Annotated in this window: 65 protein-coding genes, 1 pseudogene and 1 riboswitch (2 of these 67 running past the window's edge); of the genes and pseudogenes, 26 read left to right on the top strand and 40 right to left on the bottom strand. The window is 38.1% G+C overall.

Annotated features, from left to right (window positions below):
- Together JNUCC25_RS03030 and JNUCC25_RS03025 are read left to right on the top strand one after the other, a co-directional pair.
- Positions 1-589, top strand: partial view of a M20 family metallopeptidase gene (locus tag JNUCC25_RS03030; protein ID WP_078081449.1) — the 3' portion only. The gene continues 620 nt to the left of window position 1, outside the view; only the last 589 of its 1,209 coding nucleotides appear in the window; its start codon lies beyond the left edge, outside the window; the stop codon is at positions 587-589.
- Positions 590-702: 113 nt separating this feature from the next.
- Positions 703-1,422: an EcsC family protein gene (locus tag JNUCC25_RS03025; protein ID WP_029320795.1), complete on the top strand. Its 720-nt coding sequence runs from the start codon at positions 703-705 to the stop codon at positions 1,420-1,422.
- 36 nt (positions 1,423-1,458) lie between these two features.
- Here JNUCC25_RS03025 and JNUCC25_RS03020 read toward each other — a convergent pair whose 3' ends face one another.
- Together JNUCC25_RS03020 and JNUCC25_RS03015 are read right to left on the bottom strand one after the other, a co-directional pair.
- Positions 1,459-2,664, bottom strand: coding sequence for an ABC transporter permease (locus JNUCC25_RS03020; protein WP_029320793.1), 1,206 nt, complete (start codon positions 2,662-2,664; stop codon positions 1,459-1,461).
- A complete protein-coding gene (locus JNUCC25_RS03015; protein ID WP_013055321.1) occupies positions 2,657-3,400 on the bottom strand; it encodes an ABC transporter ATP-binding protein in 744 nt (247 codons plus the stop codon). The genes JNUCC25_RS03020 and JNUCC25_RS03015 overlap by 8 nt, the downstream gene beginning before the upstream one ends.
- Positions 3,401-4,090: 690 nt before the next feature.
- Between JNUCC25_RS03015 and JNUCC25_RS03010 the strand changes: the two genes are divergently transcribed.
- Positions 4,091-4,525: an HIT family protein gene (locus JNUCC25_RS03010; RefSeq protein ID WP_064471295.1), complete on the top strand. Its 435-nt coding sequence runs from the start codon at positions 4,091-4,093 to the stop codon at positions 4,523-4,525.
- A 102-nt stretch (positions 4,526-4,627) separates the two neighbouring features.
- On the opposite strand, the gene JNUCC25_RS03005 is transcribed toward JNUCC25_RS03010, so the two are convergent.
- From JNUCC25_RS03005 to JNUCC25_RS02995, 3 genes are all read right to left on the bottom strand, one after another.
- Entirely contained in the window at positions 4,628-6,508 is a 1,881-nt protein-coding gene (locus JNUCC25_RS03005; RefSeq protein WP_013055319.1) for an acyltransferase family protein, read from the bottom strand.
- A gap of 303 nt (positions 6,509-6,811) precedes the next feature.
- Positions 6,812-7,255: a GNAT family N-acetyltransferase gene (locus tag JNUCC25_RS03000; protein WP_013055318.1), complete on the bottom strand. Its 444-nt coding sequence runs from the start codon at positions 7,253-7,255 to the stop codon at positions 6,812-6,814.
- Positions 7,256-7,272: 17 nt separating this feature from the next.
- On the bottom strand, positions 7,273-7,827 hold the full coding sequence (locus tag JNUCC25_RS02995) for a PadR family transcriptional regulator (protein WP_029320791.1): 555 nt from the start codon (positions 7,825-7,827) through the stop codon (positions 7,273-7,275).
- 253 nt (positions 7,828-8,080) lie between these two features.
- Between JNUCC25_RS02995 and serC the strand changes: the two genes are divergently transcribed.
- The 4 genes from serC (at position 8,081) to JNUCC25_RS02975 (ending at position 11,488) form a co-directional block, all read left to right on the top strand.
- Complete coding sequence (serC, locus tag JNUCC25_RS02990) at positions 8,081-9,178, top strand: 3-phosphoserine/phosphohydroxythreonine transaminase (protein WP_013055316.1); 1,098 nt, start codon at positions 8,081-8,083, stop codon at positions 9,176-9,178.
- A 124-nt stretch (positions 9,179-9,302) separates the two neighbouring features.
- Positions 9,303-9,833 carry a tryptophan transporter gene (locus tag JNUCC25_RS02985; protein ID WP_029320787.1) on the top strand — a complete coding sequence of 177 codons (531 nt, stop codon included), beginning with the start codon at positions 9,303-9,305 and terminating at the stop codon, positions 9,831-9,833.
- Between the two features lie 549 nt (positions 9,834-10,382).
- A complete protein-coding gene (locus tag JNUCC25_RS02980; RefSeq protein ID WP_013055314.1) occupies positions 10,383-10,778 on the top strand; it encodes a YtxH domain-containing protein in 396 nt (131 codons plus the stop codon).
- A 113-nt stretch (positions 10,779-10,891) separates the two neighbouring features.
- A complete protein-coding gene (locus JNUCC25_RS02975; RefSeq protein ID WP_014461677.1) occupies positions 10,892-11,488 on the top strand; it encodes an HTH-type transcriptional regulator Hpr in 597 nt (198 codons plus the stop codon).
- Positions 11,489-11,491: 3 nt separating this feature from the next.
- On the opposite strand, the gene JNUCC25_RS02970 is transcribed toward JNUCC25_RS02975, so the two are convergent.
- A complete protein-coding gene (locus JNUCC25_RS02970; RefSeq protein WP_013055313.1) occupies positions 11,492-11,836 on the bottom strand; it encodes a DUF1878 family protein in 345 nt (114 codons plus the stop codon).
- Between the two features lie 476 nt (positions 11,837-12,312).
- Here JNUCC25_RS02970 and JNUCC25_RS02965 point away from each other — a divergent pair, with 476 nt between their 5' ends.
- The gene (locus tag JNUCC25_RS02965) at positions 12,313-12,492 is read left to right on the top strand and encodes a hypothetical protein (RefSeq protein ID WP_013055312.1); all 180 of its coding nucleotides are present in this window, start codon (positions 12,313-12,315) and stop codon (positions 12,490-12,492) included.
- A 35-nt stretch (positions 12,493-12,527) separates the two neighbouring features.
- On the opposite strand, the gene JNUCC25_RS02960 is transcribed toward JNUCC25_RS02965, so the two are convergent.
- Entirely contained in the window at positions 12,528-12,623 is a 96-nt protein-coding gene (locus tag JNUCC25_RS02960) for a YjcZ family sporulation protein (protein ID WP_016762974.1), read from the bottom strand.
- A gap of 36 nt (positions 12,624-12,659) precedes the next feature.
- The gene (locus JNUCC25_RS02955; RefSeq protein ID WP_078081447.1) at positions 12,660-12,749 is read right to left on the bottom strand and encodes a YjcZ family sporulation protein; all 90 of its coding nucleotides are present in this window, start codon (positions 12,747-12,749) and stop codon (positions 12,660-12,662) included.
- 307 nt (positions 12,750-13,056) lie between these two features.
- Between JNUCC25_RS02955 and JNUCC25_RS02950 the strand changes: the two genes are divergently transcribed.
- Complete coding sequence (locus JNUCC25_RS02950) at positions 13,057-13,980, top strand: peptidylprolyl isomerase (RefSeq protein ID WP_029320783.1); 924 nt, start codon at positions 13,057-13,059, stop codon at positions 13,978-13,980.
- 42 nt (positions 13,981-14,022) lie between these two features.
- On the opposite strand, the gene JNUCC25_RS02945 is transcribed toward JNUCC25_RS02950, so the two are convergent.
- The 5 genes and pseudogenes from JNUCC25_RS02945 to JNUCC25_RS02925 form a co-directional block, all read right to left on the bottom strand.
- A complete protein-coding gene (locus JNUCC25_RS02945) occupies positions 14,023-14,205 on the bottom strand; it encodes a sporulation YhaL family protein (protein WP_013055310.1) in 183 nt (60 codons plus the stop codon).
- A 65-nt stretch (positions 14,206-14,270) separates the two neighbouring features.
- Complete coding sequence (gene yhaM / locus JNUCC25_RS02940; protein ID WP_013055309.1) at positions 14,271-15,212, bottom strand: 3'-5' exoribonuclease YhaM; 942 nt, start codon at positions 15,210-15,212, stop codon at positions 14,271-14,273.
- A gap of 131 nt (positions 15,213-15,343) precedes the next feature.
- Positions 15,344-15,557, bottom strand: a pseudogene (locus JNUCC25_RS02935) (hypothetical protein).
- A gap of 148 nt (positions 15,558-15,705) precedes the next feature.
- Positions 15,706-16,959: an ABC transporter permease gene (locus JNUCC25_RS02930; RefSeq protein ID WP_064471293.1), complete on the bottom strand. Its 1,254-nt coding sequence runs from the start codon at positions 16,957-16,959 to the stop codon at positions 15,706-15,708.
- Positions 16,952-17,851: an ABC transporter ATP-binding protein gene (locus JNUCC25_RS02925; protein WP_029320779.1), complete on the bottom strand. Its 900-nt coding sequence runs from the start codon at positions 17,849-17,851 to the stop codon at positions 16,952-16,954. The genes JNUCC25_RS02930 and JNUCC25_RS02925 overlap by 8 nt, the downstream gene beginning before the upstream one ends.
- Before the next feature lie 141 nt (positions 17,852-17,992).
- On the opposite strand from JNUCC25_RS02925, the gene JNUCC25_RS02920 reads away from it, so the two are divergent.
- Complete coding sequence (locus JNUCC25_RS02920) at positions 17,993-18,178, top strand: YhzD family protein (RefSeq protein ID WP_013055306.1); 186 nt, start codon at positions 17,993-17,995, stop codon at positions 18,176-18,178.
- 40 nt (positions 18,179-18,218) lie between these two features.
- On the opposite strand, the gene JNUCC25_RS02915 is transcribed toward JNUCC25_RS02920, so the two are convergent.
- The 7 genes from JNUCC25_RS02915 to JNUCC25_RS02885 all read right to left on the bottom strand — a co-directional run bounded on the left by JNUCC25_RS02915 (position 18,219) and on the right by JNUCC25_RS02885 (position 24,487).
- On the bottom strand, positions 18,219-18,491 hold the full coding sequence (locus JNUCC25_RS02915) for an HU family DNA-binding protein (protein ID WP_013055305.1): 273 nt from the start codon (positions 18,489-18,491) through the stop codon (positions 18,219-18,221).
- 112 nt (positions 18,492-18,603) lie between these two features.
- Entirely contained in the window at positions 18,604-19,407 is an 804-nt protein-coding gene (locus JNUCC25_RS02910) for an enoyl-CoA hydratase (RefSeq protein ID WP_013055304.1), read from the bottom strand.
- A 5-nt stretch (positions 19,408-19,412) separates the two neighbouring features.
- Positions 19,413-21,026 carry a long-chain fatty acid--CoA ligase gene (locus tag JNUCC25_RS02905; RefSeq protein WP_454222743.1) on the bottom strand — a complete coding sequence of 538 codons (1,614 nt, stop codon included), beginning with the start codon at positions 21,024-21,026 and terminating at the stop codon, positions 19,413-19,415.
- A 115-nt stretch (positions 21,027-21,141) separates the two neighbouring features.
- Entirely contained in the window at positions 21,142-22,644 is a 1,503-nt protein-coding gene (locus tag JNUCC25_RS02900) for a coproporphyrinogen III oxidase (protein WP_170943847.1), read from the bottom strand.
- A gap of 130 nt (positions 22,645-22,774) precedes the next feature.
- Positions 22,775-22,933 carry a hypothetical protein gene (locus JNUCC25_RS02895; RefSeq protein ID WP_013055301.1) on the bottom strand — a complete coding sequence of 53 codons (159 nt, stop codon included), beginning with the start codon at positions 22,931-22,933 and terminating at the stop codon, positions 22,775-22,777.
- 151 nt (positions 22,934-23,084) lie between these two features.
- Positions 23,085-23,963, bottom strand: a complete 879-nt coding sequence (locus JNUCC25_RS02890) for a Cof-type HAD-IIB family hydrolase (protein WP_029320772.1) — start codon at positions 23,961-23,963, stop codon at positions 23,085-23,087.
- A gap of 173 nt (positions 23,964-24,136) precedes the next feature.
- Positions 24,137-24,487 carry a YlbF family regulator gene (locus JNUCC25_RS02885; protein WP_013055299.1) on the bottom strand — a complete coding sequence of 117 codons (351 nt, stop codon included), beginning with the start codon at positions 24,485-24,487 and terminating at the stop codon, positions 24,137-24,139.
- Between the two features lie 187 nt (positions 24,488-24,674).
- On the opposite strand from JNUCC25_RS02885, the gene JNUCC25_RS02880 reads away from it, so the two are divergent.
- The 7 genes from JNUCC25_RS02880 to JNUCC25_RS02850 all read left to right on the top strand — a co-directional run bounded on the left by JNUCC25_RS02880 (position 24,675) and on the right by JNUCC25_RS02850 (position 32,068).
- Positions 24,675-26,021 (top strand): YheC/YheD family endospore coat-associated protein, encoded by a 1,347-nt coding sequence (locus JNUCC25_RS02880; protein WP_029320770.1) that lies wholly within the window; start codon positions 24,675-24,677, stop codon positions 26,019-26,021.
- Positions 26,018-27,097, top strand: coding sequence for a YheC/YheD family endospore coat-associated protein (locus JNUCC25_RS02875; RefSeq protein WP_064471292.1), 1,080 nt, complete (start codon positions 26,018-26,020; stop codon positions 27,095-27,097). The genes JNUCC25_RS02880 and JNUCC25_RS02875 overlap by 4 nt, the downstream gene beginning before the upstream one ends.
- 4 nt (positions 27,098-27,101) lie before the next feature.
- Positions 27,102-28,451 (top strand): YheC/YheD family endospore coat-associated protein, encoded by a 1,350-nt coding sequence (locus JNUCC25_RS02870; protein WP_029320765.1) that lies wholly within the window; start codon positions 27,102-27,104, stop codon positions 28,449-28,451.
- Entirely contained in the window at positions 28,448-29,608 is a 1,161-nt protein-coding gene (locus JNUCC25_RS02865) for a YheC/YheD family endospore coat-associated protein (protein ID WP_029320762.1), read from the top strand. The genes JNUCC25_RS02870 and JNUCC25_RS02865 overlap by 4 nt, the downstream gene beginning before the upstream one ends.
- Before the next feature lie 66 nt (positions 29,609-29,674).
- On the top strand, positions 29,675-29,884 hold the full coding sequence (locus JNUCC25_RS02860) for a YheE family protein (protein ID WP_013055294.1): 210 nt from the start codon (positions 29,675-29,677) through the stop codon (positions 29,882-29,884).
- 32 nt (positions 29,885-29,916) lie between these two features.
- Entirely contained in the window at positions 29,917-30,819 is a 903-nt protein-coding gene (locus JNUCC25_RS02855; protein ID WP_064471291.1) for a PucR family transcriptional regulator, read from the top strand.
- A 139-nt stretch (positions 30,820-30,958) separates the two neighbouring features.
- Positions 30,959-32,068: an ABC transporter ATP-binding protein gene (locus tag JNUCC25_RS02850; protein WP_029320758.1), complete on the top strand. Its 1,110-nt coding sequence runs from the start codon at positions 30,959-30,961 to the stop codon at positions 32,066-32,068.
- A 24-nt stretch (positions 32,069-32,092) separates the two neighbouring features.
- Here JNUCC25_RS02850 and JNUCC25_RS02845 read toward each other — a convergent pair whose 3' ends face one another.
- Entirely contained in the window at positions 32,093-32,257 is a 165-nt protein-coding gene (locus tag JNUCC25_RS02845; RefSeq protein ID WP_013055291.1) for a hypothetical protein, read from the bottom strand.
- A 370-nt stretch (positions 32,258-32,627) separates the two neighbouring features.
- Here JNUCC25_RS02845 and JNUCC25_RS02840 point away from each other — a divergent pair, with 370 nt between their 5' ends.
- A complete protein-coding gene (locus JNUCC25_RS02840) occupies positions 32,628-32,846 on the top strand; it encodes an alpha/beta-type small acid-soluble spore protein (protein WP_013055290.1) in 219 nt (72 codons plus the stop codon).
- Between the two features lie 65 nt (positions 32,847-32,911).
- On the opposite strand, the gene JNUCC25_RS02835 is transcribed toward JNUCC25_RS02840, so the two are convergent.
- The gene (locus JNUCC25_RS02835) at positions 32,912-34,177 is read right to left on the bottom strand and encodes a hemolysin family protein (protein WP_013055289.1); all 1,266 of its coding nucleotides are present in this window, start codon (positions 34,175-34,177) and stop codon (positions 32,912-32,914) included.
- Between the two features lie 184 nt (positions 34,178-34,361).
- On the opposite strand from JNUCC25_RS02835, the gene JNUCC25_RS02830 reads away from it, so the two are divergent.
- Positions 34,362-34,982: an NAD(P)-dependent oxidoreductase gene (locus tag JNUCC25_RS02830; RefSeq protein ID WP_064471290.1), complete on the top strand. Its 621-nt coding sequence runs from the start codon at positions 34,362-34,364 to the stop codon at positions 34,980-34,982.
- Positions 34,983-35,020: 38 nt separating this feature from the next.
- Here JNUCC25_RS02830 and JNUCC25_RS02825 read toward each other — a convergent pair whose 3' ends face one another.
- Positions 35,021-35,218, bottom strand: a complete 198-nt coding sequence (locus tag JNUCC25_RS02825) for a hypothetical protein (RefSeq protein ID WP_029320754.1) — start codon at positions 35,216-35,218, stop codon at positions 35,021-35,023.
- A gap of 181 nt (positions 35,219-35,399) precedes the next feature.
- Here JNUCC25_RS02825 and gpmA point away from each other — a divergent pair, with 181 nt between their 5' ends.
- Positions 35,400-36,125, top strand: coding sequence for a 2,3-diphosphoglycerate-dependent phosphoglycerate mutase (gene gpmA, locus JNUCC25_RS02820; protein ID WP_013055286.1), 726 nt, complete (start codon positions 35,400-35,402; stop codon positions 36,123-36,125).
- 31 nt (positions 36,126-36,156) lie between these two features.
- On the opposite strand, the gene thiD is transcribed toward gpmA, so the two are convergent.
- The 9 genes from thiD to JNUCC25_RS02775 all read right to left on the bottom strand — a co-directional run bounded on the left by thiD (position 36,157) and on the right by JNUCC25_RS02775 (position 42,149).
- On the bottom strand, positions 36,157-36,966 hold the full coding sequence (gene thiD, locus JNUCC25_RS02815) for a bifunctional hydroxymethylpyrimidine kinase/phosphomethylpyrimidine kinase (RefSeq protein WP_013055285.1): 810 nt from the start codon (positions 36,964-36,966) through the stop codon (positions 36,157-36,159).
- 22 nt (positions 36,967-36,988) lie between these two features.
- Entirely contained in the window at positions 36,989-38,008 is a 1,020-nt protein-coding gene (locus JNUCC25_RS02810) for a thiazole biosynthesis adenylyltransferase ThiF (protein ID WP_013055284.1), read from the bottom strand.
- Positions 38,005-38,772 (bottom strand): thiazole synthase, encoded by a 768-nt coding sequence (locus JNUCC25_RS02805; protein WP_029320752.1) that lies wholly within the window; start codon positions 38,770-38,772, stop codon positions 38,005-38,007. The genes JNUCC25_RS02810 and JNUCC25_RS02805 overlap by 4 nt, the downstream gene beginning before the upstream one ends.
- A gap of 5 nt (positions 38,773-38,777) precedes the next feature.
- Positions 38,778-38,981 (bottom strand): sulfur carrier protein ThiS, encoded by a 204-nt coding sequence (gene thiS, locus JNUCC25_RS02800; protein ID WP_013055282.1) that lies wholly within the window; start codon positions 38,979-38,981, stop codon positions 38,778-38,780.
- The gene (gene thiO / locus JNUCC25_RS02795; RefSeq protein WP_013055281.1) at positions 38,978-40,105 is read right to left on the bottom strand and encodes a glycine oxidase ThiO; all 1,128 of its coding nucleotides are present in this window, start codon (positions 40,103-40,105) and stop codon (positions 38,978-38,980) included. Before thiO ends, thiS begins: the two co-directional genes overlap by 4 nt.
- Positions 40,089-40,712 (bottom strand): thiamine phosphate synthase, encoded by a 624-nt coding sequence (locus JNUCC25_RS02790; RefSeq protein ID WP_013055280.1) that lies wholly within the window; start codon positions 40,710-40,712, stop codon positions 40,089-40,091. Before JNUCC25_RS02790 ends, thiO begins: the two co-directional genes overlap by 17 nt.
- Positions 40,713-40,833: 121 nt before the next feature.
- Positions 40,834-40,935, bottom strand: a riboswitch (TPP riboswitch).
- Between the two features lie 162 nt (positions 40,936-41,097).
- Positions 41,098-41,313, bottom strand: a complete 216-nt coding sequence (locus JNUCC25_RS02785) for a hypothetical protein (protein WP_013055279.1) — start codon at positions 41,311-41,313, stop codon at positions 41,098-41,100.
- Positions 41,314-41,360: 47 nt separating this feature from the next.
- On the bottom strand, positions 41,361-41,750 hold the full coding sequence (gene crcB / locus JNUCC25_RS02780) for a fluoride efflux transporter CrcB (RefSeq protein WP_078081445.1): 390 nt from the start codon (positions 41,748-41,750) through the stop codon (positions 41,361-41,363).
- Positions 41,751-42,149 carry a fluoride efflux transporter FluC gene (locus JNUCC25_RS02775; RefSeq protein WP_029320749.1) on the bottom strand — a complete coding sequence of 133 codons (399 nt, stop codon included), beginning with the start codon at positions 42,147-42,149 and terminating at the stop codon, positions 41,751-41,753.
- A gap of 341 nt (positions 42,150-42,490) precedes the next feature.
- On the opposite strand from JNUCC25_RS02775, the gene JNUCC25_RS02770 reads away from it, so the two are divergent.
- The 3 genes from JNUCC25_RS02770 to JNUCC25_RS02760 are packed head-to-tail and all read left to right on the top strand — an operon-like array spanning position 42,491 to position 44,765.
- Positions 42,491-43,312 carry an amino acid ABC transporter substrate-binding protein gene (locus JNUCC25_RS02770; RefSeq protein WP_013055276.1) on the top strand — a complete coding sequence of 274 codons (822 nt, stop codon included), beginning with the start codon at positions 42,491-42,493 and terminating at the stop codon, positions 43,310-43,312.
- Positions 43,296-44,000, top strand: a complete 705-nt coding sequence (locus JNUCC25_RS02765; protein ID WP_029320735.1) for an amino acid ABC transporter permease — start codon at positions 43,296-43,298, stop codon at positions 43,998-44,000. The genes JNUCC25_RS02770 and JNUCC25_RS02765 overlap by 17 nt, the downstream gene beginning before the upstream one ends.
- A gap of 30 nt (positions 44,001-44,030) precedes the next feature.
- Positions 44,031-44,765, top strand: coding sequence for an amino acid ABC transporter ATP-binding protein (locus JNUCC25_RS02760; RefSeq protein ID WP_029320733.1), 735 nt, complete (start codon positions 44,031-44,033; stop codon positions 44,763-44,765).
- Between the two features lie 34 nt (positions 44,766-44,799).
- On the opposite strand, the gene JNUCC25_RS02755 is transcribed toward JNUCC25_RS02760, so the two are convergent.
- Positions 44,800-45,744, bottom strand: coding sequence for a nucleoside hydrolase (locus JNUCC25_RS02755; protein WP_029320731.1), 945 nt, complete (start codon positions 45,742-45,744; stop codon positions 44,800-44,802).
- A gap of 183 nt (positions 45,745-45,927) precedes the next feature.
- Between JNUCC25_RS02755 and JNUCC25_RS02750 the strand changes: the two genes are divergently transcribed.
- On the top strand, positions 45,928-46,923 hold the full coding sequence (locus JNUCC25_RS02750; protein ID WP_029320729.1) for an NADPH:quinone oxidoreductase family protein: 996 nt from the start codon (positions 45,928-45,930) through the stop codon (positions 46,921-46,923).
- A gap of 52 nt (positions 46,924-46,975) precedes the next feature.
- Here JNUCC25_RS02750 and JNUCC25_RS02745 read toward each other — a convergent pair whose 3' ends face one another.
- The 3 genes from JNUCC25_RS02745 to JNUCC25_RS02735 all read right to left on the bottom strand — a co-directional run bounded on the left by JNUCC25_RS02745 (position 46,976) and on the right by JNUCC25_RS02735 (position 49,336).
- A complete protein-coding gene (locus JNUCC25_RS02745) occupies positions 46,976-47,407 on the bottom strand; it encodes an Rrf2 family transcriptional regulator (protein ID WP_013081642.1) in 432 nt (143 codons plus the stop codon).
- A 66-nt stretch (positions 47,408-47,473) separates the two neighbouring features.
- Positions 47,474-47,803 carry an antibiotic biosynthesis monooxygenase family protein gene (locus JNUCC25_RS02740; protein WP_078081444.1) on the bottom strand — a complete coding sequence of 110 codons (330 nt, stop codon included), beginning with the start codon at positions 47,801-47,803 and terminating at the stop codon, positions 47,474-47,476.
- A 123-nt stretch (positions 47,804-47,926) separates the two neighbouring features.
- Positions 47,927-49,336, bottom strand: a complete 1,410-nt coding sequence (locus JNUCC25_RS02735) for a SpoVR family protein (RefSeq protein WP_013055269.1) — start codon at positions 49,334-49,336, stop codon at positions 47,927-47,929.
- 321 nt (positions 49,337-49,657) lie between these two features.
- On the opposite strand from JNUCC25_RS02735, the gene JNUCC25_RS02730 reads away from it, so the two are divergent.
- Entirely contained in the window at positions 49,658-49,909 is a 252-nt protein-coding gene (locus JNUCC25_RS02730) for a YhdB family protein (protein WP_013055267.1), read from the top strand.
- A 210-nt stretch (positions 49,910-50,119) separates the two neighbouring features.
- A complete protein-coding gene (locus tag JNUCC25_RS02725) occupies positions 50,120-50,728 on the top strand; it encodes a biotin transporter BioY (RefSeq protein WP_013055266.1) in 609 nt (202 codons plus the stop codon).
- A gap of 34 nt (positions 50,729-50,762) precedes the next feature.
- Here the strand turns inward: JNUCC25_RS02725 and JNUCC25_RS02720 are convergent, their stop codons facing one another.
- The 4 genes from JNUCC25_RS02720 to JNUCC25_RS02705 form a co-directional block, all read right to left on the bottom strand.
- Complete coding sequence (locus JNUCC25_RS02720) at positions 50,763-52,517, bottom strand: phospho-sugar mutase (protein ID WP_029320728.1); 1,755 nt, start codon at positions 52,515-52,517, stop codon at positions 50,763-50,765.
- Between the two features lie 165 nt (positions 52,518-52,682).
- Positions 52,683-54,362: a glycerol-3-phosphate dehydrogenase/oxidase gene (locus JNUCC25_RS02715; RefSeq protein ID WP_013055264.1), complete on the bottom strand. Its 1,680-nt coding sequence runs from the start codon at positions 54,360-54,362 to the stop codon at positions 52,683-52,685.
- A 187-nt stretch (positions 54,363-54,549) separates the two neighbouring features.
- A complete protein-coding gene (gene glpK, locus JNUCC25_RS02710; RefSeq protein ID WP_057274975.1) occupies positions 54,550-56,040 on the bottom strand; it encodes a glycerol kinase GlpK in 1,491 nt (496 codons plus the stop codon).
- A 67-nt stretch (positions 56,041-56,107) separates the two neighbouring features.
- A protein-coding gene (locus tag JNUCC25_RS02705; protein ID WP_029320725.1) for an MIP/aquaporin family protein crosses the window boundary here: on the bottom strand, positions 56,108-56,118 show its end. It continues 817 nt past the right edge of the window; 11 of the gene's 828 nt are visible here — the last part of the coding sequence; its start codon lies beyond the right edge, outside the window — the gene reads right to left on this strand; its stop codon occupies positions 56,108-56,110.

Below are 56,118 nucleotides of genomic sequence, written 5' to 3'. Positions count from 1 at the left end.
TTCAATCGTCATCGCCTCTCAGCTTGTTGTTAATTTACAGCAAATTGTAAGTAGACGTGTAAACCCAATTGATTCAGCGGTTGTGAGCATAGGTTCTTTTGTAGCGGAAAATGCATTTAATATTATTGCTGATTCTGCTCGACTAATTGGAACGGTAAGAACATTTAATGAAGATGTGCGAAATGATGTCGAAAAAGAAATCGAACGAATTGTCCAAGGTACATGCTTAACAGCTGATGCTTCTTATGAACTGAGTTATACTCGCGGCTATCCTTCCGTCGTCAACCATCCGGAAGAAACGGCCTTTCTTGCTTCTGCTGCTTCTCAAATCGATGAAGTTCATACAGTCGAAGAAACGGAGCCTCACATGACTGGGGAAGATTTCTCTTATTATTTGCAGCATATTAAAGGAACGTTCTTTTTTACAGGAGCTCAGCCAGAAGGTGTAGATGTTCCGTATCCTCATCATCATCCTAAATTTGATTTTAACGAAAAAGCAATGCTTATCGCAGCTAAAACGCTTGGTACGGCTGCTGTTGAGTATTTAAGAGAACAAGCTCCTTCTAAAAACGTAATAAAAGCGAATTAATCATTCAGCAAGCATTCGTACGGATAAGTAGACGAGTGCTTGTTGTTTTATTTTAGGAACCTTTTTCTCACTTAAAACGTAGTATTTATATCGACTGAAATGAGGTGATTTTTTTGAATACGTATGAAGAAAAAGTGTTACAAGAAGCTGAACATTGGAAATTCAGCATGTTGAAACGACCTTCTAAATTTCAACGGTCCGCAAAATCTTTACAACTTAAAATAAATGAAAAAATCCCTGCTAAAGTCCATAAGATTATGACTGAAAGCATAAAAAAAATGGTGGAAACCACGCTTGTTGGGTCCGATTTCACTACTAAAAAAAGAGATGTCAGCGGTCTTTCGTTTGAAGAAAAAGAGAAAAGAATTTTGGAGCTCATACCTAAGTACAAAAAAACTGCTGCTGTAGAAGGAGCTGGTACTGGTGCAGGCGGTATCCTTTTAGGTGCAGCAGATTTCCCGCTTCTTCTTTCCATAAAAATGAAGTGCTTATTTGACATTGCCGCTACGTATGGTTTTGATGTAAAAGAAAAAGAAGAACGCATTTATATGCTGTATATTTTTCATCTTGCCTTTTGCAGCGACGACCATAGAACGAAGCTGCTCGAAGTAGTAGAAAACTGGGAAGAAAAAAAAGAGGAACTTCTTGAGCTTGATTGGAAAGCTTTTCAACAAGAATACCGCGATTACATTGATGTTGTAAAAATGTTTCAGCTTATGCCGGGAATTGGAGCTGTTATAGGTGCATATGCTAATTATCAGCTTCTTGACCATCTCACAAAAGTAGCAATGAACGTCTATCGCTTCCGTATATTATCTTCGTCTCCAAAGTAGTCTAAAAACGTAAAAAAGCTCCATTCGGAGCTTTTTTTACGTTAATTTTTTATTTACATATGCATTTACAAATAAGTGAATAAATATAACACCTGCTGCCACGGAAAGCAGTGCAGCAACTATATTAGAAAAAGCCACCGCTATGGCGAGCACAAGAATTTGTACATACAGCGCTTTTTTCCATACGTCCAAAAATGCCTTTTTCCGTTCTTTAGCTTCAACCGGATAAAGAGAAAGCCATAAAATCTGTTTGTGCTGCTTCCAAAGCGGGAGTAATTGAAAACCCGTCATGTATACAACAAATAAAACAACCACTATATTGCCGTATTGAAACGGAGCTGCTACAATTAAAAATCCGCCAATGACAGTTAAGCGAACGAGCAAACTTAAATAATCTCCTGATCGCAAAAATGTTCTGGTGTACAAGTAATGGTAAGTGGCACTTTGACGAAATGGAATACGTGCTAATAGCCAATCTAAATATCTACGGCGTTTGATTCGCTCTTTCACCTGAGGAACGTCCGTAAATAAATTAGCTAATCGATAAAAATAGCCCATGCGCTTTTCTTCTAAGTCAATTAGCTTTTCCCATTTGATCGGCTTTCTTTTTGTAAGGGAGCGATAATAAATGGCTAGCGCAATCATAATCACCGCTACGACTCCTGTAAACAATACGTATGCATGCGAAAATAAGAAGTACGTAAAAACTGCGTTCAAGAAAAACCTGACGATATAATCTGTCCACTTCGCCCACTTTTCTTCAAACCATACAGCCCACCAAGACATGCCTAAGTTTACAACTTTCAAGATGAGTAATAGCAGAAAAAACACAAAAACGTTTGAGTAAGAATCATGCATTACCTTTACATGAAGAGGTGCTGCTGCACCAGTTGCAAATAATAAAATATAAAGCTGAATCGTAAAGGTAAACCAAAAAGATTTTTTAAAATAAGGCTGCAGCTTCGTCTCCAAAGGAAGTAAAAAGACTAAATCAGGTCGTTTTAAAAACGTTTGAATTTGACCCATGGTTAAAATCAATCCCATAAGTATCGCAATCACTACAGCCGAAGGAAACGCAGGTGTTAATGTACTCAACCACTGTTGATAATAGTAGGCCAAACCGCCAATCGCAAAAATTAACACTAATTTAATGTGGTCATTTAAGATATATTTTGTATATCTTCTTACATCCACTAAATACTGCTGAAACCGTTGCTTCCATAATGCATCAATCTTACTCATAGCCTTCTTCCTTTGTTAATTCAATATAAATTTCATCAAGAGTAGCATTGCGCATCTGAAATTCTTCTTGAAGGTCTTTAAGCGTTCCTTGCGCTCTTACTTCTCCGTTATGTAAAATAACAAATTTATCGCAGTAGCGTTCCGCGGTCGCCAAAATGTGTGTGGACATTAAAATGCCTGCACCTTGCTTTTTCATATCCGTCATCAAATCAAGTAAAGACTGAATACCAAGCGGATCTAAACCTAAAAAAGGTTCATCAATAATATAAAGAGACGGCTGAACCAAAAAAGCGCACATTATCATAACCTTCTGCTTCATTCCTTTTGAAAAATGCGCAGGGAACCATTTTAACTTCCGGTCTAAACGAAATTCTTTTAAAAGCGGCTGCAGACGGGCTTCATATGTTTGAGGCTCAAGTCCATAAGCCATAGCTGTCATATCTAAATGTTCTTTTAATGTTAATTCATCGTATAGCACAGGAGTTTCTGGAATAAACGTAAACTGACTTCGATAACCTGTTGGGTCTTGTTGAAAGGTTTTATTATTAATGGATACACTTCCTTTTTTTGCTTCCATTAATCCAATGATATGTTTAATCGTTGTACTTTTGCCGGCCCCGTTTAACCCGATTAACCCGACTAATTCACCTGCATTTACATCAAACGATACATCTTTTAAGACGGGAGTTTTTGTATATCCCCCTGTAATATTGTTAATTTGCAATAAAGAACCCATCACGATCTCCTTTTATTTGTTCTTTTTTGTCTTCAAGCGCAAGCGCTATTTGCTCTATTGTACCAAATCTTTTTCTTCCTCACATTGTTTTCAATTTTTTTCGGTTAATTTTTCCAGAATATAATCGAAATATCAGGACATTCTATATAGGGAAGAAGGAAAACAAGTTATTGATTACAACTAATCATTACAAAGCTTCTTACATTTGGGATGAGGTGTCTACAGCAGGCATATTTCAGAAAACCTTATTGTAAATCGATGTATGTTTGATTCATAAGGGGATGGTAGTCATGAACGTAGTAAGAATATATATAATGGGTAGACAATAATGTTCATTTATTACTGTGTAAATGAGGTGTTTGTCAAAGACCAAGAACGATTTCGTTCACATTGTATATTTTTTAGCTCAATGCTTAAATGAGGTGTTTGTTAAAGAGAATATACTTTTTCAAGTTACTGTTTCATTAGGCAATGCAATTACGTAAATGAGGTGTTCCTTAAAGATCATATGCTGCATTAAAGGCTATTTTTTCCTTCTTCACATGACGGGATGCATAATCGTTTGCATCCCGTTTTTGTGTATAAAATGCCAGTAGCTATTTCTTGCCTGCTGATTGCATTTCTACTTTGTGGTAAAATAAACGTACATGTATACCCATACATTTATATTGGTAACGGAAGGTGAACATAATGAGCACACATGATGAAAACTGTATTTTTTGCAAAATTATTCGCGGTGAAATCCCAGGTGCAAGAGTATTTGAAAATGAACATGTATTAGCTTTTTTAGACATTAGTCAAGTAACAAAAGGTCATACGCTGGTGATTCCAAAAGTACATAAAAAAGACATTCACGAACTAACGCCGGAAATTGCGCGCAATTTGTTTGAAGTGGTTCCTCAAATCGCAAATGCAATTAAAGAAACATACAGCCCAATCGGCTTAAACATCTTAAATAATAATGGTGAAAAAGCTGGTCAATCCGTGTTTCATTATCATATGCACATTATTCCTCGCTATGGGGAAGGGGATGGATTCGGTGCTGTATGGAAAGAGCATACAAGCGAATACACGCCTGAAAAACTTCAAGAAATCGCTGGCAATATTTCTTCTCGCCTTTCTTGAAACAAAAAAAGCTTACACATGTAAGCTTTTTTTGTTTTATCTATTCATTTGACACATGTTTAATCAGTTTGTGATATAAAACATCGTACGGCTTTTCACTTATTATGAACGACTTTCCGCCTTAACTTCTAAATTCATACGTTCTTCAATCAATTTTGTTAATGCTCTTGATCCTTCAGGTACCAAGTGGACACCATCTGATGTAAAGTATTCAGGGTGCTTAGAAGCCTCTGAGTACCAATCTACGAGCGTGACGTGACCAAACTTTTCAGAGGCAGCTTTCAAGTTCTTGTTCACCGTGCTTTCCCACGAACGAGGAACGCGCGTATTCACTAAGTAAACGTCCGCGTGTGAAAAAGCTTTTACCAGTTGTTCAAGTTCTTCATTTGTAAAATAGCCGTTTGTTCCTAACTCAATAATCACTGCGCTGTTCGGATTATTAAATGCTTGATAGCTAGGAGTTAGCTGCAGTGCTTCATTGAGCTGCCTTCCTACTTTTCCGTCAATCGTAATACTAAGCGGCATCTCTTTAAGATTTGGAGCAATATCCAGCATGACCGAGTCTCCAATCGCAAGAACATCTCTGTAAGAATTCGGCTGCTGTTTTTCTTTGGCATCAGATTTTTCTTCCGCGTTCTCTGCTTTTTTATCATCCGCTTTGTTCTTGTCTTTGACAGAAGTTGAAGCATTTTCTTTATGATTCGTTTGAATTTTAACCTCTGTCTCTTTTGCTGTCGTTTCATCCTTTTGCTGCGTACTAATAGCAAAGCTTGTCATATCCGCTGTAAACAGCGCCAAAAAGAAAATGAGACTGCCCAAAACCGCTTGTCTCGAACGAGAGAGATTACGCCATTTAAAAAGCTCTCTCGGATGGTAGTGCCGGAAATAATAGCGAAAGCCGCGTGTGCGGATAGGCACTTCGATGTAACGGTAAGAAAGTTCAGCAATGATAAATGTAAGGCCTACTTGTAACAGCGCATGCCAATAGACCGGGCGGCCAATCTCGGATACAGGTGTTGTAAGAACAATAACCGGATAATGCCACAAATAGATACCGTATGATCTAGTACCAAGCCAGCGAAGCGGTTTAAACGACAGAGCTTTTCCTAAAAAACTACTAGGATGACTAATCGTTGCAACCAGTACAGCAGCGTTTAAACAAATCAGCAGCATTCCACCTTGATAAAGAAAAGATGCATGAGTATACTCATCAACGCTCCATACGCAGAGAATAAATATAAAGAAACTCACTATACTTACCGCGTTTAATACTTGCTTGCCTACGGCTGGAAGATTTTTTGATGACAAACGATACATCGGCCAGACAAATGCAAGTAAACAGCCGATTAAAAGGGCAAACAGCCGAGTATCGGTTCCATAATAAATGCGGCTAGGATCTCCTCCTGGCTCATATAAAAAAGACATTAGAATAGCTGAGGCCATTACTCCAGCTAAAATGAATAGAGAAAGAATTCCTCTCTTTTTGATAAATTTTAAACCCAACAATAAAACAAGTGGCCACACAATATAAAACTGCTCTTCAATAGCAAGTGACCATAAGTTCTTTAATGGTGACGGTGACCCAAAACTATCAAAATATGAAACTTTATGAAAAATAAACCACCAGTTACTCATATAAAAAATAGACGATAATGCATCGCCTCGTAGCGTTGTTAACAATGGCCGGTTGAATAAAATAACCCAAGCTGCAGTTAATACTACCATCACATACACAGCCGGAAGAAGTCTTCTCGTTCGGCTGATCCAAAAATGCTTCAAATTTTTCAAAGGATTTTCCCAAGATTGCACCAGTAAAATCGAGGTAATTAAATACCCTGATAATACAAAGAAAACGTCAACTCCTAGAAATCCTCCAGATGCCCATCCAAATCCTAAGTGATATGCAATGACAGACATAACAGCGAAAGCTCGAAGTCCATCCAAACTATATATATACCTATTTTTCTTTTCCTTTGCACTCATAAAAATGCCTCCAAGCAATATGTACAACAAATTTCTTTCCCAATCAATATTAATAATATTACGTAATTGTTACATTTTTGTTACAAAAATCATTATATACAATATTATTACTTTCTTCAATATATCACTTACTTAAAATCAAAGAATAAGCAAAAAGAAACAAATTCATTATCTATCTTATTCATAAATTACTAATTTAGTAGTAGTCATATCGATTCTATCTGCGCAGTACTAAAGCCTAACATCTTTCTTTCACCTTACCCGTTTCAGAAATAGAAAAACTTCACACAATTGGTGAAGTTTCTAAGGTGTCTTTAGCATATCTACGTGGGGGAGCCCTTCATCTGAATAAATATCGGAAATAGGTCTAAAACCAAACGATTCATAAAATGTTTGAAGTCTGCTTTGAGCTTGAATTTTAATTGTCTTCTCGTGCAACTCATTCTCTAAAAAATCAATTCCTCTTGCTACTAGCTCTCTTCCGAGACCTGTACCGCGCTGTGCTTGTTTCACAATAATGCGCCCCAGAGAAGCCTCCCGATAGCTAATTCCTTTTGGTAAAACTCTAAGGTATGCGATAATTTTCTCATTCTCTTTTTTGAACAAGTGATAAGCAAGTTTGTCTTTTCCATCTACTTCTAAGTAAGCACACTTCTGTTCGACAACAAAAATAGCGGTGCGAACCTGTAGAATTTCATAAAGCTCATCGTTTGTCAGCTCTTGAAATGATTTTATGCACCAAGTCATGATCCGCTCACCTTTTCTTATTGTTCTTTTTCAATTAAATTCAGCGTACGTTCAAGCCAATTGATATAGCTTGTCTCCCGGTCTTGAGCGCGAGATAGCACCAAATAATGACCAAATTGAGGAGACGAAACGGTAATATGATGATTAACTTGTTCCAAAAGATCATCCATTCGTTTCTTTAAAAAAGTTAGCTTCACTTTCCTGCTTGATAGTTGATTATCTATTTGTTGCTTTAACTCTTCTATTGACATGGATGAAGCAAAATAAGCTTTTAACATAAATTCATCTTTAGTTGTTTCAGGAATAGGATCAATTGTAGTGAGCCACTTGCTTAACTCAGCCCTTCCTTCTTCCGTTATCGAATACATCTTTTTTTCTAATTTCTTGCCTTGAATCACGGTTTCATAGCGAATAAATTCCTCTTCTGTTAATCGCTTTAACTCGGGATAAATCTGGCTGTGCTTAGCACTCCAAAAATTACCGACCTCTTCTTTAAAAAGTCTGGTAATGTCATACCCGCTGAGCTCCTTCTGATCTAAGAGCCCTAATATTGCATATTTTAATACTCTCATTCTGTTCCTCCACATTATTTCTTCCAACAGTATAGCATATAAACATTTCATTTACATGTTTGCCAAAACATGTTTGCGTATACTTTTTATTTATCTTTTTTCTATTATTTTCTCTTTACAGATTAATTTAAATTTTTGAAAAGTTACCTCCACAATCAATGGTTTTCATGATAGTATAATGATATTCTTTCTGACATCAGTCATTAGCCATTTTGTATGATGAGTGTTCGAACTAATTTGAGGAGGAATTAATGTGATTACGTTAAACAGAGCTTATAATTTTAATGCAGGTCCGTCTGCGCTTCCCCTACCTGTCTTACAACTTGCTCAAGAGGAGCTAGTTAATTTTAAAAATACGGGTATGTCTGTGATGGAATTATCACATCGCAGCAAAGAGTTTGAAGATGTATTAACACATGCTAAAGAAACACTCACGGAATTGCTTAATATTCCAGATACACATGAAATTTTATTCCTGCAGGGCGGAGCAAGCCTGCAATTCTCTATGATTCCAATGAACTTCTTAGCTCCTGATCAAGTCGGTGCATATGTACTAACTGGATCATGGTCAGAAAAAGCATTAAAAGAAGCAAAGAAACTTGGAAAAACAGCAGTGGTTGCTTCTACTAAAGAAGAGAACTACCGCTCTATTCCAGCTTTAGATGATGTAAAGCTTCCAAAAGAAGAGATTGGGTACTTGCATATCACGTCCAACAATACCATTTTTGGTACACAATGGGCTGACTATCCTTCTATTGAAGGAGTAGACTTAATTGCCGACATGTCAAGCGACATTCTTTGCCGTCAAATTGATGTATCTAAGTTCTCACTCATTTATGCTGGTGCTCAGAAAAACCTCGGACCATCTGGTGTCACGGTTGTCATTTTGAAGAAAGAATTGCTTAAACGTATTCCTGAAGGTTTACCAACAATGCTGAATTATGAGACACACGTAAAGAGCAACTCTCTTTACAACACTCCTCCAACGTTTGGCATTTATATGCTTTCACTTGTTTTAGATTGGATTAAAGAACAAGGTGGCGTTAAAGCAATTGAAGCCCAAAATCATAAAAAAGCTAAGTTACTCTATACAAGCATGGAACGTTCAAATGGTTTCTATACCCCTCACGCTACAGAGGAAAGCCGATCAATTATGAACGTAACGTTTACTTTACCAACCGATGAGTTAACGACTGCGTTTTTACAGCAAGCAAAAGAAAAAGGCTTCGTAGGATTAGCTGGACACCGTTCAATCGGCGGATGCCGCGCTTCTATTTACAATGCTGTACCGCTTGAAGCGTGTGAAGCTCTTGCCGTCTTTATGGATGAATTTGCACAGGCAAACGTATAATTGGCAGAATCAGCTGATTCTTTTTTCACATAAATATGTTATAATCAGTATGTAAATATATGCAATGGGCATAGACGCACTATTGGTATATTTCGAGCTTAGCTTAGAAGAGGAGAGATGAGAAATGAATACAAAAGTTTTAGTTTCTTTAGCGTTATTAGTCGGAATTGGAGCGGTTCTCCACACGGTGGTACCTCCTATTTTATTTGGAATGAAGCCAGATATGATGTTAACAATGATGTTTTTGGCAATCCTGTTGTTTCCTAGCGTAAAAAATGTTGGGTTAGTTGCCCTAACAACAGCAGCTATTTCTGCTTTAACAACAAGCTTTCCTGGCGGACAAATTGCAAACTTAGTTGATAAACCAATTACAGCATTTGTTTTCTTTGCATTATTTATGCTTGTGAAAAAAGCAACAGGCATTAAAACACCAGTTGCCGCTGCTTTAACAGCTGTTGGCACACTCGTATCAGGAACCGTATTCTTGTCAGCTGCCGCGCTAATCGTCGGCTTACCGGGCGGAAACAGCGTCATGGCGCTTGTTGCTGCGGTTGTATTACCTGCAACAGTAGTAAATACAATCGTTATGGTCGTTATTTATCCAATTGTTCAATCCGTTCTAAAACGCACAAGCATCAAAGCAAAATTATCGTAACGTCAAGAGCCTGATTTAATTAAGAATCAGGCTCTTTTTTTACACCAAAAGCTAAGGCCCGCCAAAGCGTGGCGGACCTTTAGATAAAACGGTTCATTTATAGTATGTTGCTGATCTTTTAGAGACAGCCTAAAGTTCGACTCTTAACTTTTTGTTTAAAAAGAAATGGTACAGGATGCTTTTCACTTAAATTTCATTTGCAGCTCATACAATAGGTATGAAGACTTACTATGTAATAAAGGTTTAAGTTCCCCATCCTAGGTTACATAATAAAGTATAAGCGCCAATAAAAAACTCGCAAAAGCCACTGTCGCACATGTAAGAGACTTTTGTTTCAGCACATGTTTAGGTGGATATGATGCCGTTCTAGTCGTAAGGCTAAACCATTTAAAGGCAGCCAGAAAAAAACTCAGGCTAATCATCAAAAGAATGAATAAAGCTACCCCATGTTGATAACCTCCTTCTTTTGTATAAATCTATGCTATTTTTTTATGATTATGTCAGAAGGAAGTGTTAGCAATTACTTTACTATATAGGAGGAAATAAATAATGAGCAGAATGAAAAAACTAGCAGCTGGAGCAGCAATCGGAAGCACCGTAGCCGCTATTACAACGCTTCTTGTTACTCCATATTCAGGACGAGAACTTAAACAGCGTGTCAGCTCTCGAAAAGACCGAGTTAACGCTTCACAACAAGAGCTCTCAACAAAAATAAAAGCTGTTTCTCAACAAGTACAAATGACCGCCAGAGAAGGAAATACTATAGTGAAAAATATCGCAAGTGACCTTTCTACTACCCTTGGTCAGTTTAAAGAAGAAATTGTCCCTCATAAGGAATCCCTTCAGCATCATTTGAAAGAAATCCAAAATTCTTTGTCAAACCTAGAGGAACATGTACAGACAACTAAAAATCCCAATGAAAAAATTGACAAAAAAGAAGGTTAGAACGCCTTCTTTTTTAATTTTTTAAAATTTTGTAAATTTACATCTTTATAATTTTTTATTTTATTGGCATAATAGAAGATAAATAAAAAAAGAGACTAAGTAGGTGGGAGAAGATGAAAAAGACTAGTGATCAAGATTACAGTTTGAAAGAAGCACTTCTATTTAGCCAACGCATTGCCCAATTAAGTAAAGCCCTTTGGAAAACCGTAGAGAAGGATTGGCAGCAATGGATTAAGCCTTATGACCTTAATATTAACGAGCATCATATTTTATGGATTTCATATCATTTAAACGGGGCTTCCATTTCCGAAATTGCCAAGTTTGGGGTTATGCATGTTTCTACTGCATTTAACTTCTCCAAAAAACTAGAAGAACGAGGTTTACTTGAGTTTTCTAAAAAAGAAAGCGACAAGCGAAATACGTACATTCAGCTGACAGATAAAGGCGAGGCCATTTTATTAGATTTAATGGAACATTACGAACCTTCTAATAATTCAGTGTTCAGCGGCGCACTTCCGTTGCGCGACTTGTACGGCAAATTCCCTGAGTTTATGGAACTAATGACCGTTATCCGCAAAATTTACGGTGAAGATTTTATGGATATCTTCGAGCGATCTTTCCATCATATCGAAGAAGAATTCACTGAAGAAGATGGCAAGCTTGTCAAGAAAGATAAAGAGAACCACCAGGAGACTATTTCAAACTCTTAATGGTTAGTCCCTTATCCATTGAATAATTTCAAAAAATTCATTCATCACATCTTGATAAGAAGGTTGATAACGAAGCGATTCGACCGTCTCTCTAGGATTTAATTTATAATTCAGCATGCCAACAAATTGTGTAAGAAGCGGAACAAAGTCTGTTAGACCTTCCGCTTTTTGCTCAATATATTCGTTTTTTGTATCTTCACACAGAATTAAAATTTCCTCTACTTCCTTCTTTGTAAGCTGATTTCTTACCACTAAATCAATAAATGGTTTAGCTTCTTGTTCAGATGTCCCAGATAACAGTTTTATGTAATATTCTAAACGTGATACTCGAGATTCTAAAGTTTCCATCCGCTTCCCCTACTCCTTCAACGTTCATATACCTCTACTCCATATTGTACATGATTCATTCATGTTCTTCCAAATAATTCTTTCTTCGTCATTCACATTTCCTGTTTGAGTAGCACCTTATAAAGATTTTCATATACTGATTATGTACTCACTGCATATATTAATATAAATCCCTCTGTCCTTTTTAACAATCCTTTTGCACAATGGCTAATTGTTACTCATTTCTTATCCATTCACTTTGCTATTTCGTTTAAAACCTATTTCTCAACTTCTTAACTACCCTTTATAAAATAAAAACCGCATTTCTGTGTAAATACCTTTTGAAATTCTTTGCTCAACTGTATATATAACTATCTATTTTACCGCTTTTTTGGTAATGTTAATATAGATATTTGTAAATTCATACAAAGCTGTACTATATAAATGACTATAAGACTTTTTGTCTTCGTCACACTGATTTTGTTAGGGGGATTTTTATGTACATATTCTTTATTGTATTTGCACTATTCATTTTATTCTACATCAATGCACTAACAAATACATTGTGTATTCAAAAAGAAATTCCAGCTGAAAAACAGCCTAAAGTTTTTCGTACGATTAATGTATTAATTACCATTTTATTAGTTTCATCTTATATTGAAGTATCATTTACATAAAAAACGGTGAGATGTCTCACCGCTTTTTTATAGGCTTAGCAAAAACAGCTAGCTCCGATGATAACTAATAAGATGAATAATACGACTAATAGCGCAAATCCACTGCCGTATCCGCATCCGTAAGAACCCATATCTATCGCCCCTTTCCTTTTATATTCATCTGTTTCCTAGTGGTAACATGCACAACCAACAATGACTAATAAGATAAACAGTACAACTAATAGTGCAAAACCGCCTCCATGTCCGCATCCGCTCATTTGAGCACCCCCTTTGTTTACTAATACTGCATCTTATGCATCAGCTCAAAAAACGTCTAGGCTTTTAGCCCAAACCCCATAATTTATTTCTCTTGCTTCTCGTTTTGAGATTACTCTGTGAGTTTGTCCACCATTTTGAAAACGCTTTATAAAAAAGCTATCATAAGCGTATAATCACTCCATGCTTAGTGGAAAATAAATGTAAATTTACGTGGTTTTAACTTCATTTGCTAACATCAGGAAATGTGATATAGTAAATCTTGAGTCAAGCTACATAAGTAAAAATGATGAGTAGGAGTGTTTACGTATGAAAAAAAGCTTAGTTGCACTAACAACGGCAGCCAGTCTCGTTGCTTTATCAGCATGCAGTGGGGGAAATGATGCTTCAAATGCAAACGATGCTTCAAAAGTAATTGTAGAAACAAAAGCAGGCAATATCACTCAAGGTGATTTGTATAAGCAAATGAAAGATACAATCGGACAAGACCAATTTAATACACTCGTACGAAGCGTTACCGAAGAAAAAGTATTGAGTAAAAAATATAAAGTAACGGATAAAGAGCTTGATCAGCAGCTGAACATTCTAAGAGAACAATACGGTGATCAGGTGGATTCAGTTATTAAGCAAAAAGGCGAAAAAGAAGTCAAAGATATGCTAAAAGTTGATATTCTCCGTGAAAAAGCTGCTACAGCAGGCATTAAAGTATCGGACAAAGAAGTGAAAAAAGCTTATGATGAGTATAAAGCTCAAAAACCTCAAATTCGCGCAAGTCATATTTTAGTAAAAGACGAGAAAACAGCAAACGAAGTGGAAGCGAAAATCAAAAAAGGCGAGGACTTTGCTAGTCTGGCAAAAGAATATTCAACGGATCAGCAGTCTGCCGCTAACGGCGGGGATTTAGGCTACTTCGGTGAAGGCCAAATGGTTAAAGAATTTGAAGAAGCGGCTTACAAGCTGAAAAAAGGTGAAGTAAGTAAACCAATCAAAACAGAGTACGGCTACCATATCATTAAACTAGTCGATAAAAAGAAAGTAGAATCGTTTGAGAAAAAGAAACCCGAACTTGAGCAGCAAATCAAACGTTCAAAAGTAGATCAAGCAGAAGCAAACAAGAAGATTCAAAAAGAGCTTGATAAAGCAAAAGTGGAAGTCAAAGATAAAAATGTAAAACCAATTTTCGAAGAAGGTGCGACAGATAGTCAATCTGGCGTAGAAACTCCTCAGCAGTAATGCTAAGAGCCTGTCACTCATGTGACAGGCTCTTTTATATAATCAGATGGAATCGCTGTTGCGTCTTTCTTTTTCCACTTGCATTCTTTCGATGAAGACTTGTCCCTCTTTTTCAATAAACGAATCATCCACTTGCTTATCATGTTGTGCAGCACGAATCGCCATAAATCCACTAAAGAAAATGCCTGCTACAACTAAATAAATCCAAATTGGTAGTGTCACCATATATTGATCCCCCATCACAGTTATTTACAACCACTATATGCGAAGGAAGAAAGACTTATACCTTTTTAATCAATCGTTGGTTTATAAAATGAGCGATTATCAAGTGCAAAAATACGCTCTGTAAACTCACCGGGCTTCACTTTTGTTAATGCTCGGTCCAGCATATTCATTTTAGCGTCTACATTGTCAATCAAATGAAGCATCTCAGCCTCTTTAATTAACGGCTTTTTCGGACTTCCCCACTCTTCCTTACCGTGATGCGATAATACAAGGTGCTGAAGAAGCATAACCTCTTCTCCTTCGATCGCTAATTCTTCTGCCGCTTTTCCAATTTCATTCACCATAATCGAAATATGGCCAAGCAGGTTCCCTTCGACTGTGTATATCGTCGAAACAGGACCTGAAAGTTCAAATACTTTGCCAAGGTCATGAAGAATAACCCCAGCGTACAGCAAGTCGCGGTTTAAGCTTGGATAAAGGGTTGAAAATGACTCAGCCAGCTTCAGCATAGACACCACATGGTAGGCAAGTCCCGATACAAACTCATGGTGATTTTTAGTTGCTGCCGGATATTCTAGAAATTCCGTTTGATATTTTTTAAACAAATGGCGAGTAATGCGCTGGACATTCGAATTTTTCATTTCGAATATACTCTTTGTAATATGTTCGACCATTTCTTCTTGAGATAAAGGCGCCACTTCTAAAAAGTCAGATGTGCGCACTCCGTCCTGCGGCTGTGCAGGACGAATGTTGCGTATTTTCAGCTGGTTGCGCCCGCGGTAATTCATTACTTCACCAGCAGCTCGCACAATCTTTTGAGCAGCATAATTTTCCTCGTCATCTGGGGAAGCATCCCACAGCTTGGCTTCAATATCACCTGTTTTATCCTGCAGGATTACCGTTAAAAATGGCTTTCCATTGCTTGCAATTCCTCTCGTTGAGGATTTAATTAAAAAATAAAGATCAACTTGCTCTCCTACTTCGTATTGAGCAATTCCTTTTGTCATGATCTTTTCCTCCTTACTACTTCATTCTATGTATTTGATAGCAAAGCTCTTATCGCTTCGTCCGCTTATTTACAGCTCTTTACATTTCATTTTACCATCGCTTGGCACCGAATGCACGGGTAGACGCTTTTTCATACAAGATGAGATTGCGACATAACAAAATCAATGCAATCTAAAGACGAACAAATTGGATAAAGGAGCTGAACTGCTTGAGACACCGCTGTTGATTTCCGTGCAAGACTTCGCTTTCCGCGGGAGGGCACTGAGCCTCCTCGTCGCTTCCGCTCCTGCGGGGGTCTCACCTATTCCGCTTTTCCCGCAGGAGTCTTCGTCTTGCTCTCCAATACACAGCTAGAAGCAGCCACATATATGAAAACTATGGTTACCATAGCAATAAAAAAATCCGAACGAGTTGGATTCTCCATCAAGAATCTAGGTTGTTCGTTCGGATCTTCCTTCAACTAAACTACTTTTGTCTCAGCCTCTCACTTCTTTATGTTTCTTTTTTCGTTAGCTGCAGCGCCTTTTTAATATCTTTAAAAGAGGTAGATTGCCCATACATAAGGACTCCTCCCTTATACACACGGGCACCAAATATAGCTAAAGCAGTAATCGTCACAACTAAAATCCCTATCGATACACTCACTTCCCATACAGGAATATTTAACATACCTACACGCAAAAACATAATCATCGGAGCAAAAAACGGGATAAAAGATGTGACCGTAATGATTGTGGTTTCAGGATCACCAAGTCCAAACATAGCAATTAAAAAAGCGGCCACAATCACAAGGGTCATAGGCGTAATCATTTGCTGTACATCTTCAATACGGCTCACAAGAGAACCTAAAAAAGCCGCGAGCGTAGCAAAAAGGAAGTACCCCAATATGAAAAAGACAAATGCATACACGAATGTAGTCAGCGGAACATCATTAAATCCGAGATAAGAAAAGATACCGTTATGATTTGTTTCCACACTGGCTTTTAACGATGTGTAGCCCACGCTCAGTATCACTGCAAGCTGCGTTAAGCTGAGCAGTGCAATTCCAATGATTTTAGCAAACATTTGTGTAATAGGTGATACGCTCGATACAAGGATCTCCATAACGCGGGATGATTTTTCAGTAGCTACTTCCATCGCAATCATGCTCCCATACATGATAACGGCAAAATAAATAACAAACAGCAGCACATACACAAGACCTCTTGCTTGATTTAGCTCTTGTTCTGTTTTGGCATTTTCAACTAACGCTTTCTTTTTAAATGAAACAGGGCTGTAAAGCTGATCAATTTGCTTTTCTTCTAAACCGATTTTTACTGTAGCCATAGCCACTTTTGTTTGCTGTACCGCCTGTTCTAAGGTAGAAGAAAGGTTTGATTCGGCCAAAGAGTTAGCTTTGTACACAGCTTGAGGCAGCTGCTTATCGTTTAAAGATAAAAGTAAATAGCTATCGAGCTCCCCGCTTTCTACCTCTTGTTTTGCCTTAGACTCAGACGTAAATTCTTTTAAATGAATGTCTTTATCCATGACATTTACATTTTGTTTGAACAAAGTATATACGCTTTCCACGTCATAGATGACACCCACATTTGTTCCATTATCGTCTGAATTAAAAACGTCGATAATTTTCTCCATATTTGTAAGAGCAACTAGAATAAGAGCAGTAATAATCGTCGTAATAATAAAAGATTTTGTTTTTAATTTATTAAGATATGTATGAAAGACAATGACCCAAAATTTATTCATAGGAAGCACCTACCTTTTCAATGAAAATATCATTTAATGAAGGCTCTTCCACTGCGAATTTAGATACAAATGAAAAGTGTTTAAGTTCTTGAAAAATGAGTTGTGATACGGATTCATGTTGAATTTGAACAATCATGCCTTCAACCGTTTTTTTCACCTTTACAACGCCTTCAAGCTCTGTAATTCTCTCAAACGGACCTTTTCCGTGTACAATGACGTTTTTCTTTCCAAATGAACGTTTGATCTCCGGGAGCCTTCCATACACTACAGGCGTGCCATGATGCATAATACATAAATATTCACAAAGTTCTTCCACATGTTCCATTCGATGACTTGAAAAAACAATCGTCGTTCCGCGTTTTTTCAAATCAAGCACCGCTTCTTTTAATACCTCTACGTTTACAGGATCTAAGCCGCTAAAAGGTTCGTCTAAAATAAGCAGCTCGGGTCGATGAATAACGGAGGCAATAAATTGAATTTTTTGCTGATTTCCTTTGGATAGCTCTTCTACTTTTTTGGAAGCATATTGAGGAATATTAAATCGAGACAACCAGTGTTCCATTTCTTGCAGCACGTTCGCTTTTTTCATTCCGCGCAACCGTCCAAGATATACGAGCTGATCTTTGACTTTTAATTTCGGATACAGTCCCCTTTCTTCTGGAAGGTAGCCAACTAGATGACTTCTACTGTAAGTTAAAGATTTATCATTCCATTGGATGTGACCTGAGGTTGGTTCAATGAGCCCTAAAATCATTCGAAACGTCGTCGTTTTGCCAGCACCGTTTGCACCTAAAAAACCAAACACTTCACCTTTTGGAATTTGCAAGGATAGCTCGTTTACAGCTGTAAATTCACCGTACCTTTTTGAAACTTCACGGATAGAAAGAGACATTTAATTCCTCCTTTGTAAATAAACCTATGTTTATTGTATGGAAAAAAATGATATCTGTAAACCTTAGCAGGATTTAGAGGAATAGGACGAGAAATATGTTGAATACGCTTACAATTATACTATAAGAGGAGAGTAGATTTTATGAGTACTTACACATTAACCGCTTTTGAAAAGACTGGAGAAAAATTAATAGATGAAAGTTTTGAAGCAGCTTCTGAGACAGAAGCAAAGACTATCGGCACCAAGAAGTTAGAAGAGCTTTCCTATTTAGAAAAAACGCATCGATGCGTTAGCTCTAGCGGAAAACTTGTATTGTTTCATCGTTAATACAAAACGCCGGAAAGTTTTAGCTTTCCGGCGTTTTATATTACTTTACAGCTTCTTTTAGTTCTTTACCAGCTTTAAATGCCGGTACTTTTGATGCTGGAATTTGCATTTCTTCACCCGTTTGAGGGTTACGGCCTGTACGAGCAGCACGCTCGCGTACTTCAAATGTACCGAAGCCGATTAACTGAATTTTTTCACCTTCACCTAGCGTTGATGAAATTGTTTCTAGTAATGCATCAACTGCTTTAGATGCATCTGCTTTTGTTAACTCTGATTTTGTTGCCACTGCGTTTACTAAATCTGTTTTGTTCATTTCCAATCACCTCATTAGTTTCTACATTATCTTGTGTTACCACTGTTTTGCAACTTTTAAACATGCTCTATCAATATGATAGACAAAAATATTGGCTTTTAAACTAGTTCACTTAATTTTCGGAAATATCTTTTTCACTTTGATTAAAAACAGGCGCTCGCTTTTCCAGAAACGCACGTACACCTTCCTTATGGTCCGAACTTTGGCTCATAGCAAACTGACTTCTTTTCTCAAGCGCAAGCACTTGCTTTAATTGTGAAACAGATGTCTCCACATAAATTCGCTTTGTTTCCTTCAAAGCACGTGAAGGTTTTTTTAGCCAATATGAGAGATAATCTTCTACATGCTTCGCCAAATCTCCTTCTTTTATTTCATCAATTATGCCAAATTGATGAGCTTCCTCTGCTTTTAATGTCTTTCCTTCCCAAATTAGCTGTTTTGCACGATGAGCACCGATGCGCTTTTCTAGTAAAAAGTGACCGCCTCCGTCTGGAATTAGAGCAATGCCGATAAAGTTCATGGCAATTTTTGTGTGTCTTTCTGCAATAATATAATCAGAAGCAAGCGCGATGCTCAGCCCTAGCCCTGCTGCAGCACCGTGCAGTACACTTATCGTCATTTGAGGGAGGCTGTATAAAGTCAGCACGGCTTCATTAATCAAATCCATTACCTGCTCAAAACGTTCTGATTGTGAAGGTGACATCATCATATTAATATCTCCGCCTGCTGAAAATACTTTTCCGTTTCCTTTTACTATTAAAAAGTCGGCTTCACTTTCTTCGACAACTTTTAAACATTGAATAAACTGCTCTAGCACTTCTTCGTTTAATGCATTTAACGCATCCGGCCTGTTAAACGAAATTGTGGCGATACGCTCTTGCAAAACTAGTTCTACTACTTTTAATTCGACGGTCATCTTACTCACCCTTTCTGATAATGATTGAGGACTTGTTCACGAAGCGTACGTTTTAAGAACTTTCCTACCGTTGTCTTCGGGATCTCATCCATAAATAAAATGTCATCTGGAAGCCACCATTTCGCGAACTGCGGCGCTAAAAATTCCAGCAGCTCTTCTGACGAAACGATGCCTTTGTATGCAGCTTTTAACACGACACAAGCAACTGGACGCTCTTGCCACATCTTATGAGGGACTGCTATGACACAGGCTTCGAAAACAGCTTCATGAGCAATAAGCGCGTTTTCTAGATCAACCGATGAAATCCATTCTCCTCCGCTTTTAATTAAATCTTTTGTCCGGTCTACGATTTTGATCGTTCCCTCTTCGTCAACCGTCACAATATCTCCGGTATACAGCCAGCCGTCTTTAAACGTATCTTCTGTTCTTTTATCCTTGTAATATTCAGAAGCTACCCATGGGCCCTTTAGTAATAGCTCACCCATTTCCACTCCATCCCAAGCAATTTCTCCATTTTGACCTATTACTTTCATTTCAACGCCAGGAACTAAGAAACCTTGCTTCGCTTTTACGTTGAGCTGATACTCAAAGTCTTCGCTGTACTGATAGCTTTTTAAACGGGAGACGGTCACCACAGGGCTTGTTTCCGTCATTCCGTATGCATGCATAAATTCAATTTGATATTTTTCCTGAAATTCTCGAATGACGCTTTTTGGGGCCGCTGATCCGCCACATAAAATAGCTCGCAAACTATCGACTGCGTAAGGCCTTTTTTCTATCTCTTGTAAAAAGTTTAACCAAACGGTAGGTACTGCTGCAGCCAGAGTTACTTTCTCTTGTTCAATCAGAGAAGCAATCGTCTCTGAAGTACAAAAAGCACCCGGCAGCACGAGCTTTGTTCCAAACCAAACGGCAGCAAAAGGAATTCCCCATGCATTCACGTGAAACATTGGAACGATAGGCATAGCGGTATCTGCTTCTGATAATCCAGCACTATCAGCAAGCCCTAGCACCATACAGTGCAGATAAATAGCTCGATGAGAATATACAACGCCCTTTGGCTCTCCTGTAGTAGCAGAGGTATAACAAAGGCCTGCTGGTTCTTCTTCGTTTAAATCTTGAACAAAGGAATGCGATGCATGCCCTTGCTGAATCCAATTTTCGTAATGATAAACTGGCAAGTCTGTTTCTGGCAGCTTATCTTCATCTGACATAATGATATAGGCTTCAACATGTGGAAGCTTTTGATGAATGCTTTCGAATAAAGGTAAAAAGCATTCATCAAGTAAAATGACTTTATCGCGTGCATGGTTAATGATGTATACAATTTGCTCAGAATCTAACCGGATATTAATTGTGTGAAGAACAGCGCCTATTCCCGGCACAGCAAAATAAGCTTCTAGATGTTTATGATGATTCCATGCAAACGTTCCGACTCTTTCTCCTCGCTTCACTCCAATTCGTTCTAGCATACTAGAGAGCTGCCGAGTCCGTTTTATTAACTGATTATAAGTTAAACGCTGAATTCCTTTTGAAGATTTAGAAACCACTTCTTTTTTACCAAACAGCTTTTCAGCTCTTTCCATCATAGATGGTACGGTTAACTGTACATTCATCATTAAGCGGCACCTCGCATCGCCATAATAAGAAAACGCTTACAACTTTTTTATATATTCAACAGATTCCGACATTTCCCTGCTGAAAATAAAAAAAGATCACTAAAAAGTGACCTTTTTATTTCCTAAACAATTCATCTAAAATCTTGAGTTTCTCTTGGGTGTAGTGCTCGAATCCATCGTTGTACGATTTTGGGTCTTTTGGATTCGCAAACCTTGTAATAATTCCTGTTTCTGGATGCACGAACTTACTGGATGCCCCGCATCCCAGACCAATAATCGTCTGCTTTTCTTCCATGATCATAATATTGTACAGGCTCTCTTGACCAGGGAATGAATATCCAACGTTCTCTAAATTACCTAAAATATTTTTTTGGCGATATAAATAATAAGGTTCATACCCTTGTTCTTGAGTCCACTCAGTCGCTAAATCCATCATTTTACCAATTTCATAGCGATCTGCCACTTTGTATTTCCGTTTATTTTGAGTCATTTCAGACGCGCGTTTAAACGATAGCGTATGAACAGTTAAAGATTCAGGAAGCAATTTTTTAGATTCGTCTAGCGTATGCTGAAATTCTTCTACACCTTCATTTGGAAGACCAATAATTAAATCCATGTTAATGTTATTCATCCCCATTTTTCGAGAAAGATGAAATTTATCAATAGTTTCTTCAACCGTATGATGACGTCCAATAGCTTTTAAGGTTTCTTGAATATAAGACTGCGGATTTACACTAATCCGGTCAATATTCCATTTGTTCAAAACAGCTAGCTTTTCTTCCGTAATCGTATCGGGTCTTCCTGCTTCTACCGTAATTTCACGGATATTTTGTACATCCGGGAACGATTCATACATCTCTTCATACAGCATATCCATTTCTTCAGCGGTAATGCTCGTTGGTGTGCCTCCGCCATAATAGACGGTTGTAATCTTGACGTTATTGTCTTTTAGCCATTTTCCTACTTCACGCATCTCATAATGCAAGCCGCCTAAAAATGACGTAACGGATCCTTGACGTCCGTTAATCGCATAGGCTGGGAATGTACAGTATGCACACTTCGTCGGACAAAACGGAATGCCTATATAAATGCTTACCTCGTTCTTCAACTCATGTAAATCGGGAATAGCTGCTAGTTGACGATCCACAATATGCTGCATTAAATTAATTTTGTCATCGGTGATTAAATATTCTTCCTTTAGCTCACGATGCGCTTGTTCTTTACTTTTGCCTGACTGCAGTTTCATATGAAGCAGCTTCGTCGGACGTATACCAGTTAAAATACCCCATTTTTGAACAATGCTTGTATACTCCTGTAGTACAGATAAGTAGACGCGAAGCACCACATTTTTTATTTGCTTAAATTTTTCTTTTTCTGTTTCATACGGCGTAAACGATTTAGCAAGCTCTTCTGTAAACACCTTGTCCGTTTCAGCGTCATGCAGCACTGCTTTCGCATAAATTTCTTCATGAACTTTTAGCTCTACTTCGACCTTCAGCTGAGCTTCGTTATCATCCTCAAAGGAGACGTTGCTTTCTTCAAAAAACAAATCTGAAATTCGGTGAAGCGGACGTAAAAAACGCTCATCTTCTATACCTTTTATATAAATGTTCAATATAATCACCTTTCAAATCAATTCTATCTAAGTAATCAGTTTACAAAACCTACGTATGTCCGGTCAAGGTGCTCAGCTCAAGGGAATGCGCAGACAGGAAACAAACGGAAAAAGAGATTGAGCCATAACTACATTAATTCAATCTAAAGACGAACAAATGAGACACATGAGCTGAACCGCTTGTTACACTTTGTTGATTTCCGTGCAAGGTTTTGCTTTCCGCGAGCGGCCGATGAGCCTTCTCGTCGCTTGCGCTTTTCCCGCAGAAGCCTTCGCCTTGCCCTCCAATCAACAGCTAGAAGCACCTACATATATGAAACCTACGTTCACCCTACCAATAAAAAAACCCGAACGAATTGGATTCTCTATCAAGAATCTCGATTCATCGTTCGGATCTTCCTACGGCTAAACTGCTTTTGTTCTAGCCTCTTTTTTTCCTTTATTTATTTTAAACGAAAGCTGTCAATTTGATGAAGATAACCAAGGCGCTGCTGCTTTCTAAATAATTCTTTCACCATATAGGCTACACCATTTTCATTATTTGAACGAGTAACCCAATCCGCAAGCATTTTTAATTCTGTTGGTGAATTGCCCATGGCCACACCCATTCCTGCATGTTCAATCGTTTCTAAATCATCATAGCAATTTCCAATTGCTACTACGTCTTCCATTGGTATCCCTAGACGATTTGCTACATAACGAACGCCGGCAGCTTTTGTGGCTCCTTTTGGCGTAATATAACATCTATTTTCATTTGGATACGAAAACCATTCAATATCCGGAACTGCACTAGCAATTGTTTGCTCGGCGTATTCTTTTTCTCTACGATCTGCAAAATACACTTCTATTTTTGGCGTAGAAACAGGTTCATCACGAAGCGTATCTCCTAATGAATCTACGAACTGCACGGGATAAAAGAGCGGTTCTCCCGTTTTTAACACGCTTTTAGCTACAATATTATTGGGAAGCTTTACACGATTTCCAATTGAAAACCTTTCATGTAAAATGCGGACATGACAATTAAAATTTTCAAAAAGCTGAATGAGATTAAATGTTTTTTCCTCGCTAATTCTCTTATCTAGTACCGGTTTGTCTATCGATGTTCCGATAAAGGCACCGCTATGAGTAATTAGCATTGCTGGATGAACTTTAAGTGACCGAGCAATTTTTTTAGCAGACGGAAAATGCCTGTTTGTTACTAACGTAACGTAAACCCCTTTATTTTTCACGAATTGAATTGCGTCTTTCGTTTCTTTTGTAACGCGCCCTTGGCTATTTAAAATGGTTCCATCAATATTCAACGCTAGCAATCGATAAGCCATATGAGAACCCCTTCTTTCATAGATGTCTAATCCGTTAGGATACGGTTATAAATGACCTTTTCATGATAGTCGGCATGTGTAGCCTTGTTACTAAGCTTATGAGCAGAACTGCACAATTAGAAGGAATTTCCGCATAAAAAAAAGAGGAAAAGATTTCTCTTTTCCTCTATCTCTTATTCAGCCGCACCGTAAAGTTCTTCAAGTGGCTTCATGATAATTTTGTTTAATTCACCAATTACCATGCTCATACGTTGCTCAGCTTCCATTAGCTTCGCGATATTTTGATCTTGTTGAACGATTGCAACTGTTTGTTGAGCTTGCTGAACTTCTTCTTCAGTGATTTCTTGGCCCATCATTTGCTTTTGTTGCAGCTCCATTTGCATTGTACGGAAACGCTCAAATAATTGTTTTGAACCTTGATCAGCGTTTACTGCTGCATATAAGTTTTTTAAGTTTGTGTAATCGTCGCTTTGACGAATTGCTTTTTCTAAATCATTTGCTACATCATGTAAGTTTACAGACACGTTAAGTTCCTCCTAATTAAGTTCTATAATTTCTTGACTTCCCTAACTATAACAAATTATTATATAAAATTCAGCTTAAGACCTTTATTTTCTCAGAAAACGATAAATTCTCTTCACAGATTGGGCTAATTCCTCATAGTATATATCAGCATTCGCCTACTAAAGGAAAGAAAAAGAGGATTCGTTTATGAATACTTTTACCATTTCTCTAAAACCACTAGAGAACCATATGAGCAGCGACATTTACATTAGTTCTGCTCTGTTCTCCCGTGTGAAGTGCAAGCACGAGTTTACGTTAACAGTAGGCTCCATCACGAAAGAAGTCAAAGCCACCGTTTTTCAGCATCGAGAATGCTGTTTCATGATGTCAGAAGCTCTATTTACAGACTTTCGCTTTCCGTATGAAACGCATCAGCTGAGAGGCATTTATGAAGAGAACACGTTTAGGTTGGGACCCGTAATTAGCATCGTAACAGAAGTTCGAGAAGATGAAGAACACTTTGGCTCCATTTCTGTATTTTGTAAGGAATTTGTTCAAGCTTGCAAGGAGTTAGGGTGTTTTTGCTATGTGAGCAAATTAAGCGACGTGAAGTCATTATCCCCTAAAGGATATGTTTATCGCGCTGATCGATGGGTTTATTCAGACGTTCCCTTTCCTGGAATCGTACACAACCGGATTCATGCCAGGAAAACGGAGCAAACCGCTGATTTTCAAACCTTTAAAACATTTTTAAAAGAACATGACGTTCCTTTCTTTAACGCACGCTACTTAAATAAATGGACGGTTTTTCAACAGCTTAAAGATGTCGTACACTTGCTTCCTTATTTGCCGAAAACGTATCAGCTTCGTTCACGTCAAGATTTTCTTGACGCTTTGGAACTTCATGATGATGTTTTTTTGAAGCCTGTTCATGGTAGCCAAGGAAAAAATATTTTTAAAATTTCAAAGAAAGAGAAGTATACTTTAGACTATACAACGTTTACGCAGACGTATGAAAAAGAATATGAATCTCTTTATGACTTATTTGAAACGCTTTATAGTCAATTAAAAAGGCAAGGATTCCTCATCCAAGAAGGAATTTCACTGCAGACATACAAACAGTGCCCTTTTGATTTCCGCATTCTCTGTCATAAAAAAGACGACTTGACGTGGAAAATCACGTCCATTGTCACACGTGTATCAAAACCCGGCAATTTCGTCTCAAATCTTGCCCGTGGAGGAGATATTCATCCTCCTCATCAAGTGTTAACTCAGCTCTATGATTCAAAAACTACGCGCCATATCCTTTCACTTTTAAAAGAGATTGCCATTGAAATTTGCACACAGCTTTCTCATCCGTGTGAACTTTATGCGGAATTCGGTATTGATTTAGCGATTGATCAAGAAGGAAAGCCTTGGATTATTGAAGTAAATGTCAAACCTTCCAAACAATCCGACTCAAGCGCTTTCTCCGTCCGTCCATCAACAAAAGCACTGCTTGATTATTGTCTGCATGCAACGAATTTTCAATTTCCCAAGGAGGATTTACGATGATTTCATTAGGCTTTTTAACGATTCACCCACAGCAAGAAGTGGAGTACGTGACCGAAATTGCTAAACATGCTTCTGAGTTTTCGATTGAAATATACCGTTTTACTCCTTTTAACATTCATCCTAACACCGAAAATATTGAAGGCTTCCGCTACGATTTACAACAAAAGAAATGGATAGAAGATTCCTTCTTACTTCCTTCGTTTATTTACGATCGCTGCTTTTATCGAAAAGACTCTCTGTCTAAAAAGGCTCGCCCTATTGTAAACTGGCTTAAACAGCGGGAAGATGTTACATTTTTAGGCCATGGATTACCCAATAAGCTAGATGTCTATGAAGTAATTAAAAAAGATAGCTATTTATCTTCATATATTCCTCCTACCACTCCAATCGAAAGTGTAGAGCAACTTGTTCAGCTGCTTCGAACAAACGATAGCCTAATGATTAAACCTGCCAACGGCTCACAAGGTAAAGGGATTGTGAAATTAAGACAGCGCGGACGTGAAATTGAAGCTTCTTATCAACAAAATGACATTGTAAACACCATTCTATTTTCCTCTTTTCAGGAGTTTAAGAACTGGTTTACGAAAACGACCCGTGATGTACTGTATATTGCTCAGCCCCATATTTCATTTTTCCCTTATGAACGCACTCCTTTTGATATAAGACTGCTATTACAAAAAGGAAACGATGGTGCTTGGAAAGAAATTGGAAGAGGAATTAGACAAGGTGAACGGGACTCCATCGTAACAAATGTAAGTTCAGGAGCATCTATTGTACCCTTTGAGAACTTGCTGCCTCGCATCCCTCGCGTTCATCGTCAATATTTAATGGATGAAATCAACACCATTTGTAAAACGATTCCGTCCGTACTGGAAAATCACTTTCCTTCTCTTTTTGAATTAGGTATTGATTTATGTATCTCGAGAGACTTCAGCATCTGGATTCTAGATTTAAATTCGAAACCGGGAAGAAAAATAGTAATGGAGACAGCACCTGAACAAAAAGAAGTCATGTATAAAAATGTCCTGTCTTACTGCGTCTATTTAGCTAACACACTATCGTATCGTAAGGAGTAATGCTATGAAAAAAACTCTTACTCGCCTTGTTGTAGTAGAGCAGCTAGGCTGCGATCTTTCTGTTCCTGCATCTCTTTACAAAGACTCCTTGAAACAAGCAGCTTTTGGAACAATGACAGCTCCATGCCTTATACAATCTTCAGAACGTGAAGAAATTCAGATTTCAGCTGAGCTAATGACAAAACTTCAAATTCCTTTCGCCCATATGATGCAACCTATTATTGTGAATGAGACCATTCACTTAGGACCTTTAATCGGTGTGTTATCCGCTGGTTTTACTGGTTCTCTGCTGCGGCCAATTGGAAAGCGTTCCCTTCACTTAGCTAAACTTCTTTCTACTGCAAGTATAACAGGGGGACTGCCTTTTATTTTTGGAACTCATCATATCAACTGGGAAACCGGGACCATAAACGGCTATTTTTATGAAAAAAGCGGCTGGACACAGCATGAAATCCCGCTTCCTAACGTTGTATATAATCGTTTGCCAAATCGAAAAACAGAGGGGTTAGCTCCTTTTAAGTTCATTAAAGAAAAGATGATGACTGATTACGGCATTCCATTTTTTAATCCTGATTTTTTCAACAAGTGGGAAATTCATGAGCTTTTAAAACTGAACGAGCAGACAGCCTATTTGTTACCTTACACAGTTGAAAGTCCTTCGTGTGAGCAAATAAAAAAACTTCTGCTTCTTCATCAAACCGTTTATTTAAAACCGAAAAACGGAAGCTTAGGCCGCGGCATTTATACCCTATCTTTTAAGGATTCCATGTACACGCTGACTTACAAAGGAGAAAAAGGTCTTCATGTTCAAGAAAAAGAAACCTTAGAGGATCTATTATCAGAATTTGAATATTTACTTACTAATCCCTCCTACATTGCTCAGCAAGGTATTTCATTAATCAAAAAAGAAAAGCGCTGTGTAGACTTTCGCGTGCATACGAATAAAGACGGGAATAACCAATGGGTGCTTACTGCTTTAGCTGCTAAAGTAGCCGGTCCCAACAGCATCACTACGCATCTTGATTACGGCGGAGAAATTGAAGCTACAGCCAAAATATTCACCAACCCTTCTTACAAGAAAGAAATTGAAAATAAGCTAAAAGATGCCGCTATCTCAATTAGTCATGTGCTTGAACAGGAGTTGAACGGATTAATTGGAGAGCTTGGATTCGATTTTGGAGTGGATTATCAAGGAAATGTATGGCTGTTTGAAGCTAACTCTAAGCCCGGTCGCTCTATTTTTTCACACCCTGCCTTACGAAAAGCAGATCAACAAACTAGAAAACTTTCTCTAGAATATGCGATTTACTTATCTGGATACTATCTAAATACACCTGAAGGCATCAGCATATGATTACAATTTACTATCACAAAGAAAAGCAGCAGTGGTTTCATCATAACCCTTCAGCATCTTACACATGGGGAGTTCAAGAAATTGAACTTCCCTTTACTCAAAACATTTCTTCTACTCAAGCTTTTCTTCGTTTAAAAGGAGAAAAAGTCGGTCCTATTGTGGGAGTTTTAACGAACAAAGCTGTTTTGGAAAAACTGAATGTAAAACAGCGCCCTTTATTAGAACTCTTACATCATACCCTGCAAGAAAAAGGCGGGCTTCTTGCTTTATTCGCTGAAGAAACAATGTCTCATCACTTCTTTGAAGGGTATTGCTTTGACGGTGCAAAAAAGCAGTGGATCAAAACAACTTTACCGCTGCCAAACGTTATATATAATCGTTATCCAGGAAGAAAATCAGAAATCAAGAAGCTGACATCTTTACATCAAAAAATTAAAGGCAAGCACATCCCATTTTTTAATTCCGCTTTTTTTTCAAAATGGAAAGTATATCAATTATTTTCAAAGGATCCAATACTATCTTCTCACCTTCCTAAAACCTATCGTTTAACACCAGAAATTGATATTGCTAAGCTTCTGCAAAAACACTCTTCCCTTTACTTTAAGCCTATTAACAGCAGTAAAGGTGCTGGAATTTTTCGATTATCTTCCCATAAGCATACGATTATTTACCAAGATCATAAACGCAAAGAAGAATTTTCTTCTTTAAAAGCAATTGACCTTCCCAGGTCTGCTTATCTCATTCAAGAAGCGATTGAGACGCAACCATTCAAAGACAGGCGCTATGACTTACGTATTTTAGCGCATCACAAAGATAGCCGATATGTTATTAGCGGCGTCGGTATTCGACATAGTCCCTATCAATCCATTACAACACATACTTTAAACGGAGGAAGCATTTCACCTTTTCAAGATCTTGAAGATGAAGTAGATACTTCCTTTCTTTCGTCTTTTGTAAATACGTGCGGGCAAGTCCTTCAAAAGTCCTTCCCTCTAGTTGAAGAATTTTCTCTTGATATGGCAAAGTCAACTCAAGGGCAGTATTATTTGTTTGAAGTGAATGCAAAACCGATGATTTTTGATGAAACAGATATTCAAACGCAAGGTGCTAAACACATATGCAACATATTTTACAAATTAACAAAATTTTTAGATTAAATGATTTTTCATCTCCTTTTCTCATGGTAAGCTTATAATAACTAATTGAGAAAGGAGATTTTCTTTATGGTTTCACACTTTCAGGTTAAACCACTGTATCAAAATAATCGAATGCCGGGCTGGCACATCTCGTTTTATATGAATCGGGTTTATTATGAGGCTGATTATTTAAAAGATGGACAAATTGTATGGAAAACTGCGCTTTCTAATCAAATAGATGAAACACAATTAATTGATTATATTCATGAGCTTATGCTTTTTCACGTTTATGAATAGTAGTAAGCTTTCACCGAAGGGAACGAGCACAGATGAAACAGCTGCACACACTATTTGGGGATAAAATGATTAAGGCTAAAATCCCTTCTCAATTTGAACGTTACAAATGGTTTTCATATGATGAAGGCTTCATTGGAATTGAACACACGGCTTTATCTCAAAAAGAGCAGGCGTTACTTTCTGCTTTTTTAACTCCTTATGATGAGAAAGTTTCTTTACTGACACCAGAGCAATTGTATTGGTCAAACCTGTTATTTGAAGCACCTGAAAAAGTCATTCACTCTCATCATACGCACCATTCTTTTCGCTTCACCCAGTTTTTAATTAAACGTTTGTTTGAACAAAAAATAGAGTTTGAAAATGCGCTTCATGCCTTGTATTCTACCTCTGTTACTGTGCTGTGGATTGATAAACAATCAGGTATCGTTATCGAAACCTTTGATGATCCTAATGACTTAACTGAAAATTTATCAGATTCTATCGAGGTGCTATGTCATGATTTTGAAACTTCGATTCAGTTCTTTGAAGGACAAATTCACTTTTTTCCGTCTTCACCGCGATTAATTTTTGAGCGTGAAAAGAAATGGTTTTATCAAATTAAGCATACAGTCGAACAAAACCATGTTATCCATTTTACCGACGTTTTACCCCATTTGGTTCTGCAAGAGTCTTCAGAGGCAATCCAAAATCATATGATACATTTACTTGACTTAGTAAAAGATGATGGAGATCTTTTAGAAACGATTAAAGTTTATTTAGAATGTAATTTAAACGTATCTCTTGCTGCTAAGAAATTGTACATGCATCGCAACAGCTTGCAGTATAGAATTGAGAAGTTTATTGATCGCACACACCTTGATATCAAACACTTCACAGGAGCTGTGTCTGCTTACTTAGCCATTCTTGCTTTAAAAAATTCGCAAGATGGAAAATAAAAAGAAAGGGTTTTCGTAAATAGTGCACGAAAACCCTTTCTTTTTTTTGTGCATGTTTCCCATTTACCATTTCATTAAAAAAAATTACACTTGAGTTAAGAAAACGGTTTCACAGAGTACATACAAGGGGGAAATGGAAATGGCTGAATTACGTTTAGAACATATTTATAAAATGTATGATAAAGATGTGACGGCGGTAAAAGATTTTAACCTTCACATTCAAGATAAAGAATTTATTGTATTTGTTGGGCCTTCCGGCTGCGGGAAATCGACAACGCTTCGTATGGTTGCAGGGCTAGAGGAAATTTCAAAAGGTGATTTTTATATTGACAGCAAGCGTGTAAATGACGTTGCTCCAAAAGATCGCGATATTGCAATGGTATTCCAAAACTACGCATTGTATCCGCATATGAGCGTATATGACAACATGGCTTTTGGCTTAAAACTTCGTAAATTACCAAAAGATGAAATCGACCGCCGCGTAAAAGATGCCGCTCGTATTTTAGGACTTGAGCAATACTTAGAGCGCAAACCAAAAGCATTATCCGGCGGACAGCGTCAGCGTGTAGCTCTAGGTCGTGCAATCGTTCGTGATGCTAAAGTCTTCTTAATGGACGAACCTTTATCAAACTTAGACGCGAAATTACGTGTGCAAATGCGCTCTGAAATTGCGAAGCTTCACCAGCGTTTGGGTACAACGACAATTTACGTAACGCATGACCAAACCGAAGCAATGACAATGGCTTCTCGTTTAGTTGTTATGAAAGATGGGATTATCCAGCAGGTTGGTACACCAAAAGAAGTATATGAAAAACCTGAAAATGTATTTGTAGGCGGGTTTATTGGTTCTCCTGCTATGAACTTCTTAACCGGAACGTTAAAAGACGGAAAGGTTCAAGTAGGCGATTCTCTTCTTGCAGTTCCGGAAGGTAAAATGAAAATACTTCGCGAGCAAGGATATTTAAACAAACAAATTATTTTAGGCATCCGTCCTGAAGATTTCCATGATGAGCCTGTATTTATTGAATCTTCACCTGGCACAAAAGTTACAATCAAAGTCGATGTATCCGAGTTAATGGGAGCTGAAACCATGCTTTATTCTAAACTTGGCGGACAAGATTTTGTAGCACGCGTAGATTCAAGAACAGATATTAAACCGCTTCAGTCTCTAGACTTAGCATTAGATATGAACAAAGCGCATTTCTTTGATGCAGAATCTGAACAGCGCATCCGTGCTGAACAGGAATAAAAAAAGACCCCTAGGGGTCTTTTTTTATTCCTGTATTTGCTTCAATTCTTCACTGTGACAAGTAGAGCAGTAAAAGAGATGAATACATTGGTGATTTGCTAAATCACTAGGATACCCATTTTCTACTTTTAACTGATCGATTTCCATGTAAGCACTGTAATCATCAAAATAATCGCTGACTTTTCCCATATCTCCCAGCACTCCTCCACATGTTTTGCACGTCATTTGTACATCACTAAACCCATTACATAAGGAACAAATCGACATCCGCACACCTCGCTTTACCTGATCAATATGTACCTATAATATGCACGGAATAAAACTCTCTTACTCTTTATCAAACTCCACACAAAATTTCTATAAATTACCAATAAATTTCTATGTATATGTTTTTTTCCCTTTCGCCATAATACTAGTAACAACCGAGCACAACAGCTCGCAAACATTGAGTTACGCCGCGGTAGGCAAGCAGATCTAATCGATGCATCTGCTCGGCTGGTTCAACTCCAGCTAACTCAACCATTACAATCTATTTTATCTAACGAGGAGATGAATACACATGGCAAATTATCAAAACGCATCAAACAGAAATTCATCAAACAAGTTAGTAGCGCCTGGTGCTCAAGCTGCTATCGATCAAATGAAGTTCGAAATCGCTAGTGAGTTTGGTGTAAACTTAGGACCAGATGCAACAGCTCGTGCGAACGGATCTGTTGGTGGCGAAATCACAAAACGTTTAGTACAATTAGCTGAGCAAAACCTAGGCGGCAAGTACTAATATTAACTAATTTCATATTATGGCTTTAGCGCTCCAAGATTTCTTGGAGCGCTTTCTAGTTTCTTTTAATCAGCTTCCTCATTCTTATTCGCAAATGATTTTACGGAAACTTTGCGAATACGTCGATTTTCTACTTCCTTAATGGTAAACAATATCTCTTCATATGAGAAAAAGTCTCCTTTAGCAGGAATATGATCAAACTGCTCATATATCCATCCCCCTAAGGTATGGCACGTACTGTCAGGAGAACTAACCGCTATATAGGTTAAAAATTCATCAATAGGGATGTCGGCGTTAAATTCGTACTCCTTTTCTCCTATCCGGTGTACATACTTAACAGCTTCATCATGTTCATCCCAAATCTCTCCTACAATTTCTTCTAATATATCCTCTAAGGTCACAAGACCGGCCGTTCCCCCAAACTCATCAACTACAATTGCCATGTGAACCTTACTTTTTTGGAGCTCTGGCAATAGAACAGATATTTTCATGGATTCTACTACAAAAATAGGTTGTCTCAACAAATCACGAATAGAAATCTTTTTTCTTTGGACTAAACAGGTTAAAAATTCTCTTTCTGATAAAATGCCAATAATATTATCAATATGATCTTCATATACAGGCACTCTCGAATATCTCTCTTCAAGAAACATTTGACAAACCGAATCAATATCGGCATTTACGTCAACTGCTGTGACATCTATTCTAGGTTTTAAAATTTGCCCCACCACAATGTCATTAAAATTGAGTGAACGATGAACTAGCTCTTTTTCAATATTATTAATCGTTCCTTCTTCTTCGCTTAAATCTACCATCACTTTAATTTCATCTTCTGTAATCGTTGGTGTAGGAGCAGACGCTAACAAGTGAGAAGTTCCTTTTTTCACCTGTAAAAATAAGAAGGAAATCGGGGTTAACAATTTAATAATAATAAATAACAAGGAAGAAATCATCAGCGCAAAAGATTCGGCATGCTCTTTAGCTAACGATTTTGGCAAGACTTCACCAAAAATCAAAATGATGATGGTCATAACGATGATACTAATCACAAGTGCCAGATTTCCTTTAAACATATCGAGGGCAATTTTAGCTGCCAAAGAGGACGCAGCAATGTTTACGACAATATTTCCTACTAAAATTGTCGATAGCGTCTGCTCAAAGTGTTCAGCAATATGCAGCGCTTTTTTACTTCCCCGATATTTTTTCTCAGCGTAATGTTTTAAACGAATTTTATTTACGCTTGAAAAGGCTGTCTCAGCAGATGAAAAGAAAGCTGATAACATAAGCAAAACGACTAATATCATCATTTGATTCAGAGGCAAGTCTCCCAAAAGACATTCACTCTCCTATTTTTTGATTTTTCTGTCTTTTTATCATATCAAATTTTTTTGTTGTTGAATATTTCATTCATCAACTTTGTATTACTTTATGCTACGCATGCTTTTTATTATGAATAAGTATACAGATTGTATATCCTAAAGAATAGATACTATCTTTTATAGAGGGGTGTAGCCAATGAAAATTTTACTATTAGGCTCTACAGGGCGAGTTGGAAAGTCTTTATTAAAAATGATGCTAAAAGATGAAAACGACGTTACTGTACTTGTTAGAGACCGCACTAAGCTACAGGTTAGTCATCCAAACCTACATATCTTACAAGGCGATGTACTTCATCAAGAAAATATCAACTTTGCCCTCAAGCACCAAGATATCGTAGTCAGCGCGTTAAATACAGATGGTGCAGAGACGATTTCAAAAAGTATGCCGCTTATTATAAACAGCATGAAGTATTACGGCGTTCATCGTATTCTTACTATTGGAACTGCAGGCATCTTACAATCACGAACAGAACCAGAAAAGTATCGTTTTCAATCAAATGAATCAAAGCGTAAAACGACCAGAGCAGCAGAAGATCATTTAAAAGGATACTTACACTTGAAGGAAAGTGATCTAAACTGGACGGTTATATGCCCAACATACTTGCCTGAGGGTGAAATAACAGGCACGTATCGAGTGGAAAAAGATATTTTACCAGCTGATGCCGTTAAAATTTCAACGGGAGATACCGCTCACTTTACCTACCATGAGATATGGGCTCAAAAATTTCCCAAATGCCGCGTTGGAATTGCTTATTGAAAAATCAGGAGAACTTTTCGTTTTCAAAACGAGAAGTTCTACATCCAGAAAATTCCAATTATAGCTAATCCACCTAGAACAAAACCTCCTATTTGACCAACGAGAGCCGGTGTCAAAACAGGCTTTCCTTTTTCTTTCTCTAATGTGCTAATATCAAGCTTCATCTGATACATTTCTTCTTTTAAATCTTCAATCTGGCTGTGCAACGCTTGAATCTGACGTTCTTGGTCACTCATCCACTATCTTCCCTTCCCTTTTTTATTTTTATCATATGCGTAAAAAAGTTAAAGCTTTACTTTTCAGCATCACTTTTTCTAAATGATAAAAACTCCTTTGCCCGGCTTTAGGATAAAAAACTCTTTCCTTCTCATAATAAAAAAGAATAGAGTCCTTAGTCACTGTTGAAAGGAGAACACGATGATAAAACTTGTGTTGATTCGGCACGGACAAAGCGTGTGGAATCTGGAAAATAAATTTACAGGCTGGACGGATGTAGATCTTTCTAAAAATGGATTGCAAGAAGCGCGAGAAGCTGGAAAAGTGCTAAAGAAAAACGAATATACTTTTGATATTGCCTATACTTCTGTTTTAAAACGATCCATTCGCACTCTATGGATTGTCTTACATCAAATGGACTTCATGTGGATTCCCATATACAAATCTTGGAGGTTGAATGAACGGCACTACGGAGCTCTTCAAGGTTTAAACAAAGAAGAAACCGCAAAAAAATTTGGAGAAGAGCAAGTACATTTGTGGAGAAGGTCGATGAACGAACGCCCTCCTGCTTTAAAGACAACAGATATTCGCTATGAAGCTTCCAACCCTAAGTATAAGGAATTAGCTAAGGGACAATTTCCTGTAACGGAAAACTTAGCCGATACAGAAAAGCGGGTTCTAGAATATTGGAACGAAACTATTGCTCCTTCTATTAAAGCTGGCAAAAAGGTTATTATTTCCGCTCACGGTAATACGATTAGAGCTCTGATGCAGTATTTGGATAACATTTCGCCTGATGGCATTGCGAACTTGAATATTCCCACAAGCGTGCCGCTTGTTTATGAGCTTGATGATAATTTAAAGCCCCTTAGACATTATTATTTAGGCATCGATGGAGAGATTCCTACACATATTCCTTCTTCATAAAAAACGTGCCTAGATTGTAGGCACGTTTTTTTTATATGTTTGAACGAAAGTATTTTCTATACGCCCAGTGATTAGTAGGACCGTGTCCGGAACCAATTTCAAGCGTATGCTTAATCGCATAGTGAACAAAATCCGAAGCGGTTTGAACTGCTTCAACCACGCTTTTACCTTTCGCTAATTCAGCCGTGACGCAAGCAGCAAACGTGCATCCCGTTCCGTGTGTATGCTTTGTATTCATCTTTTCATGCGTGATTTCAACGTACTTATGACCATCATACACTATATCAATCATATCTTGATGAGATTGATCATGTCCGCCTTTAATTACCACGTGCTTTACACCTAGCTCATGCATCTGTTTTGCCGCTTCTTTTCGGTCTTCAATCGTGTGAATTTCTTTACCCGTGATGACTTCCGCCTCCGGTATGTTCGGCGTAATGACTTCACAAAGAGGCAATAATTCTTTTAGAGCCTGTACAGCTTCTCTTTGAAGAAGAGACTGACCGCCTTTTGCAATCATAACGGGATCAACTACAACATTTTGCAGTCCGTACTGTTTGATTTTACGAGCCACTGCGTAAATAATATCAGCACTGAACAACATACCTGTCTTCACTGCATTAGGAAATAAGTCAGTGGCAATTGAATCTAACTGCGTTTCAACTGCTTCTACTGCTAAAGGATAAACTCCTTGAACGCCAACAGTATTTTGTGCAGTCACAGCTGTAATAACAGACATGCCAAAAACGTCACGCTCTTGAAATGTTTTTAAATCTGCTTGAATGCCTGCTCCTCCACCGCTGTCTGATCCAGCAATGGTTAATGCTTTTGGTACTGTCATGCCTGAAACCTCCATCTCTTTCTTACCCAATATACCGATGATAAAGTGACTTTGCCTCTACTATATCGTTTGTTCCATGGACAAAGACGCGTCCATCTTGAAACATCACTAAACGGTAATCATCTACATAAAAAGAAAGCAGATACGGATTTTGTTCAATTTTATATCCTTTTTCTTTTAATCGTTCACCTAAAGACTGCAGCGGCTGCTTGGCTGATTTGCCCGGACGGATTTGTACCGTGTTTCTTCCGCATAGCACAGCTGTTTTCGTTTGATTTTCATATTGTAAAAAGGGATACGTTTGTTCACTGCCGCATGAGCGGCAAGCAGATTTGCGAAACACGTTCACATTGATGCTCGTATACTCATTTTTCCATACGTCAAACGAAACAAGTTCCCTCCTGAGCGCATTCCAGTCTCCGACTAATATTTTTAACACTTCTGTTACTTGATGAGCGACTACCATTTGTACAGCAGGACTAATAATCCCCACTGTATCACATGTTAACCCTCCAAGCGGTACAGATTCAAGCAAACAGGATAAACACGGTGTTTCACTTGGTATGATAGTATAACTAATTCCATAACTTCCTACACATGCTCCGTAAATCCAAGGAATATCATATTTTTGTGATAAATCATTCATTACAAGGCGTGTGTCAAAATTATCGGTTGCATCAATCATAACATCTACCCCCTCAACAAGCTGTTCTAAAACTTGAGGGGTACCGTCTGCTACGTGCGCTTCTACTTTTACATCATGATTAATATCGTGAAGCCGTTTTTTAGCGGCAATTGCCTTTGGAATTCTTTTATCAGCATCTTTTTCACTATACAATTGCTGCCGCTGAAGGTTGCTCCACTCTACATAGTCCCGGTCAATGAGCGTTATTTTCTTTACCCCCGCTCGCGCAAGGGCCTCGGCGTTCCCTGTTCCAAGAGCGCCTGCTCCTACAATCAGAACATGCTTTTCTTGAATTTGCTGCTGTCCGCCTTTTCCAATAGGTTGAAACAATTCTTGGCGGGAATAACGATTAATCAACCGATACTCATCCCTTCTGTTGGACTGCTTGCCGTTGCATATTGTTTCTTTTCAATACGTCCTGCTTCAAATGCTGCTCGTCCTGCTTCAATCGCTAGCTTCATAGCACGAGCCATTTTCACAGGATCTTTTGCTCCTGAAACAGCTGTATTTAATAACACACCATCTGCTCCTAGCTCCATAGCTTGAGCTGCGTCTGAAGCCGTTCCAATACCTGCATCTACAATTACTGGAACAGTTGATTGTTCAATGATAAAACGCATGTTCAACGGATTAATAATACCTTGACCTGAACCGATAGGCGAAGCTCCTGGCATAATGGCATGTACGCCTAACTCCTCTAAACGATGCGCAAGTAAAACATCATCTGATGTGTAAGGTAAAACGGTAAAGCCCTCTTTTAACAGTTCTTCACTGGCTTTTAATGTTTCAACTGGATCAGGAAGCAGCGTTTTATCACATCCAATTACTTCTACTTTCACCATGTCACAAAGTCCAGAAGCCTTTGCTAATTTAGCAATACGTACGGCCTCTTCTGCATTTTTTGCTCCAGCAGTGTTAGGCAAAAGAGTGAAACGCTTCACATCAAGCGCTTCTAATAAATTAGGCTGATTTTGATCAAAAATATCCATTCGTCTCACAGCAAATGTTAAAATTTCTGTTTCTGACTCTTCTACCGCTTGACGCTGAGTCGTAAAGTCCGGAAATTTCCCTGTTCCTAATAGTAAACGTGAATTAAATGTATATTGTCCAATTTTTAACATACTCTTCATCCTCCTCCGACAAATGAAACAACTTCTAATATATCGCCATCTTTTAAGCATGCATCGCTATGTTCTTCTTTTTGCAAAATGTTCTTGTTTAGCTCAACAATTACCACTCGTTCATGCAGGTTCTGAGCCTGCAACAAGTGCTCGACCGTTTCAATTTCGTCTCCAAAAGTAACGGTCTTACCATTAATGATTAGATTCAATGAACTCCCTCCATTACTCTTGTTAGCTGAAATGATGTAAAAAATGAATGATTCGGCTTTTTCCCTAACAAAGCATCAGCCATAATTTTTCCAGTTGCAGCACTTAATAAAATACCGTTTCGGTAGTGGCCAAACGCCATGTGTAGATTCGCTATTTCAGGATGCTCTCCTAAATAAGGCCAGCCATCATTTGTTTGCGGACGAAGACCAGCCCATGCTTTTTCAAATGTGGCTTCTTTAATAGCCGGCAGAAGCGCAGAAGCTTTATTCAGCAAAAATTGAATACCTTGTGCAGAAACCGTCTTGGTAAAATCATGCTGTAGCTTAGTTGCCCCGATTACGATTCTTCCACCAGTCTTAGGCACTAAGTAAAAACCTTCATCTAAAAAAATCGTTTTAGAAAGCAGCGGCTTATGACTTTGAAGAGCAATACACTCCCCTTTTACGGGAAACACCTGACCTACATGTTCAGAAGAAATAAAGCGTTTAGCCCATGAGCCTGCTGCAATAACTACTTTTTCTCCATAAAAAGAGCCTTTGGACGTCTGTACACCTTTTACTGTTTCATTTTCCATAATAAGAGAATGAACGTCACAGTATTCGAATACATCTGCTCCGTGATACAAGGCTCCATGAGCAAGAGCTTGCGTTAACTTAGCCGGAGCTAGCTGGCCGTCTCCCGGTATTGTAATGGCTCCGTATATGTCTGGAGAGAGCCCGGGTTCTAACAAACGCGCTTCTTTTACATCGATCCATCTTACATGTTCATCCCACCGGTGGTGCTGAGCGGCTTTTTTCTTTAATACGTGTGCATCTTCTTCTGTTACAGCGACTTTTAATAAGCCTTTTTGAATGAGCTCTACATCGATGGCCGTTTTTTCTTTTAGTTCCTTCACCAGTTCAGGAAACATGCTTCTGCTCTTAATAGCAAGGTCTAAAAGAGGACCTTCTTCATCAATTTCAGCTTGAGCACCTAAAATACCAGCGGCTGCACTTGAAGCTTCACAACCAATTTGATTGCGTTCAAGAATAGCTACTGACGCTCCTTGTTTTGACAAATGATAAGCGATAGAAGAGCTGATTATACCTCCTCCGATTAACAGTACATCATAATGCTGCTTCATTTTCTCCACCTCCAGATGTCCATATATGAGAATATTGTTTAATCGCTTTGAGGGGATCTTGCGCAAGCATGACACCAGACATCACAGCTATACCGTGTGCTCCTGTTTGAAGCACCTCTTTGGCATTTACAGGTGTAATTCCTCCAATGGCAATAACAGGTATCTGCACAGCGTCTACTACTTCTTTTAGTGCTGCTATCCCTCGACTTTTTAATCCTTTTTTTGAATGTGTTGAATAAATATGTCCGTATAGAATGTAGTGAGCACCATCTTTTTCAGCTTCTAAAGCCTCTTCCACAGAGTGAACTGATTTTCCGACAATAAGAGAAGGAAATGCGTCTATAACAACCGAAACGTCTAAACTATGATAGGCAAGCTGTACGCCTTTTGCTTTTAAAGCATGCGCTACATCAACTCGGTCATTCAAAATAATTTTAGAGCGACAAAATGGCAGGCTTTCTAGTAAACATTGAATCTGCTTTGCCGTTTTCTCTTTTTCTCTAATATGAACGGCGCCCGCAAAAGGCGCGATAGCCGTTAAAATTTTTTGAAGCTCTTCGATTGGCTGCTTATCTGTTGTAATGACATGAAATTTAGGAATATCCACATGATCGAAACCTTTCTATTCAGAATAAAGAGAAATTTCAATCACCTCATCTTGTGTAGAGGGTTTTATTACATACAAAAAACCACTCTACAACGTAGAGTGGTTAGCATGCATCGTTATGTAAACATGATCACCACTTCCCTACGCTGGTCCAAACCAGATCAGGTTCAAAGGGTCCGAAATACATTCGTCTCAGCTTCAAAAAGCTCCCCTAGTGATTGCTATTTATTGATTTTGTTTTCGCACTTAAAATTATAACACAACTAGATGTAAATACAATATCTCTTTATGCTCTTACGGCTCTCTTCCTTTTATAGATGTATCTTTTAAGCTTCTTTAGTAAGTAAGAGGCCCGGCGCACCGCATCATTCTGCTTTTTATATGGTTAGTAATCGGTATAGTCGTCAAATTCTTCTTTGTCTTTTTCCTTTTTCCGATCCCATATAAACAGCAGGAGTAACATAATAAAAGTTAGAATATAAAAACCGTAAAAAATAAATGCCGCGACAACATTTATAAATAAAAATAAAAAACCGATGATCTGACCTGCAACAGCTACAATCAACAAAATGTATTTCCAAACTTCTGCTTTTCTATCCATTCTCTACTTCTCCGTCTTTTTGTTTTTCCCTACTAGAAACGTTCTCTTTACTTAAATAAAAACGTTCCTGCCAGTAAACCGACTGTAAATAAACCAACTGTTCCAAATGCTGAAATCCCCACATACGCCAACATTTTTCGATAAGACTTTTCTCGAATTAACTGTACGGTTTCCACACTGAACGTTGAAAAAGTGGTAAAGGCACCAAAAAACCCAATGCCAATCATTAAAAATATTGAATCATCATAAGCATGACTCGGAACCTTTCCATAATAACTACCGTAAAAAAGACCAAGGCCAAACGCACCGAACAAGTTTACAAACAGCATTGATACTGGAAAAGGAGGGTTTGAAACTATTTTTGTAACTTTTAAACCCAAAAGATAACGGCATATCCCTCCAGCTGCCCCGCCAAGTGCCAAGCTTACTATGCTCATTTACTTCACCTCATGTACTTTCACTAAATTTCCCCCTGCCGCTTCACCGCATAGATAGCCTGCTAAAGCAAGAAGGATTCCACCTACTAAAGAGACAATTACATAAATGGCTCCCCAAAATAAATGGTGCTGAGTGAGAGAAATGACGTCTCCTGCAAACGTTGAATACGTTGTAAAACCGCCGCACACGCCAACTCCTAGTCCAAGCTTTATCCATTCTTTTGGCTTTTTCCACCCAAAAAATCCTGTTAATAGGCCTAGTATGAAGCTTCCTAATAGGTTTTCAATTACCGTTCCTATTGGATAGCCCGTGTATAATAAGGAAAGATTCAGCAAATAACGTGCATATGTACCAGCGATAGCACCAAAGGCAATTGAGATTAAGTTTATGGCTTTCATCATATCGCTCCGTTTCATAAATTCTTCTTTAAGTGTACCATAAGGAATTTATTTCTACCTTAACATTTAACTATATGTTTATTGCACCAAAAGTCATGAAAAAATGAAAGAGAAAATCGTCGCATGAAACTTCCTTTTTACTCCTCAAACCTCCCTTAAAAATCCACTTAATCCAAATTTTAAAATCTTTCTGTATCTTTATGACAAACCGTGTATAGAAGGTATATTTCCCTTATTTTAAGTCACATTAATCGTATAAGTTTTTTTTGTTGACTTTTGCTGTGTTCTTGTTTAGTATCACAGAGTATCATTTCCTATCAGAATACTAGGGGGTTTAGAAAATGAAGAAATTTGCTGCACTTTTGTCGCTACTATTAGCTTTCACAGTTGTGCTTGCCGCATGCGGTTCTAGCTCAAAAAATGAAGCAAACAATGGAGACAATAAATCTTCACAAGGGGATTTATATAATAAAGTGAAAAAAGATGGTGTATTAACAATTGGAACTGAAGGTACATACCCTCCGTTCACTTTTCATGATGACAAACAAAAGCTAACTGGGTTTGATGTAGAGTTGGCTCAAGAAGTAGCTAAACGTCTTGGCGTAAAAGCTGAGTTCAAAGAAACACAGTGGGATGGCATGTTTGCCGGATTAGATGCTAAACGCTTTGACATGATTGCTAATGAAGTGGGTATTCGTGAAGATCGTCAAAAGAAATACGATTTCTCTGACCCATACATCCAGTCAGGCGCTGTATTAATTGTTCGTAAAGACGAAAAAGATATCAAATCATTTAAAGATTTAAAAGGAAAAAAATCAGCGCAGTCATTAACAAGTAACTATAAAGACATGGCTCAATCTTATGGTGCAAACATTACGAGTGCTGAAGGTTTTGCTCAAGCAGTAGAACTAATGAGCGCAAACCGTGTTGATGCTACAATCAACGATAAATTATCGTTCCTTGACTATAAGAAAAAGCACCCTAACGCACCTATCAAAATCGCGGATGAAAAATCCGATGGTGCTGCAAGCGGCTTTATGTTTAGAAAAGACAGCGGTAAGTTAGTGGATGAAGTAAACAAAGCATTGAAAGATATGAAAAAAGACGGAACATACGCAAAAATTTCTAAGAAATGGTTTGGCGAAGATGTTTCTCCTAAATAATATTTTTCCTGATGGAGAGCGATTGAATCAATTGATTTCAATCGCTCAATCATCTCTCCTACCAATGCTAAAGGGAGCTATTCAATATTCTATTCCACTAACATTAATCACGTTTGTACTCGGTATCATTTTAGCTGTCTTAACAGCCTTGGCTCGTTTATCATCTATAAAATTTTTAAATATAATTGCGCGCATCTATGTATCGATTATTCGAGGTACACCGCTGCTTGTGCAATTATTTATTATTTTCTACGGCTTACCCAATTTAGATATAACAATTGATCCATTTATCTCTGCTATTATTGGATTTTCATTAAGTGTAGGTGCGTATGCATCTGAAATTATTCGAGCAGCGATTCAATCTATTCCTAAAGGACAGTGGGAAGCTGGTTACTCACTTGGTATGACCTATTCCCAAGCGTTAAGACGGATTATTTTACCGCAAGCAGCACGTGTATCGATTCCGCCATTATCTAACTCTTTTATTAGCCTTATTAAAGATACGTCACTTGCATCGCTCATTCTTGTTTCTGAGATGTTCCGTAAAGCTCAAGAAATTGCTTCGACTAACTATGAATTTTTACTTCTTTATAGTGAGGCAGCGCTCTTGTACTGGATTATGTGCACAATCTTATCCATTATCCAAGGACGCATTGAAATAAGACTAGATCGTTACGTATCTAAATAACCGTTTCGAGTAGCTAAAGGAGTTTTTCATATGATTAATATCAAAAATTTGCATAAATCATTCGGTGATTTGCAAGTATTAAAAGGAATTGATTTAAAAGTTGAACAGGGCAAGGTAATTGTATTGATTGGTCCTTCTGGATCGGGTAAAACTACTTTTTTACGTTGCTTAAATCTTTTAGAAATCCCAACAGACGGCACGATTGAACTTGATAAAAAAAGCATGAATTTCACCAAACCTGTTCGTAAAAAAGACATTACTTCATTTCGAAGCCTAACAGGTATGGTCTTTCAAAACTATAACTTGTTTCCTCATAAAAGTGCGCTTGAAAATGTTATGGAAGGTCCTGTAATTGTAAAAGGCGTTTCTACTCAAGAAGCAGAAAAAAGAGGGAAAGAATTATTAACACGAGTTGGCTTAGAAGACAAGCTTGACTTTTATCCTTTCCAACTATCAGGCGGACAACAACAGCGTGTTGGCATCGCCAGAGCAATGGCGATGGACCCAAAAGTTATGCTGTTTGATGAGCCTACTTCAGCTCTTGATCCTGAGCTTGTAGGAGACGTTCTTCAAGCGATGAAAGACTTGGCAAAAGAAGGAATGACGATGGTGGTGGTAACTCACGAAATGCGCTTTGCCCGTGAAGTAGCGGATGAAGTTATTTTTATGGATCAAGGTGTCATTATGGAAAGAGGTACACCGGATCAAATATTTTCAAATCCTCAACAAGAGCGGACACGTCAATTCTTGAATATGATTCATTAAAAAGGTTGCACACTTTCATGTGCAACCTTTTTCTTTATTTGGCTACTGCTTTTTTCATTAAATCTGTAATGTACGTAAAGAACGCTTCAGCTGTGACATCATATACGACTTCTACAGGTCGTCCCTCTTGGGAAATTTCTGTTCTTCCTTGGCTCGGTGTTTCTGTATGCACAATACTCGAAACGGTTTTTACCTTCACAAGTGTTGAATTCCCTGTAAATGCTGTTGTGAGTACATCCCACAAATAATATGTTGAATTGGTTTCAACATGCACAAGCGGCGGACAGGCCGCGTAGCACTGCCCTACAAAGTCTACTCCTTCATATCTGCGAAGTGAAGCCCACATTTGACGAATAGCCGGTGTTAATGGAACTTGATTCGTGCTTTCTAAAGCAACCATCTCAATTTTAATTCTGCTTTCCCATACTTTTGCTACTGCTTCTGGATCCCAAAAAGCATTCCATTCCGCCGTTCCATCATGTTCAGGCTCCTGTACATTTCCTACTTCTTGAAATGTACCGCCCATCCACACTAACTTGTCAATTTTCTCTTCTATTTCCGGCGCTTTTTCAAGTGCTCTTGCCAAATCAGTTAATGGTCCTGTAAATAATAAAGTCGTTTTTTCGGCTGTATGTTGTAATGTTTCAATTAAATGATCATGAGCAGGCAGCTGACTTATTTTTGTTTGCACTTCCCCTTTTTCATTTAAAATCGGCAGTGCATCTACATAAAATGTATGCATGCGCCATTCCTTTGGAAATGGGTTCATACCGCGTGAAGTAGATTTGGCTACCTCAATATCATAACTTCCAAAACGATCAATAATTTTTTGGCTTGCGCTGATACCTGGCTCTAGGTATCCGTCAGCGGGAATAACAGATACCCCTGTTACCTTTACATCATCCATTTGCAGCAGTAAAAAAAGGGATACTAAATCATCAATACCTGCATCATGGTTAAAATATATGTTTGTACTCATTTCTCTTCTCCTCTTTCCTATGTATTGCTAACTAATGTTTAGCTATACCGCTATTTTATAATGAAATGACTCGTTTCGTAATCAAAGTATTATGAACTTCTTTTACTATTTTCTATAATGGGTATAGAAATAAGGTAATCTATGTATAGACATATACATCTCAGTATAGAAAGGAGAAATAAAATGGAGCAATCATTTTCAGCATTAGTGGTAGATAAAAAAAGGGAAGACCAAGTGGAGGCGTCCGTCCAAGAACTGACGCTAAACGATTTGCTAGAAGGCGATGTACTTATTCGCGTTCATTATTCAGGGGTGAATTATAAAGATAGCTTAGCCAGCATCGCAAACGGCAATATTGTGACAAGCTATCCGTTTGTCCCAGGAATCGACCTAGCAGGAGTTGTTGTATCTTCTGACAGCCCTGATTTTAAAGAAGGTGATCGTGTCATTGCAACAAGCTATGACATTGGCGTATCACACTTTGGAGGCTATAGTGAGTATGCGCGCATACTCAGCGAATGGATTGTCCCTCTTCCTGAAAATTTAACGTTAAAAGAAGCAATGATTATCGGAACAGCTGGCTTTACAGCTGCTTTATCTGTGCATCGCTTAGAGGAAAACCATACTAGCCCATCTAATGGCTCTGTGCTTGTAACAGGCGCTACGGGAGGTGTAGGAAGCTTTGCGGTTGCCATTCTTTCAAAATTAGGCTACACAGTGGAAGCAAGTACGGGAAAAAGCTCGGAAGCAGCTTATTTGAAAGAGCTTGGCGCTTCCTCTATTGTAGCGCGTGAAGACGTTTATAACGGCAAATTAAAAGCATTAGGCAAGCAAAAATGGGCCGCTGCGGTGGATCCTGTGGGCGGAGAGCCTCTAGCTTCTGTTCTCAGTCAAATTCAGTACGGAGGCTCTGTAGCTGTCAGCGGGCTAACAGCTGGAGGCAAAGTGCCAACAACCGTCTTTCCCTTCATTTTAAGAGGGATTAATTTATTAGGTATCGATTCTGTTTACTGTCCAATGCCTACTCGAAAAGAAATTTGGAATAGACTCGCTAATGACTTTAAGCCTGAAAGCTTCGAACCTTTCATTCAGCAGGAAATTTCACTACAACAGCTCCCTGAGGTACTTCCGACTTTATTAAAAGGACAAGCTCGAGGACGAACAATTGTGAAGCTATAAAAAAACGGAGAAACCTAGGTTTCTCCGTTTTTTTACGAACAGAAGCATGTTATTATGCATCTATTTTTGCTATTAAATCCGTCACTAATTCTTTCATGGTCACATCGGCTAAGACTTGTTCCATGGCATCTTGAGAACGTTTTAAAATCAATTCAAGGACACTTTGAATATTGGCTCCTACAGGACACTCCACATTCGGATTTTCATGCATTTGAAACAATTCTCCTTCTTCCACCGCCGCCACCGCTCGGTAAACGTCTAACAACGTTATCTCTTCTAAATCTTTCAATAGATAAGCTCCGCCAGCTCCGGCTTTTACACCCACGAGTCCAGCTTTCTTTAACATCCCAATTACTCGTCTTATAACAACAGGATTTGTATTTACACTGCTAGCAATCCACTCTGAAGTACTAGGGTGACTGCTATCTACTTTAATTAAAGATAGTATGTGAACGGCCACGGTGAATCGACTGCTAATTTTCATTGCTCTCACTCCTATTTTGTTGTAATCATTATAGTTACAACATTTATGAAAGTCAAGCATGCTTTTTTAGGAAAGAATGTCCTCTTCTACCGCCTCATAAAAGCGCAGCGTTTTCTTGATTTCCATAGCTTCAGAACATGCTTTCATTTTCTTTTTATTCGCTTCTTTATGTTTGTTCACATGTTCTTCTCTTGAGATCCACGCTTGAAAGAACTGCTTGTCTTCCCACTTGGATACAAGGACATATTCAACTTTATCTGCGGAATATTTTTTCCAGCATTCGAACGATAAATTTCCTTTGGCTGCCTCAATTTCTGCTTTGTTTTTGTTAGCTTTTTGCTTGAGCTGTTCTTCAAATTTCTTTTCTGTTTCAAAACTTGCGTTTACAACAAACATCTTATCTTCCTTTCTAAATGAAAGTAATTCTCATTCGATTATTGCACAGTAATTTTATTTTTTCAATTTATATGGATAAATTACAGAAGCCCAAAAAGACCGCTGTTTAAGCGGTCTTCTTTTTTACAAATGTTTTCTATGCACTGTTTTTCCATCATACGTAAAGGCGATTGGCTTGCCTTCCATTACCGTTTCTAAATGAACGGGGCGGCCCCAAAGCTGATGAACGTATGGTACCACTTTTTCTAAGTATTTGACATCTAATTCAATTCCTTCATACCAGTGTTTTAAATAGAGCTCTCCATTTTTTAAATAGTCTCCATTGGTTACTGTGATGTAAGGAAATCCGCCGTTTACGCGCATATTAACAAGCTGATCTCTAACTTCTGTCCACTCTTTGTCGACGATTTTATAGTCTTTTCCTTGTTTTTGGAATAAGTACATATCCTCCCGCATGACTAAATCTTTTGTTAAGTAATTGCGGATAAAGGAAATATCTGATTCAACCTCACGTACCTCAAACATCTTCTCTCTTCCTGATCCAGGCTCCACGCCCCGGCGAATCATATCTTCTGTTGGATTATTGTAGCGTTCTTCAATGTCTTCAAAGATTTTTAATCCTAAATAATATGGATTGATTCCCGTCTTAGACGGCTGCACAACCCCTGCATTTAGCTTGGCGAATTCTATCGCTTCATCACTCGTTAAGTCCATTTCTCGAATAATGCGCTGATGCCAGAAAGAAGCCCAGCCTTCATTCATAATTTTTGTTTCAAGCTGCGGCCAGAAATAAAGCATTTCTTCTCGCATCATCGTTAAAATATCCCGCTGCCAATCCTCTAAATAAGGACTGTATTCTTCAATAAATAATAAGATGTCTTTTTCAGGCTGAGGCGGAAATTTTTTAAAAGACTTTGGAGGTTTTGGTTTTTTCTTTTCTTTATAATCCAAATTCCATAAATCATCGTAAGGAGAAATGATTTCTTCTTCCGATGATTCTACATCATCTATGCTCCAAGAAAGCTTGGCACGCATAAGAGACGGATCAATATGTTCCTGAATCGATAGGACAGCATCCAAAAACTTTTCTACTTCACGCTTACCGTGCTTTACTTCGTATTCTTTAATTCGATCAGCGGTCGCTGCCATACTTTCTACCATATCCCGTTTAGTGTTGGCAAAACGGCTGTTATTTTTAAAGAAGTCACAGTGGGCTAACACGTGAGCTACAATTAATTTATTCTGAATAAGCGCATTGGAATCCAATAAAAATGCATAACAAGGATCTGAATTGATAACTAATTCATAAATTTTACTCAATCCAAGATCGTAGTGTAATTTCATTTTGTAAAATTGTTTTCCAAAGCTCCAATGTGAAAAACGAGTTGGCATCCCATATGCACCAAACGTATAAATAATATCTGCCGGGCAAATTTCATAGCGCATCGGATAAAAATCTAAGCCGAAACCGCTAGCTATTTCCGTAATTTCATCAATCGCACGGTATAATTGCTTATAATCTGCTTCTTTCACGACAGCTCCCCCTTTCACTCCTTACTTCAATCTATGTACAAACATGTCAATTCATGTGTTTTCATCAAAAAGAAGCTTTATTTTTTCAAGAAAAGGGGATTTTTATTTAGTTGTCTTAAATAATGGATGTAATATAACTGTTATGCTGCATCATTCTTTGCCTTTCTTATCATTTATCCGGTGCTGTACGTTTATTCTTCTTGCATAATGACTACAACCTCTTTTAATTATGCACTGGTCTTTTGCCCAACATTTACAGCGTAAGAATTCCCGCAAATATCATACACTAATTTCAACTCCTCAAAAGGAGGAACGTTATTAATGGATGTAATTGATTATGATCGAGCTTTGTATTACACACACCGTTCACAATGGGATAACTTATTAATTTTAATGGTTCGAACAGACGACGATTTTCTTTCAAAAAAGATTGAACATTTTTTGCACGCCTACAATTTTGAACGAAACTACCGCATCATTCAAGAAGAGCTTTATTCTTTACTACGCTACATTGATCATGCAACGGAATATTCGGAGCACAACCCGGAGCTTCTGGAAGAATCATTGTACTAGTACTTTTGATACACACACTTGGACAAAGAAGGGATGAATTCCCTTCTTTATTTTTTTATGTTGCACTAAAAATATGCATACTTTATTTCAAAAACCATTAAATAATATATGTAAACATATTTATTTTTACCGTTGACATAAAAGTGAATTCGACGTACAATCTTCAGTACATACGCTAAGATATTTCAGTACATACTGGGAGGAACATATATGAGTACTAAAAGGTTTCGCACATTAGATTTAACGCTAGCCGGTATGTTTGCGGCTCTTATGGCTATTGGTGCAAACATTACTTCTTGGGCACCTTTTTTACAAGTAGGCGGCGTGCCTCTTTCACTTCAGCCTTTTTTTGTTATATTAGCAGGACTTTTACTTGGGAGCCGAATGGGTTCTATTTCGATGATTGTATATGTATTAATTGGCATTGCCGGCGCTCCGGTATTTGCTCAATTTAAAGCAGGAATTGGTATTTTATTTGGAAGCACCGGCGGCTTTTTGCTTTCTTATATTGTAGCAGCATTTATCACAGGCAAAATTATGGAAATGCGCGGCAAGCCAACTTTTTCTATCTTTTTAATTTCATCGCTAGTTGGTATTGCCGTTATTTATTTAATTGGTACTACGTATATGTATGTAGCGGTTAATTACTGGCTTGAAGCTCCTGCAATGACATATGCAGCCGCTTGGAAGATTATGTCGTGGTTTGCGGTAAAGGATCTTATTTTTACTGTTCTTGGGGCTATGCTTGCTCCGAGAATTTATAAAGCCCTACGATCTTCTTCGTATTTGTCAAATACGCAATCAAATAAAGTATCATAAAAGAAGCCTGCTCAAGTTTGAGCAGGCTTTACTTTTATACCGTTTTCACTTTATCTAATACCCGTTCTACTTCACCCATTACAGCTGTTTGTACAGCTTCTAAATGGGCAATGCTCGTTGCTTCATCTTCTGACACGACGCCAAAATAGAACTTCACCTTTGGCTCTGTACCAGACGGACGAAGGCAGAACCAAGAACCGTCTTCTAAGATATATTTTAATACATTTGATTTTGGTAATGTAATTTCTTCTACTTTTCCTGCTTTAATCTGCTGACGCTCGCTTAATGTATAATCCTCTACAACCGAAACATTTAATCCTGCAATGTCAGTAGGAGGTTCATTTCTAAATGTAGCCAAAATATGCTGAATTTGCTCAGATCCTTCTTTTCCTTTAAGCGTTAAAGATTTCAGACCTTCACGATAGAAGCCATATTTAGTAAACACTTGCTGAAGCGCTTCATATAGCGTCATGCCCTGCTTTTTATAATAAGCACAAGCTTCTACTGCTAGAATGGCTGCTTGTACAGCGTCTTTGTCACGAGCAAAGTCACCAATTAAATAGCCGTAGCTTTCTTCATAACCGAATTGGAATGTATACTCGCCCGTTTGCTCATATTGCTTAATTTTTTCACCGATAAATTTAAAACCTGTTAGAGTGTCAACAACTTGCAGTCCAAATGAACGAGCAATTTGTGCGCCGATTTCTGATGTTACAATCGTTTTTAACACAACGCCATTAGCAGGCAGCACGCCTTTTTCTTTCTTTTGAGAAAGCAAATAGTGAAGCAATAAAGCACCCGTTTGGTTTCCTGTTAATAACGCATATTCGCCGCTTGGATCTTTGACAGCAATTCCTAAACGGTCTGCATCTGGATCCGTTGCGATTAAGATATCTGCATCAATTTCTTTTCCTTTACGAACAGCATATTCAAATGCAGCCGGCTCTTCAGGATTCGGAGATTTAACCGTCGAGAAATTTGGATCAGGAAGTTCTTGTTCTTCAATAACCGTGACATTTTCGTAACCGATGGATTGAAGCGCGTTGCGAACTGGCTTATTAGCTGTACCATGTAGAGGTGTAAACACTACCTTTAAGTCTTTACCTGTTTCAGAAGCTAGCTCTGGATTAATTAAAATCGTTTTTAGTTTCTCATTGTATGCTTCGTCAATCGCTGAACCAATCATTTCAATAAGACCTTTTTCTTTTAGCTCCGCTTCAGATTGAACAGCTAATGTAAGTTCATTTTCCACAGCATTTACAAAGCCAACTAGTTCATCAGCTTCTTTTGGCGGCAGCTGACCACCGTCTGGACCATATACTTTGTATCCGTTATATTCAGGAGGATTGTGGCTCGCTGTAATAACAATACCTCCAAATGCGTTTAGCTCACGCACTGCAAATGAAAGTTCAGGTGTTGGTCTTAGCTCTTCAAATACATACGTTTTAATTCCGTGACTTGCTAATGTTTTTGCTGCTTCCATCGCAAATTCAGGCGATTTGTGGCGAGAATCATACGCAATGACTACGCCTTGCTTGATAGCTTCTTCACCAGCTTGTTTAATGTACTCAGCAAAGCCTTCGGAAGCTTTTCGGATTGTATACGTATTCATACGGTTTGTACCCGCTCCAATTTCCCCACGCATTCCGCCTGTTCCAAATTCCAATGTTTTGTAAAAACTATCTTCTAATTGTTTTTCATCACCTTTGATTGCGTCTAAATTTTGACGTAATTCAGGATCTAAATTTGGATGATTAATCCAAGATGTATACGTTTCTTTCCAACTCATAAAAAAAAGCCCCCTTATATAAATGTAAATATGTATGAAAAGAGAAAAACGAGTAATCGTCTTTCTCTTTTTTTAACAGTCATATTATATTTCTTCGTCCAAATTTGACTTCCTGCTATTATATTATGGCTGTATTGACAAATTTTGAGGTACTTTTTTATTTTATCATGAAATACCTGTCATACGGTTAACTTTTTCATCTACTGGTACAACTGCGTCATGAAGGTGCTGTTCTAATTCATCCGTATAAGCTTTTGTTTGCTCAGGCGTCCACTTTAACTCTTCGGCCATATGAGCAATCACTTGTTTTTTCCAGCTTCTTACCCAGTTGATATCAAAGAATAAAGCGCCCGTACGTCTAATGAAGAAGTCCACTGGTTTTGAAACCATTTCTTCTTCTATGCCATATTGAATTTGCAGAAATACACTAGCTGGAAGGTCGCTGTTTTTTAGCTGATCGGGACGTTCAATCATGTAGCGGTATACTTTATCTACGTTTGAACCATAGCGTTTTACAAGCTTTTCAGCAGCGTCACGTGATAACCCTAGTTTGATGCCTTCTTTGACTTTTTGCTCTACAAACGTTGGGAACCCACCTGAACCGCCTACATTACCTCCAGAAATCGGTAAATGTTTAGTTTGACAGCTTTCAAATTCGCGTCCTTCTGCTTTAAAATCTTCAGCTACGCGATTTACGACAATTTCAGCCATTTTACGGTACCCAGTTAATTTCCCTCCAGCGATTGTAATTAAACCTGATTCTGATGTCCAGATTTCATCTTTACGCGAGATTTCAGAAGGATCTTTTCCTTGTTCGTGAATAAGTGGACGAACACCCGCCCAGCTTGATTCTACGTCGTCTACTGTAATATCAACCGTTGGGAACATATAGTTAATCGCATCAATAACATATTGACGGTCTTTTACAGTCATACGCGGATGTCTAGCGTCTTCTTTATAGACCGTGTCTGTTGTGCCCACATATGTTTTTCCATCACGCGGAATTGCAAACACCATACGTCCATCAGGTGTATCAAAATAAATGGCTTGTTTTAATGGAAAGCGCTCTTGATCAATAACTAAGTGAATTCCTTTTGTTAATTGAAGCTGCTTGCCTTTTTTTGAATTATCTTTTTCACGCAGCGTGTCCACCCATGGACCTGCAGCGTTGACGATTTTTTTTGCATAAATATTATATTCTTTATTCGTAAGCTGATCACGAACAACAACCCCTACTACTTTTCCTTTATCGTAGATAAAGTTTTCCACTTTTGTGTAATTGACTAAGTCTGCTCCTCTTGCGGCAGCTTCTTTAGCTACTTCAATCGTTAAACGTGCATCATCTGTTTTATATTCAACGTAGTAACCGCCGCCTTTTAAATCTTTAGATTTCACCAATGGCTCGCGGCTAAGTGTTTCTTCTGCGCTAAACATTTTGCGGCGCTCTGAGCGTTTTACACCAGCTAAAAAATCATATACGCGCAGTCCAATTGAAGTTGAGAATTTACCGAATGTTCCACCCGTATGGAAAGGTAACAGCATCCACTCCGGAGTCGTTACATGAGGCCCATTTTCATATACGATGGCACGTTCTTTACCAACTTCGGCTACCATTTTAACTTCAAACTGTTTTAAATAGCGTAGACCGCCGTGAACAAGCTTCGTTGAACGACTAGATGTTCCTGCTGCGAAATCCTGCATTTCAACTAATGCCGTTTTCATGCCTCGATGAGTCGCATCAAGCGCAATACCTGACCCAGTAATTCCCCCACCAATTACTAGTAAATCATATTGATTTTGTGTCATGTCTACCAATTTATTCGAACGTGTTTGACTTGAAAACATACGTCATTCCCCTTTCAATTTTTAAAGATATCAAATTTTTCCAATATACAAAAAAGAGAGACCACAAATCACATATATAGTATGTCTATATATGGATCTGTGGTCTCTCCGATTCTCCAACCAATTTATTAACTTGATTAAATTATATCATACATGCGCTTTTAATTAAAGTGTTTTCATCAAATAATTACTTAAAAGCCATTGTTGCATGTACGGCTTTTTTCCAGCCGCTATATAATTCTTCACGCTTTTCTTCTTCCATATTTGGTTCGAAAGATTTTTCCATATTCCACTGCTGCGCAATTTCATCGCAATCTTTCCAGTAGCCGACCGCAAGACCCGCTAAATATGCTGCCCCAAGAGCCGTTGTTTCATTCACTTGAGGACGCTCAACCGGAACGTTTAACACATCACTTTGGAACTGCATTAAGAAATTATTCTTAACTGCTCCCCCGTCTACACGCAATGTTTTTAATGTAATTCCAGAATCTGCTTCCATCGCACTTAATACATCTCTTGTTTGATAAGCCAGTGATTCAAGCGTTGCACGGATAAAGTGTTCTTTTTTTGTACCACGAGTCAACCCAAACATCGCTCCCCGTACATCGCTATCCCAATAAGGTGTTCCAAGTCCTACGAAAGCTGGCACAATATATACACCGTCTGTAGACTCTACTCGCGTTGCATAGTTTTCAGTTTCAGCCGCATTTTTAAACATTCTTAAACCGTCGCGAAGCCACTGAATAGCAGATCCTGCTACAAAAATACTGCCTTCAAGCGCATATTCTACCTTACCGTTAATCCCCCATGCTAATGTAGTTAATAAGCCGTGATCGGACTTAACTGCTTTTTCACCCGTATTCATGAGCATAAAGCAGCCTGTTCCATAGGTGTTTTTCGCCATTCCTTTTTCATAGCACGCTTGTCCAAATAAAGCGGCTTGCTGATCCCCTGCTGCTCCAGCAATTGGAATGTTTTTACCAAAGAAATGATAATCTACTGTATGGGCGTATACTTCAGAAGAAGGCTTTACTTCTGGAAGCATTGATTTCGGTACCCCTAAGATATCTAGCAGTTCATCATCCCATTTTAAATCGTAGATATTGAACATAAGCGTGCGGGATGCGTTTGAGTAATCCGTTACATGCGCCTTTCCGCCTGATAGCTTCCAAATTAACCATGTATCAATTGTTCCAAATAACAATTCACCGTTTTCTGCTTTTTCTCGTGCACCTTCTACGTTATCTAAAATCCACTTCACTTTTGTTCCAGAGAAGTATGCATCAATTAATAATCCCGTTTTGTCGCGGAACGTATCGTTTAATCCTTTTGCTTTTAATTCTTCACAAATACCAGACGTTTGTCGAGACTGCCATACAATTGCATTGTACACCGGCTTCCCTGTTGTTTTTTCCCATACTACTGCTGTTTCACGCTGATTGGTAATCCCAATTCCTTCGATTTGATCCGCATGAACACCTGACTCAGATAAACAAGATGCGATAACTGCTAGGATAGAACCCCAAATTTCACTTGCATTATGCTCTACCCAACCTGGTTTTGGAAAGTACTGTGTAAACTCTTTTTGAGCTACATGTACAACTTCACCTTTTTTATTAAATAACATTGCTCGTGAGCTTGTTGTTCCTTGGTCTAAAGATAAAATAAATTTTTCCATATCAATATCCCCTATTCTCTGTATATTGTCGTTTCTTTATTGTACATAGTTAGATGGTAAAGCTCATTCATTTTTTCG

This window comes from Priestia sp. JNUCC 25 (assembly GCF_053667915.1).
The sequence above is the reverse complement of the archived record's forward strand: the minus strand, read 5'-3'. Positions and strand labels throughout refer to the sequence as shown.

Bases quoted from the DNA above. Each gene is read 5' to 3' on its own strand.
- JNUCC25_RS02945 (WP_013055310.1), bottom strand. From the start codon at position 14,205: ATGGTGACACTACCAATTTGGATTTATTTAGTTGTAGCAGGCATTTTC.
- JNUCC25_RS02785 (WP_013055279.1), bottom strand. From the start codon at position 41,313: ATGGATAGAAAAGCAGAAGTTTGGAAATACATTTTGTTGATTGTAGCT.
- yhaM (WP_013055309.1), bottom strand. From the start codon at position 15,212: ATGACAAAAGGAATTGCTCAATACGAAGTAGGAGAGCAAGTTGATCTT.
- JNUCC25_RS02745 (WP_013081642.1), bottom strand. From the start codon at position 47,407: ATGAAAATTAGCAGTCGATTCACCGTGGCCGTTCACATACTATCTTTA.
- JNUCC25_RS02750 (WP_029320729.1), top strand. From the start codon at position 45,928: ATGGAGCAATCATTTTCAGCATTAGTGGTAGATAAAAAAAGGGAAGAC.
- JNUCC25_RS02930 (WP_064471293.1), bottom strand. From the start codon at position 16,959: ATGAATAAATTTTGGGTCATTGTCTTTCATACATATCTTAATAAATTA.
- JNUCC25_RS03005 (WP_013055319.1), bottom strand. From the start codon at position 6,508: ATGAGTGCAAAGGAAAAGAAAAATAGGTATATATATAGTTTGGATGGA.
- JNUCC25_RS02720 (WP_029320728.1), bottom strand. From the start codon at position 52,517: ATGAGTTGGAAAGAAACGTATACATCTTGGATTAATCATCCAAATTTA.
- JNUCC25_RS02715 (WP_013055264.1), bottom strand. From the start codon at position 54,362: ATGTTTTCAAGTCAAACACGTTCGAATAAATTGGTAGACATGACACAA.
- JNUCC25_RS02725 (WP_013055266.1), top strand. From the start codon at position 50,120: ATGAGTACTAAAAGGTTTCGCACATTAGATTTAACGCTAGCCGGTATG.
- JNUCC25_RS03010 (WP_064471295.1), top strand. From the start codon at position 4,091: ATGAGCACACATGATGAAAACTGTATTTTTTGCAAAATTATTCGCGGT.
- JNUCC25_RS02985 (WP_029320787.1), top strand. From the start codon at position 9,303: ATGAATACAAAAGTTTTAGTTTCTTTAGCGTTATTAGTCGGAATTGGA.
- JNUCC25_RS02870 (WP_029320765.1), top strand. From the start codon at position 27,102: ATGAAAAAAACTCTTACTCGCCTTGTTGTAGTAGAGCAGCTAGGCTGC.
- JNUCC25_RS02890 (WP_029320772.1), bottom strand. From the start codon at position 23,963: ATGGCTTATCGATTGCTAGCGTTGAATATTGATGGAACCATTTTAAAT.
- JNUCC25_RS02875 (WP_064471292.1), top strand. From the start codon at position 26,018: ATGATTTCATTAGGCTTTTTAACGATTCACCCACAGCAAGAAGTGGAG.
- JNUCC25_RS02920 (WP_013055306.1), top strand. From the start codon at position 17,993: ATGAGTACTTACACATTAACCGCTTTTGAAAAGACTGGAGAAAAATTA.
- JNUCC25_RS02770 (WP_013055276.1), top strand. From the start codon at position 42,491: ATGAAGAAATTTGCTGCACTTTTGTCGCTACTATTAGCTTTCACAGTT.
- JNUCC25_RS02965 (WP_013055312.1), top strand. From the start codon at position 12,313: ATGTACATATTCTTTATTGTATTTGCACTATTCATTTTATTCTACATC.
- JNUCC25_RS02805 (WP_029320752.1), bottom strand. From the start codon at position 38,772: ATGTTAAAAATTGGACAATATACATTTAATTCACGTTTACTATTAGGA.
- JNUCC25_RS02995 (WP_029320791.1), bottom strand. From the start codon at position 7,827: ATGAGAGTATTAAAATATGCAATATTAGGGCTCTTAGATCAGAAGGAG.
- JNUCC25_RS02840 (WP_013055290.1), top strand. From the start codon at position 32,628: ATGGCAAATTATCAAAACGCATCAAACAGAAATTCATCAAACAAGTTA.
- JNUCC25_RS02970 (WP_013055313.1), bottom strand. From the start codon at position 11,836: ATGGAAACTTTAGAATCTCGAGTATCACGTTTAGAATATTACATAAAA.
- JNUCC25_RS02960 (WP_016762974.1), bottom strand. From the start codon at position 12,623: ATGGGTTCTTACGGATGCGGATACGGCAGTGGATTTGCGCTATTAGTC.
- JNUCC25_RS02755 (WP_029320731.1), bottom strand. From the start codon at position 45,744: ATGAGTACAAACATATATTTTAACCATGATGCAGGTATTGATGATTTA.
- JNUCC25_RS02915 (WP_013055305.1), bottom strand. From the start codon at position 18,491: ATGAACAAAACAGATTTAGTAAACGCAGTGGCAACAAAATCAGAGTTA.
- JNUCC25_RS02765 (WP_029320735.1), top strand. From the start codon at position 43,296: ATGTTTCTCCTAAATAATATTTTTCCTGATGGAGAGCGATTGAATCAA.
- JNUCC25_RS02905 (WP_454222743.1), bottom strand. From the start codon at position 21,026: ATGATGAATGTACAGTTAACCGTACCATCTATGATGGAAAGAGCTGAA.
- JNUCC25_RS02825 (WP_029320754.1), bottom strand. From the start codon at position 35,218: ATGAGTGACCAAGAACGTCAGATTCAAGCGTTGCACAGCCAGATTGAA.
- JNUCC25_RS02760 (WP_029320733.1), top strand. From the start codon at position 44,031: ATGATTAATATCAAAAATTTGCATAAATCATTCGGTGATTTGCAAGTA.
- JNUCC25_RS02740 (WP_078081444.1), bottom strand. From the start codon at position 47,803: ATGTTTGTTGTAAACGCAAGTTTTGAAACAGAAAAGAAATTTGAAGAA.
- thiD (WP_013055285.1), bottom strand. From the start codon at position 36,966: ATGACAGTACCAAAAGCATTAACCATTGCTGGATCAGACAGCGGTGGA.
- JNUCC25_RS02975 (WP_014461677.1), top strand. From the start codon at position 10,892: ATGAAAAAGACTAGTGATCAAGATTACAGTTTGAAAGAAGCACTTCTA.
- JNUCC25_RS03020 (WP_029320793.1), bottom strand. From the start codon at position 2,664: ATGAGTAAGATTGATGCATTATGGAAGCAACGGTTTCAGCAGTATTTA.
- glpK (WP_057274975.1), bottom strand. From the start codon at position 56,040: ATGGAAAAATTTATTTTATCTTTAGACCAAGGAACAACAAGCTCACGA.
- JNUCC25_RS02855 (WP_064471291.1), top strand. From the start codon at position 29,917: ATGAAACAGCTGCACACACTATTTGGGGATAAAATGATTAAGGCTAAA.
- JNUCC25_RS02860 (WP_013055294.1), top strand. From the start codon at position 29,675: ATGGTTTCACACTTTCAGGTTAAACCACTGTATCAAAATAATCGAATG.
- JNUCC25_RS02730 (WP_013055267.1), top strand. From the start codon at position 49,658: ATGGATGTAATTGATTATGATCGAGCTTTGTATTACACACACCGTTCA.
- JNUCC25_RS02775 (WP_029320749.1), bottom strand. From the start codon at position 42,149: ATGAAAGCCATAAACTTAATCTCAATTGCCTTTGGTGCTATCGCTGGT.
- JNUCC25_RS02980 (WP_013055314.1), top strand. From the start codon at position 10,383: ATGAGCAGAATGAAAAAACTAGCAGCTGGAGCAGCAATCGGAAGCACC.
- crcB (WP_078081445.1), bottom strand. From the start codon at position 41,750: ATGAGCATAGTAAGCTTGGCACTTGGCGGGGCAGCTGGAGGGATATGC.
- JNUCC25_RS02830 (WP_064471290.1), top strand. From the start codon at position 34,362: ATGAAAATTTTACTATTAGGCTCTACAGGGCGAGTTGGAAAGTCTTTA.
- JNUCC25_RS02925 (WP_029320779.1), bottom strand. From the start codon at position 17,851: ATGTCTCTTTCTATCCGTGAAGTTTCAAAAAGGTACGGTGAATTTACA.
- JNUCC25_RS02955 (WP_078081447.1), bottom strand. From the start codon at position 12,749: ATGAGCGGATGCGGACATGGAGGCGGTTTTGCACTATTAGTTGTACTG.
- thiO (WP_013055281.1), bottom strand. From the start codon at position 40,105: ATGAAGCAGCATTATGATGTACTGTTAATCGGAGGAGGTATAATCAGC.
- JNUCC25_RS02910 (WP_013055304.1), bottom strand. From the start codon at position 19,407: ATGACCGTCGAATTAAAAGTAGTAGAACTAGTTTTGCAAGAGCGTATC.
- JNUCC25_RS02845 (WP_013055291.1), bottom strand. From the start codon at position 32,257: ATGGGAAAAGTCAGCGATTATTTTGATGATTACAGTGCTTACATGGAA.
- JNUCC25_RS03000 (WP_013055318.1), bottom strand. From the start codon at position 7,255: ATGACTTGGTGCATAAAATCATTTCAAGAGCTGACAAACGATGAGCTT.
- JNUCC25_RS02950 (WP_029320783.1), top strand. From the start codon at position 13,057: ATGAAAAAAAGCTTAGTTGCACTAACAACGGCAGCCAGTCTCGTTGCT.
- JNUCC25_RS02865 (WP_029320762.1), top strand. From the start codon at position 28,448: ATGATTACAATTTACTATCACAAAGAAAAGCAGCAGTGGTTTCATCAT.
- JNUCC25_RS02850 (WP_029320758.1), top strand. From the start codon at position 30,959: ATGGCTGAATTACGTTTAGAACATATTTATAAAATGTATGATAAAGAT.
- JNUCC25_RS02880 (WP_029320770.1), top strand. From the start codon at position 24,675: ATGAATACTTTTACCATTTCTCTAAAACCACTAGAGAACCATATGAGC.
- gpmA (WP_013055286.1), top strand. From the start codon at position 35,400: ATGATAAAACTTGTGTTGATTCGGCACGGACAAAGCGTGTGGAATCTG.
- JNUCC25_RS03015 (WP_013055321.1), bottom strand. From the start codon at position 3,400: ATGGGTTCTTTATTGCAAATTAACAATATTACAGGGGGATATACAAAA.